Source organism: Allobosea sp. RCC_152_1 (genome assembly GCF_041360765.1).
GTDB classification, from domain to species: domain Bacteria; phylum Pseudomonadota; class Alphaproteobacteria; order Rhizobiales; family Beijerinckiaceae; genus Allobosea; species Allobosea spartocytisi.
The window spans coordinates 208,329-263,596 of record NZ_JBFUPU010000006.1; the positions used below are offsets into that span (position 1 = coordinate 208,329).

Below are 55,268 nucleotides of genomic sequence, written 5' to 3' on the forward strand. Positions count from 1 at the left end.
GGAACAGCTGATGACCGTTGAGCGCATCTACCGGCGTGAGAGGTTAACCATTGGATCGCTTTCCGCCGAGCTTGGCGTGCCGGAATACCGGCTGCGGCAGCTCATCAATGAGGGCCTCGGTTACCGTAATTTCAATGCGTTCCTCAATCATTACCGGATCGGGGAAGCCAAGGCCGCACTGGTCGACCCCGAACAAGTGGAAGTCCCGGTGCTGACAATTGCGATGGACACAGGTTTCCAGTCGATCGGGCCGTTTAACCGCGCCTTCAAGGCCGCGACAGATCTGACTCCAACCGAATTCCGCCGTCTTGCAATGGCGGGAAATGCAGCCCCGAAGAACGACCGATTGAAAATCGGCCAGTCGAGTTGAGGAATCGGCCAGCCGGATTGCGGGAATCGGCGAGAAGGAAGTGAAAACATCCGACAGGCTGATGGCGATCTTTCCTCGCACTAGCTGCGACAACGGGGTTGGCCATGCGATATCAGCGATTTGCCGTTTCATTGACCGCGCTGGCGGCGCTCACGCTCTGTCTGGCGGGTGCGGTGCTTGCCGACAATTTGCAGACCGTCGGCGATCCCGACAGTCTCGGCTTTTCGGCGAAACGGCTGGCGCACATCACCTCCTGGTTTGAGGCGCAGACCAAAAAGGGCGATCCCTCCGGTTTTGTCGTTGGGATCGCCCGAGGCGGCAAGCTCGCTTATTTGCAGCCCATCGGTTTTGAGGATCACGACAAGACAATTCCGATGCGGCCGGATTCGATCTTTCGCATCGGATCGATGTCCAAGCAGATCACCAGCGTCGCCACCATGATGCTGGTCGATGAAGGCAAGCTCGAGCTTGATGCTCCCGTGGCGCAGTATCTGCCGGAGCTCAGGGATATGCAGGTCGTCAAGACCAATCCGGCTACAGGAGATGCGATCCTGCTGGAGCTTGAACCTGCCAGGCGGGCGATGACAATCCGGGACCTTCTGCGCAATACGTCCGGCCTCGTTTATGCTTCGCCGGACTACGCCGATCCCGGATTTGGCAATGCCGCGATTCACGCACTGTACGGAGCCAAGGCCCCATTCCGACGCGACAAGCCCATCGCGTCCTTCATCGCAAGCCTCGGAACACTTCCGCTTCTGCATCAGCCGGGCGAAGTCTGGGAATATTCCATAGGCTACGACGTCCTCGGACGGGTCATCGAAGTCGTATCGGGCCAGACTCTCGATCAGTTTCTGCAAAGCCGTCTGTTTGGGCCGCTGCATATGGTCGATAGCGGCTTCTCGGTGCCGGAGGACAAGCTTGCCCGTCTCGTCGCCGTGCCCGGCGCCCAGCCCAAACCCCTTTCGGATGGCGATGTCGGCAAGCCGCAGACGTTCTTTTCCGGCGGGGGAGGAATCGTCTCGACGGTCCCCGACTTCCTGCGCTTCTGCCAGATGCTGCTCAACGGCGGCGAGCTCGACGGCGTGCGTATCTTGAAGCCCGAAACGGTCAGGCTGATGACGACGAATTCGCTGCCGCCCAAAATGCACATTGCGGGGCATGACGTCGGTCCGGCCTTCGGTACGGGCTGGGGGCTCGGTTTCGCAGTCCGCACCAGCCCTGATTTCAGCTTGATTCCGGGCGCAGTCGGAAGCTTCAACTGGCAGGGAAGCTGGGGCACGTTCTTCTCGATCGATCCGGCACAGAAGCTGATCCTGATCATGATGATGCAGCGAAGCCAGTACAGTGAGAACGGCTTCTATTTCAACGCCATCCGTCGCCTACCCTATGCGGCGCTGAATGTGCCTGAAGCGTCGGCGCCGGTCGCAGTCGGGCAACGAAATGCCGGTGCCCTCACCGAATACGTTGGACGTTACGTTTTCGGCGGGTCTGCAGGTTCGCTGGACAGGCAGACCTCGGTCGCCGACGGCAATGGTTGGGCCGGTCTTGAGTCCGTTATCGCGGGCACCGATGGCCTCAGGGTGATCAAATTGTCCGACACCGGCCCTGCCGCGAAAGCAGGCGTCATGGCGGGAGATCTCATCACAGCGATCGACGACAAGTCGATCAAGGGCCTGACCTTGGAGGTGGCCTTTCGTCGGATTTCAGGTCCGGTCAACGCCACCATCAAGCTCAAGATCATCCGCGAGCGGCAGAACGATCCGATCGTGATCGCCTTTGCCAGGGAGGCGGTCCCCTCGCACAGTTTCGCGCTTCAAGTTCGTGTCGCGGACGGCAAGCTTGTCGTTAAAGCCACGGGAGCCTGGTCGATCCTTGATTTCGACAAGGGCGAGCCGATGCCCGTAGCGTTCCTTTCGAAGGATGAATTCCATGTCGAGAGCGGCGATCATACGCGGATCGCCTTCATTCGCGACGCCGCCGGCAAGGTCAACGGCGCGGTTCTCAATCCCGGACCATGGGAGCAACGCGGCGCAATCACCCAATAGGGCACACTGACAAATAGCGGAAGCTTGCGCGGCCCGAACATTAAGGTGTCCGACGATCGCCCCAATGTTAGCGGTTCCAGGAGCGCTACGGCATCGAGAAGGACAAGGTGACGACTGACGTCGACACCTGGTACATTCGTCAGACCTGGTGATCACCGACGGCTGAGCCCGTCGCTGCCCAGCGTGTGCTCGCCGCATGAAAGCCCGGCCCTCCGCGGGCCGGGCTTTCATGCGTTGACCCTTCACCGACAAGAGTAGCTTCGCGCGCCCGCCAGCGAGCATGCTTCAAGCGCCCGGCCATCGTCTTGAAAGCTAGAACCGGTTAAGCGTTGGGAACGCTGGCCATAGTCAGGCTAGGGCGGCAGAAGCTCGATCATAACCGGCGCGTGGTCGCTGGTGTGGTCCCAGCCTCGCGGAGCGCGTCGAACTCCCGCGGATTTCAATCGGAGTGCAAGGGTGGGGCTGAGCAGAATATGGTCGAGGCGAAGTCCCGCGTCGCGTTCGAATGAGTTTCGCCAGTACTTCCAGAACGTATAAATTCGCTCTCTCGGATGAAGGTGTCTAACGGTGTCCGTCCAACCCTGATGAATCAGGTCGGCATAGGCCTTCCTAACCTCTGGACGAAAGAGAGCATCATCTCGCCATCGCTCGGGTGCATAAACGTCGAGCTCCGTCGGCATGACATTAAAATCGCCGAGGAGTGCGACCGGCACGTCGTGCGAGAGCAGTTCGTCTGCATAGCTCAGCAACCGGTCAAACCAGCGAAGCTTGTATTCGAACTTGGGTCCAGGGACCGGATTCCCGTTGGGGAGATAGAGACATCCGATCAGTACCCCGTTGACCGCCGCCTCGATATATCGGCTATGGCTGTCATCAGGATCTCCCGGCAATCCCCGGCGGGTGAGGACTGGCGGTCGGCCCCGTGCGAGGATAGCGACACCATTCCAACTCTTTTGACCGTGCCAAACCGCCGCATAGCCGGCTTGCTGCAATTCGCGCTCCGGAAAACGATCAGCTGCACATTTCAGCTCTTGTAGACACACAACGTCGGGGCAGTCTTGCTTGAGCCACCGGAGAAGAACGGACAACCGGCCATTTATGCCGTTCACATTGTAGGTCGCGATCTTCAATGACGGCTCTCCTCAAACGCGATACCGCCAACCGTCAAAAGTCCTCGAGCAGGCCAACGCGCCGCCAAGCGAGAAGCCGACAACGGCGAACCGGGCCTGCTGATCGCCAGTAGTCACCTCGATCGCTTCCAACCAAACCGGAAACTTGCCCTCGATTTCGCCGTAGCGGGCCGCGCGATCACCGATAGGATCACTCACTCTGCCTCCAGAGGCGCTCGGACTGAGCCGCGATTCTCGCCTGGGTGGGTCCAGCGACGATGGTCGCGCTGGCGTCCGTCCATTTACTCGGTCGCCTCCGACCATCTCTCCTTAGCCTCAGCCGCTGGGATGATCAGCTTGATCGTATCGTCCTGGAGGTCAACGACGAGCGCGAGGTCAAGGTAATGATGGGCTCCGCCCGACTCTGGATCATTCTTCTTGAGCTTGATGAGCTGGCCACTCAGAGCGTCGACGGTCCCGATATGCCCTCCATCGGATCCGATCACGCGCTGGCCTTCCTTGATTTGCTCCACGAACATCATCGCTAGCTCTCCTTCCGAATGCCACGGTCGGCAACGGGCAATCTGGCACCGAGGTTCCAATTGGCTGATGTCGCCATGATTCAGATGGCCAGCAGGCCACGGCACCGCGCATCGATTTCGCGCGCCTTGCAGGCGCCAGCCGCAGGCACAAGTCCGATATTGCGAGCCTCAAGGAACGCTGGCGTTCGCCCAGAAGCGGAGCATCGGTCCCTCATCACCCAAAACTGGATCCTTGGGTGGAAAGCTCAATAGGGCGATCCTCTGTTTCATTGCAGGCGATGGTTCCTCGCGAACGATGTCTCCAGCCTGGCCGGGCGGATACGCACCGACAACGAGGAAATCATCGGACTGCCTGAGGCGCCGATGCCCAGTCCCTGCGGGCAGCAGCAAGACGTCGCCAGCTTCCACCCTGATCTCGCGGCCGCCCTCTCCCCCGAGCACGAGCTCGGCCGACCCGGCTGCTATGCCAAGAACCTCATGGCCCTGGGCGTGGTAGTGGTCGAACTCGTAAATCCCATCTCGCCACTGAGGCGGCCATCCGTTTTCTTGGAAAAGCTTCTCCATGAACGTGGTGAGATCAATGGTCGCCTCAGGATCGAACGCCCTTTCATAGATCAAGGCAGGCAACCTGGGATTGTTGGGAACGAAGCCCCGCGGCTCGAAATACAAGGCGGTTACTGTCACCCGGGTCATGGTAGCCTCTCCAGAGAAGCTTCCTGAACTCCGGCGCACCATTGGACGTTCCCGCGTCGCGAGCCCGAATGGGGGAAGGCCGCGGTTACCAGGATCACGCCCCACCGTCTGTCGACCGTGAGGAAACGCGTTTGGGGCGGTTGGCTTTGGAAAGAGCCAGAAGGGTATCGCGCCAATATGGCCCTAACGGCGAAATGTCTCCCCGTGCGAATGTCGGCGCTTGTTGCCGAGCTCTTACTGGAACGAGCGCGGGACCACAGCGTTCAGTCTCCACTCAGTCAAAGAGTCAAGGAGACATCCGTGGAGAACGAGCATAACCCCGCAGTCGAGAGCCTTCGCCGGGAACAAAAGACGCAACGTAGGGAAGAGCGAGAACTGACACCCGATCAGAAGCTGGACAGGGCGCTCAAGGATACTTTTCCGGCGAGTGACCCTGTTGCCGAGCAGGTTCCGATCACGCCGGGTGCGGCGGAGGAAACGAAATGATCCGGGCTGCATTTTCCAGTCTGGCTGGAGCCTGGATTGCTCGGAACGTCGAGCGAGGCGAAATCCCCGAGAGATTTGCTGTTCCCTTGACACTGCTGGCAACCAGGTTGCCCACGCCGGTCATGCTTGCCGGGGCGGTGGGCTATGGCTTGTATCGGCTTAATCTGGAAGCCTGGGCTTTGCGCGCGAGGGATATCTCACCGAAGCCTGGCACAGAGAGTGCGGCGCGCGGCGCGACGTCTCGGTCCCGCCGAAATGGCAGAACGTCACGCAAGCCTATCGGAAAACAGGCTGCGGATGTTTAAGCCGCAGATGTCGATGCTTGCATTCGAGGCGCAGCAGGTCGTGTGGCTGCGCGGGATCGAACTCGCAAGGGGTGGTCCAGCCGCGAAACGAGAGGCTGCTCGGATGGTCAACGAAAAAACCGCGGCAAGCCGGCAGGCCGTGTTGAAAGGCCGCATCAGGTACGGCACCGAAGGCATTGTTCGTGGGTATCAGCGCAAGGTCCGGGCAAATGCTCGTCGCCTGTCTCGATAGGCGACTGTGATGAAGTGGATCGCGGTTGCTGGCACATTCGCGGCGGTGTGCTCGACGATCAGTTTCGTGCCTCAGGCCTGGCGGATCGTCAGAACACGCGATACGCAGGCGATCTCTCCGGTGACCTACAGTTTCACCGTCACGGGCTTCGCTCTCTGGACCGTATATGGACTTGGTCTGGGTGAGTGGCCTCTCATTGTCACGAATAGCATCTGTTTTGTTCTTTCCGCTTTCATCTTGGTGATGACGCTTCTACCACGGGGAAAGAAGGATGCCGTGGCGGATCGAATCGATCCATCCTCCTAGGGTCAGGCATGCTACGCTATCTCCGCCGTCGGCTCCCTCGGACATCACCCACTCGATACCGACCGGACCCTGCTCGCGGGCGACATGCCAGCCAAGGAACTCGTTGATAGGGTGCGGGATGATGAACGCTCATTCCCGGTCGTGAATAATGGACCTTGGTGGCGCGAATTCCATCGAAGGCTCAGGCGGGTCCATGTACCTGCGGTCGAGAGGCTTCCGTGGTTTCGTGGCGATTGCCAGGTGCTTCTTCAAATAGAATCTCGAGTTCCAGCGTCTTGAAAAAACCCATCGAGCGCCCGGGCCAGTTCGACGGGGGCCTCCTCCGCCATATGATGCCCGCTGGGAATGGAGGCTCCGCGAACGTCATTGGCCCATCTGCGCCATACCGCGACCACATCGCCATAGAGATGCACCAAGTCATCTCTCTCCGACCAGAGCGCCAGGACGGGGCAATCGAGCTTGCGGGCGTTGGCACGGTCGTCGCGATCATGGTCTGCGTCGATAGTCAAACCTGCCCGATAATCCTCGATCATCGTGTGCACCGTGATCGGATCAGAAATGGCTTCGCGGAAGTCTGCAAAATTTTCCTTGCCCATTTCTGCCGGCGAGCCGCCATACCAGGCTAGGGGATCGGTCCCGATCGCGCGTTCCGGTTTCTCCGGCTGGGCATAAAAAAACCAGTGCCACCAGCGCTGGGCGAACTCCAAACGGCAGCGCTCCAGGGCCTCCAGGATCGGAACACTGTCCAAAACCGCCAGTCTACGAACCCGTGTGGGATGGTCCATCGCCATCCGAAACGCGACATACGAACCTCTGTCGTGTCCCGCGACACCGAAGGAGTCGTGCCCAAGCTGGTTCATCAGCTCGACCAGAGCTTGTGCCTTCGCCCTCTTGGATGAGTTTACATAGTCGGACCGGTCGGCAGGCTTATATGAGCCGCCGAACCCGGGGAGGTCTGGGCAGATCACCGTATGGCGTTCCCGCAGGAGCGTGGCGACTCTGTGCCAAGTCGTATGCGTGCGGGGATGACCGTGGAGAAGCAGAAGCGGTGGGCCGCTTCCGCCAACGCGAAACCGGATCGCTCCTCTCGTCAGCTCGATTGCCGCGAGCTTGAATCCTTCGAACATTCGCTGACCCTCCGCGTGAGGTAACAACGATTATTCCAGAGCGTTGTTCGGTCGCAGCTCCTTCGGGAAGAGAACCCGTTCTTCCACCGTTCGAATGGTAGTCCGCGGCGTTGGAAGCCTCCTCGAGGACCATTCCCTTCAGAAAAACCCATTGTCCTTACATTCGTCGCGAAGGCGACTACGTTAGGCGTCCAGGCCCAGCCATCCACGACGTCGCCGATCCCGGCGCCGAAGGCGAAGGCCGGCAGATGCGCTCCCTCATCACGGCAAGGCAAACCAGATCGCTTCGCTGGAAGGTCGCAACGCTGAAAGCGGATCTTCGAGCGCGGCGGATCTCCCAGAACACCGACGAAATACAGCAGCCTCAGTTCGCGGGTTGCCGGTGTGCCACCCGCTACCGCCACTGTACCAGGACCTCGCTGGTGGAAGCGGCCTCGATTTGCTGGCTGAAGCGGGAAAGGTACAGTTCCATCAGTGCGTCGTGCGTTGCGTCAGATGAGCTGCACAAGGCGTCGATGACCAGTACGACCCGCAGGCCTCGATCGACGGCTCCAAGCACGGTCGCGAGAACACAGACATCGGTCTCGCCGCCGGTGATGATGACCGTATCGATTTCACGCTCGGCGATGAAGTGATCGAGGCGGCCTTCGCTCCAGGGTGAGTAAACCCTCTTGTCCAGCACATGGGCGGGCGGAACGAACCGCTCAAGAGAGGGCAGGAGGCGGACGGCTTCAACGCCGGCCCTTTCCAAGGTGACCTCCGGCCATCTCCGATAATAGCGCTGCCATGTGCCGCGCCCGTCCCCCTCGCGCTCGGCCGGGATGAAGCGGGTGAAGAGAGTCCGTTCCGGGTGAGATCGGCATAATTCCTCGACCGCCGGCAGAACCTTCTGGAGCCAAGGGAAGGCCCAAGGGTAACCCGGCCCGAAAAGTCGCTGCATGTCGACGCAAAGGTGAATGCAGTTCAGGCCGAGCTCGCCATGCACCAGCCCATGGGCCGCCATTATTCATCCCTTCAAGAAAATCTCTCCGGCGATCAGGTCTTGCGGATCGAACGGATCATTGCGCTGCGTCGACCGGCGGGCTGACCATCTCCGGATGATTCTGCTGGGTCCGCTTCATGCTTCGCCGCCGCGAAACTCTCGGTATCGCCGCGTTCGAACGGGGGATGCGCTCCCGTCGGGTGACGAGACATCGGGTTTGGACCTGCCCGAGTTTCGTCTGCGGCGCCGGGCTGACCTGGCCGTTGCGCAGTTTGGGTATATCCAGGCGCTGATGCATCCCCCTGACCCAGGGAGGATTTGCGAGCGTCCCACTGCCTCACCGCTGCAATGAGTTCTGCCAATTCCTCTGCCTGCGGACTGCCCTCCTTGGCGTCGGACAGACTCCGAATCCGCGCGGCCGCTTCGGTATAGGCTTCCGCTGTCGTTATGCGCATGGGGTTTCCTTCCGCACTCTGCCACTTGGTAACGGCGTCTTCGACCAGCCCGCTCGCCGGTTTGCGAAGGTGGGTCACCGCCGCGCCGCTCGTCAGAATCCAATCGCTGCCGGAGCGGCGGATTTCGAATGTCGCCGTCATCTCGTTCGCAAGCTCCCGGAGATTGCGGGATCGCTAAGGTCCGCATGCTCCGGGAGCGGGCGCCCTTCGGTTGCGATGCACCAAAGGGGCATCAGGCTGCCTTCTTGTTCGCCGAGGAGATGCCGATCTTAGACAGAAGCTGATCAGTCTTGGTTTCCTCGCTCAGCGTCTGGTCGAGGAGGGTTACGGCCTGCTTCAGGCCCAACTCATTAGCCCAGGTCTTGAGAGTGCCGTAGCGGGCGATTTCGTAGTGCTCGACGGCCTGAGCGGCGGCGACCAGACCCGCGTCGATCGCGGGACTGCCCTCGAACTCTTCGATGATGCTCTTTCCCTCGTCGATGATGCCGAGGATAGCGTCGCAAGTCTTGCCGCGAGGCGCCTTCCCGAGAAGCTCGAACACCTCGGCGAGCCGCTCGACATGGGTTTCGGTTTCGTCCCGATGGGTCTCGAACGCCTTTTTGACCTCCGGCGAAGTGGCTGCGCGCGCCATCTTCGGCAAAGCCTTCAGGATCTGCTTCTCGGCATAATAGATGTCCTTGAGCGTATCGAGAAAGAGGTCGTCGAGCTTCTTGGGTTCAGCGGCCATTGGAGCCTCCTGGCTGGATGTGAAAACCCCTTAACCGCACTGGCCGACTTGGGTTCCAGTCTTCAGCGGGGCGATATTTGCGACCGAAAGATGGAGGCCGGCGTTGCTGGCCAGAGGAGCTCTCGCCCTATGAGCGAACGAACATTCCGGGTCATTGCTAGTCCCAGGCGATTGCGATGCGCGGATGGCGATTTGGGGGGCGGCGGGCCCAGCTCGCCGCCGCACGGAACCGTGACTCGTCGACAACGATTACTGGCTGTGGCGCTAGGAAAAGGCTCCAGCGGAACACCGTTTCGCTCCGGCCTTGCTGAGCGTGGGCACTTGCGAAGCGAGGAGCGAATGTCGCATCGGGCAAGCCTCGATTGGCTGAACTTCCTGCTGGCGGATCTGCGCGGCGGGCTGGGGCCCTACGTCAATGTCTTCCTGCTCACGGAGGTCGGCTGGGACCAAGCGAAGATCGGAGCCTTGCTAACCGCCAGCGGTCTTATCGGTATTACTTTTCATGCGCCGATCGGCGCCTTGATCGACGCCACGCGCGCCAAGCGCGGTCTCATGATTGGTGGGGCCTGGCTCCTTGCGCTTCTGGGAACCGCCATTGCGACCTATCCGACGATAGCGGTCGTGTTCGTCGCGGATGTCAGTATGGCGCTTTTGGGGGCCGTCTTCGTACCCACGACCGCGGCGATCACGCTCGGGCTTTATGGCGCCCGCGACCTCGCCGCGCAGCTCGGCCGCAACGCCGCGTTCGACCGGTTTGGCAACCTGTTCATTGCCGCTTTGGCCGCGGTAGTCGGCACGCATTTCGGGCAACGTGGTGTCTTCTACATGCTTCCGCTGTTCGCCGGCCTCTCGATGATCGCCGTTCTTTCAATCCCAGCCGGCGCCCTCGATCATCAGCGCGCTCGCGGCCTCGATGAAGTCATCCCGGAAAATAATAGCCGGCCGTATCCATGGCGGCAATTGTTCGCCGAACGCCCCTTTACCGTGCTGGCGATCGGTACGGCGCTGTTTCATTTCGCCAATGCGCCGATGCTGGCTCTCGCTAGCCAGAAGCTGGCGCTCGAAGCAAAGGGCTTCGAGTCCGCCGTGACGTCTGCGGCGATCATCGTTGCCCAGCTTGCGACTATCCCGATGGCCTTCCTCGTTATGCGCGCCAACCGGATCGGCGCCAAGCCGCTGCTTATTCTGGCGTTCGCGGCTCTGCCGTTGCGAGGCATTCTGTTCTTCGCGGTCGACGATCCCTCCTGGATGATCGCCTTTCAGCTACTCGACGGGGTCGGAGCCGGGCTGTTCGATGTACTCCTGCCGCTCGTTCTGTACGGCGCCGTCCTGGGCAGCGGTCGCTACAACATGGCGCGCGGGATGCTCGGCGCCATTCAAGGCGTAGGAGGAGCGTCGAGCTATGCATTCGCTGGCAGCCTAGTCGTTTGGGGTGGTTACAGCATCGCCTTTGCCGTGCTCGCCGGGGTGGGCGTGATCGCTCTCCTCCTCATCCTGATGGCCATGCCAGAGACTGTCTCGAGTATACGTGCGGAAGCCCACGTCGAAGAGCTCTGATCGCGAACTTCTGGCCCGGACCGGCGTTGAAAATACGCTCGCATTCGCGGGCTAGATTGACCGGAGAACAAGGGATGCGGATCGCGCAAGTTGCGCCACTGGCGGAGTCGGTTCCTCCCCGATTGTATGGCGGCACGGAGCGAGTGGCGTCGTGGCTTACCGAGGAACTTGTGCGGCAGGGACATCGGGTCACCTTGTTCGCGTCCGGCGATTCCGAGACCTCTGCCGAACTGGTCGCCTGCGCACCGCAGGGCTTGCGGCTGGCAGGCATCCGAGATCACACGGCCAGCCACCTCGCCATGCTCGCGAAGGTCCGGGAACGGCAGGAGTCATTCGACATCATCCATTTCCATCTCGATCTGCTCCAGCACGCGATGTTCTCGGACCTGACCCATAAATGCGTGACGACGCTGCATGGTCGCCTGGACCTGCCTGATTTCCTCCCGGTCTATGAGGCCTTCCCGCGGATGCCGCTGATCTCGATTTCGGACGGACAGCGAAAACCCATGCCATCCACCGCGAACTGGCTGGCGACGGTCCACCACGGCCTGGGGCCGGGCCTGTGTCCGTTCGATCCGCGGGGAGGGGACTACCTTGCCTTTCTCGGACGGATCACGCCCGAGAAGCGACCTGACCGCGCGATCGAGATCGCCAAGCGTGCCGGCATGCGTCTGCGGGTCGCGGCGAAGGTCGATGCGGTCGACGAGGAATATTTTAGGTCTCAAATCGAGCCGCTGCTTGATCATCCGTTGATCGAGTTCATTGGAGAAATCGACGAGGCGCAGAAGGGGCCTTTTCTCGGCGGCGCCCGGGCGTTACTGTTTCCGATCGACTGGCCGGAGCCATTCGGCCTTGTCATGATCGAAGCGATGTCGGCAGGAACGCCCGTGATCGCTTGGCGCAACGGCTCCGTGCCGGAGATCCTCGGCGACGGCGTGTCCGGAATCATCGTTGACTCGATCGCTGAGGCCATTTCGGCCTGTGAACGCAGCGCCGCCATCGATCGTTTCCGAGTGCGGGCCCATTTTGAACAGCACTTCACTGCAGAGCGGATGGCAGGCGATTATCTCGTGGCATTCGACCGTCTTCTGTCCTCGCCACAAGGTTACACCAAGGCCGCAGAATAGACGCAGAGCCATGAGCCAATCGGGTGAACGAACCGCCGGGCCTCCGACGAGGAGTAACTTGGAATGCATGAGCAGATCGCTGCCTCAAGACAGCCGGAAATTGCCGGACGATCTGAGCCTTCGTCCGATCATGCCCTTGATGCGCATCCCTCGCTCGTCGAGCGTCCGCTGCGGACCTTGAAATCCGGCGACACTTTTGCCGTCCTCGATAGCCACGGCGACATCGGGATCACGCCGGACACCTCCGAGGGCTTGTTCTGCAACGACACCCGGCATCTCTCTCGGCTGGAACTGTTCTTCGAGGACAAGCGCCCCTTGCTCCTCGGCTCGGTAATCCAGGACGACAACACCGCCTTGACGGTGGATCTCGCCAATCCTGAGATTATCCGGAGTGACGGATCAACCGCCATTCCCCGGGACGCCATCGCGATCGAGCGGACGAAGTTCCTTTGGAACGCGGTCTGTTACGAACGGGTCGGGTTGCGCAACTTTGACCGGGTCCCGCATGAGTTCACGCTGTCCTTGTCCTTCGGCGCGGATTTTCGGGATCTTTTTGAAGTTCGCGGTATGAAGCGCGCCCGGCGCGGCGAGACGGAGACGCAGATCGCGTCGGAGGGGGTCCGCTTCGCGTATCGCGGCCTCGACGACAGGGTTAGAAGAACGGTTCTGCGCTTCAAGCCCAACCCATACGAATTGAGGAATGGCCTGGCCTCGTTCCGTTTCCGCCTCGAACCAGGCGAGCGGACCTCGCTTCTCCTGACTGCCGCTTGCGATTTGGTTGAGGCTTCGAGGGGCGATATCCTGCCCATCGGTACCGCGCCCGGCGCGCCGCCGCTGGAGTTCGCCAGGGCCTACCAGAATGCCCGCCGGGGCCTTCGTGCGCTGACGGCTAACGTATCTAAGGTCAAGTCGTCGAACGCCCTCTTCACCGACCTGATGAGCCGGTCGACCTCGGATCTCTATACACTCGTGACCCGCGGAGCCGACGGGCTCTACCCCTATGCCGGGATTCCCTGGTTCTCCACCATGTTCGGACGGGACGGGATCATTACGGCGATGATGCTCTTGTGGGCCGATCCGGCGGTGGCACGTGGGGTCTTGCTGCATCTGGCGCGGGCGCAGGCCGTAAGCAGCGACCCGGTTGCGGATGCGCAGCCCGGCAAGATCCTTCATGAACGGCGAAGCGGCGAGATGGCCAATCTGGGGGAAGTGCCGTTCGGATTCTACTACGGCTCCGTCGACGCCACGCCACTCTTCGTCATGCTCGCGGGCCAGTATTTCGACCGTACCGGCGATCTCGCGACGATCCAGCGGCTCTGGAAGAACATCGAGGCTGCGCTCCTATGGTGCGACACATACGGAGATCGCGACGGAGACGGTTTCATTGAATACTTTCGCGAGACCGAAAACGGACTCGCCAACCAGGGCTGGAAGGACAGCCATGATTCGATTTCCCATGCGGATGGATCGTTGGCGCGGGGCCCGATCGCGCTCGTCGAGGTTCAGGCCTATGCCTATGCCGCCAAACGGGCGGGGGCCGTCATGGCCCGCGCCCAAGGCTTCGACTTGCGCGCCGACGAGCTGACGCAGCAGGCACTGGTGTTACGCGAGCGCTTCGACCGGGCCTTTTGGTGCGAGGAGATCGGCTCCTATGCGCTGGCGCTCGATGGCGACAAGCGTCCCTGCCGAGTTCGTTCTTCGAATGCGGGACACGCTCTGTTCGGAGGCATCGCGTACCCGGAGCGCGCCGAGCGGATTGCTCGAACTCTCATGAACGAAGGCAGCTTCAGCGGCTGGGGTATCCGGACACTGAATACTGGGGAAGTGCGCTACAATCCGATGTCCTATCACAATGGCTCGGTCTGGCCGCACGACAATGCCTTGATCGCCATCGGCTTGGGTGCCTACGGCTTCAAATTGGAGGCCTCGCGCCTATTCGAAGCCATCTTCAACGTCGCGACCCATCAGGAACAGCAGCGCTTGCCGGAGCTGTTCTGCGGCTTTTTGCGAAAGTCGCGCCGCGGGCCGACGGCCTATCCGGTGGCCTGCTCGCCTCAAGCCTGGGCCGCGGCAGCTCCCTTCGCGATGCTGTCCGCCTGCCTCGGCTTAGAGCTTCCCGCGGCGGCAAACGAGGTCAAGCTCGTCGACCCTGTCCTACCGTCTTTCCTCGACGATGTGATTATTCACGAGCTGACCTTGGGCGATTCCCAGTTCGACCTTCGCGTACACCGCCACCAAAGCGATATCACGCTCAACGTCCTGAAGCGCTGGGACGAAAGCAACGCGCGGGTCACGATGATCAAAACGAGGTAGCCGCAGCCAGTTCCGGACATCACGCCAGATAGATTTCAAAGCGCCCGATCTCCTCAGAGGTGATCGGGCGCTTCGGCAGGCTCACTCGATCACTTGGATGATCTTGCGCGAGGTCGGCTCCACCAGGACCGTCTTGTCGTTGACGATGGCATAGCGGTACTGGACGCCGACATCTGCCGGGAGCGTATGCAACGTCACCGATGACGGCAGAGCCGCGCCGACGGACAGTTTCAGTCACTTTCACTGAAGCCGGCTTTTCCTTCATCACGTAGGTCTTCACTTTGCTCTGCTGGTCCGTCGTGATGGTGGTGGTCGACGTCTGCGCAATTGCCGTTGAGCAGACGAGGCATGCAGCGAGCGATGTTGCGATAAGAGTGCGCATTGAGGTTCTCCCCTTTGGTCCCCCCGCTGGTCCGCTAACCTCGCTGCGTCTCACTTGTTCCGGCTCGCTGTGACGGGCTTGGCCAGGTCGGGAATTCACCCGTACCGATCGCCGCGCTACGCGTTGGGAAGGTCGCGATTGAATCGGCGAACCTGATGTGCCGCGGCATGGCCCCCTCCGAGGAACCGCCAGCTCGGCAATATCGTTGATCAGGTTGCCAGGGCATATTCCGTCCAACTGCGGAGCCGACCTTCGCCTGGCGGGAGCTGCCGCCGGGAACGCAGAACTTGGTTGCCGACTCCTCCCCTCGGTCCGAGCCCGGGTCCGCTTGCGATCCGGTCGTCGAACCTAGTAAGCGGCTGCCCACGTTGCTGGGTCCTGGGCTGGTCACGGGCGCGTCCGACGACGATCCCAGCGGTATCGCCACCTATTCGCAGGCAGGGGCTCAGTTCGGCCATGGCGCAAGCTGGTCGCTCGTCCTGACATACCCCTTGATGGTGGCGATCCAGATCATCAGCGCCCGGGTGGGCCGGACGACGGGACGCGGCCTCGCCGGGAATATTGCGCGTTGCTACCCAAGATGGGTGGCCTATGCCGTGACCATCCCTCTGCTGGTGGCCAACATCATCAATATTGGAGCCGACCTCGGCGCGATGGGCGACGCCCTGAAGATGTTGGCCGGAGGTCCCGCCCACATCTACGTCGCGTTCTTCGGTGCAATCTGCATCGGCTTGCAGGTTCTGATGGAATACAAGCGCTACGTCGCGGTGCTGAAATGGCTGTCGCTGGTTCTCTTGGCCTATGTCGCAGCGCTGTTCGTCGTGAAGGTCGACTGGCTGACCGTTGCGACGAGCATTGTGCTGCCCAGGCTTTCGTTCGACGCGGACTATCTGTCGATCGTCGTCGCCATTTTCGGGACCACCATCAGCCCGTATTTGTTTTTCTGGCAAGCTTCGCAGGAGGCGGAGGACCTCAAGGAGAAGCCTCGGGAAGAGCCTCTCGTCGAACATCCCGAACAGGCAACGCCTGCGCGCGAACGGATTCAGCTCGACACGGCGGTCGGCATGGCGATCTCCAACCTAATTGCGCTGGCGATCGTGACGACAACGGCCTCGACCTTGAACCCGGCTGGACTGACGGACATTCAGAGTTCGGTCGATGCGGCCAAAGCCCTGGAGCCGATCGCCGGCTCCTTCGCGAAGGCGATCTTCGCGATCGGCATTCTCGGAACGGGCATCCTGGCGGTGCCGGTTCTGGCGGGTTCGGCAGCCTATGCGATCGGAGAAGCCGCCAAATGGCCCGTCGGCCTGTCCCGGGAGCCGCGAGAGGCGAAGGCTTTCTATCTGGCTGTCTCGGTCGCCACGGCCATCGGCGTCGCCTTGAACTTCACGTCAGTCGACCCGATCAAGGCGCTGGTCTGGAGCGCCATGATCAACGGCGTGGTCGCCGTGCCAATCATGGTGATCCTGATGCTTCTGGCGGCCGATCCGAAGATCATGAAGCAGTTCGTGATCGGGCGGGCTTTGAAAGTGCTCGGGTGGATCGCCACAGCGGCGATGGCCGCGGCGGTCATCGGGATGGCGATCACTGCGATCTGAGCGCCGAGACCAACTTCGTGCACCGCCATTCGCTACCCGCTCACAGGCGAGCGCTGGCTCTCAAATGTAACCACGCCGCCAGGCTCATATGTTCCAAAGCCTGACGAGCAGGACAGCGACCGCAATTGCATTCGAAGGGGCCATCCGGGCATCGCCGACGATCTTCGAGAGAGCGACATGGTATCGGTCGCCAGCCCAAGCGTGAGAAGCCGTCTGGCACGGAGACGCGGCGGAAGGTCTTAGATACGCCGAGGCGTATCTGACATTTATTTGCTTTGCCGTATACGGCGTACCTAAGGGGCGCGCCGTGGACCAGATAGCCTGAACGCCTAAGCAAATCGGAGACGCCATCCGCCGGCAGCGCCGCAAGATCGGCTTGAACCAAACGAGCGTCGGGGATCGAACGAAGCTGCGTCAAGCGACCATCTCGGCTGTAGAGAGTGGCGCGCCAGGGAGGCAGTTCGGAACGCGTTGCGACATTCTTCCCGCGCTTGACCTCGAGTTCATTATCCGCGCCAGGACGAGGGCAAAGCCGGCAGAGATCGAGGACATCTTTTGATCGCCCGCTCGGCTGTATCCCGCTCAATGTCTTCCTGAACGGCCGTCTCGTCGGCGGCTGAACAGGCAATCCAGCGGCGCGATCGATGGCCGTAAAGGCGCGACCTGTTTAGGGCCGCTGCGGATTTCGTGGGGCCTGCAAATCCGTCGGACTTTTGGGGGCGTCTCGCTGATCGATTTGGCCGGCCTTTTCCTCGCGAAGCGTCTTGGCGTGGTAGATGTTAAAGCCGATGAAGATCGTAACGATGATCGCGGCGATGGTCACGACAATCAGAAGCGCGCCTTTGGCAGCTTGGCGAGGCGGCGGTGGTGGATGTTCCGGCACGGATCTTCCCCAAATTGTATCGCCGGTAAACGCGGAGCGTCGGAAGCCGTTCCTCTGCAGCAAATGAATCGTCGGCAGCGCCGGAGTTTTTCCATCTGGCTCGCGCGATCTTCGATTTGGATGCAGATCCGGTTGGACCGCGCGTTTTAGCGATTGGTTGTCGAATTTCTGCGTCTGAACGTTGAGAATTAATGAAAGTTCTTCTAGATTTGTTGCCAAATAAAAACTCTGTAATAAAAGGGTTGAATCGTAAGCTCTCGTTAGAGGCCGAGGAGATTGAAATTGTCAGAAAACAACGGAGCGCTCGGCGACCTGGTCGCGCATATCGTTTCGGCATTTGTCGCGCACAATAGCGTGCCAACGGCTGAGCTTCCGGCGTTGATTGCTAGCACGCACGCTGCGCTGGCCGGACTTGGCCAAGCTCCCGCGCCGGTGCTCGAGGAAAAAGCCACCCCGGCAGTGTCGATCAAGAAGTCGATCACCCCCGACTTCTTGATATGCTTGGAGGACGGCAAGCGTTTCAAATCTTTAAAACGGCACCTGCGCACCGCCTTCGACATGTCGCCCGATCAATATCGTGCGAAATGGAACCTTCCGCCCGACTATCCTATGGTCGCGCCGAACTATGCCGAGGCTCGCTCGCAGCTTGCGAAGAAAATGGGCCTCGGCAATGAGCGTCGGAAGACAGCGCCGGAGCCTGCGACTCCGAAGCGCGGTCGGGTCAAGGCGTCAGCTTGAGGCATTTCAGCCGGCGCGACGGTCGAGTTCGCGCCGGATTTGGTATGCGCGCTAAGTCCACCGGTATCAGTACCCGAAACGCTATCAGATCGAAGCGACGTCGCCGACGTCGACTGATCGCCAGCAATTTTTCGTCGCGGCTGCTTCGGCAGAAGAGGCAATGACCAGACATGGCGATAGCAGTCTGCCATGACCAGCCGGGTCTGAACCTGCAGTCCAGGCTGAGGTATCGAGATCGACATGGATCAGATCAGGCCGAATAGGTCATGTAGTGGCTCTAGCCCGAGGGCGCTTACCCGTTCGACAAGATGGTCGCGGCATCAGCTCACCCTTGCAATAACAGTCAAGGAACAAACCCCAACCCAATGGCTTCCTCCAATGAAGGAGAATGCCATGCAAAAGCCACGTGAGAATCCAACATTGCTCGAAGATGAGCGGCGCTTGGTCACACCAGCGGAAAGCCCGCTCGCTTCCGATTCGGTGCAAACCGGCAGGCGAACGAGCGACCGTACCAATGTGCACGACGAAGGCAGCGATGCGAACGATACCCCAGGCGGCCTGAGCGAGGCCGAGGAGGCCGTGCGGAAGGCAGCAGAGGATATTCCCGTGGGCAACAGCCCCGAGGGACCGACCGAATCCGTACCGGTTTTTGATCGCGGAAGCTTGCCACCCAAAGTTTAGCAGACGAGTCACCACCGACCGGCCAGCCAACTGTAGATTAGGAGAAAGCCGAGAGCGAAGAGAGCGGCTGCCAGGGTGAGCGACGAGTGGAAGCGCATGCGCAGCCGCCGGTCCTCATTGATGTTTTCCATGAGATCGGCTTGCTTCACCCCAGTGCCGGAGGTGTTTAGAACCGCCCGGCGGGTAAATCTGAGCTTGTGCTGAGCAGCAAAGCGCAAGGACGGAGACACTGGCGCGAAAGGACATGTCGCTCTCCTTCAAGTGAGTCGCCAAGGTCCCGATCGGTTGGAATCGGGCTTGCCGTTGACGGGCGTCTCCAAGCTGAAGAGGACGGTGGACACGCCATAATCCGCGGAGTCCTGCGACGCCTTGAGTAGGCCCAGTCCGAGTACCCCGAGCACGGCGTCATAAAACTTCCTGCTCCGGGCGACGTCATTGGTGCCGAGCGAGACATGATGGATCATGACGATGCCTCGACGTCCGCGAGAGGTCCGATCGCCGGGGCGTTCAGGACGCTGCCGTCCGGCGCGAAATGCGATCCGTGACAGGGGCAGTCCCAGCATTCCTCGAACGAGTTCCAGTGAAGGTGGCAGCCGAGATGCGTGCATGCCGCCGACTTCTCGATGACCTCGCCCTTCTCGGTCCGGTAGGCCGCGATCTTGCTGATTCCGGGCCTGACGATCGCGCCTTGTCCGGGCTTAAGCTCATCGATGGAGGACAGCTCCCCAGGTGCGAGATATTCGGCGAAGTTCTTCACCGCTGTGATGTTCTCGCTCACATAGGTCGACGCGGCCTTGATGGGCTTGCGGTCGGGATCGTAGACCGCGGCGAACTCATTCTCCCGACCCAGGATCAGGTCGGGAATGAGCAGGCTGGCAACGACGCCGTGAGTGATGCCTTGCCCGGAATCGCCCGTGGAAACGAGCACGCGTTTGCTTCCCGCCTCCCGTCCGATGAAGCCGCAATAATCGAGCGTGTCCATGACCTGGCCAGACCAGCGATAGCGCTCGGGACCGAGATCCGGGATGAGGGTCTTGGCCCAGGAGGTGAGAGCGGCGAAACGTGCATCGGCGTCATCCGCCTCGCCCGTCTTGTGATCCTCGCCACCAACGATCACGATGTCCTTGCCATCCTCGCCGGACGTGAGGCGGACGTAGTGATAGGGATCCTGGGTGTCCCAGTAGAGGGCGTCGTCGAGCTTCCCGGTCTCGATCTCGAAGCCCATGGCATAGGTCCGGTAGGGCGCCTGCTTCGTGTGCAGGGCGACGAGGTCATGGATCGGTGAGTTGGTCGCGATCACGGCATGACCAGCCGTGACGGTGTGGCCCGACTCCAGCTTCAGCTCGACCCGGCCGTCCTTCTCGTTCACCTCGACGACCGGAGTGTCGGGATGGAGACACGCGCCGTTCTCCGATCGTCCCGGCATGCCGCCCGGCCCGCTCGCATTGCCGGAGCCGGCATCGCTCGGCCAGCCTGGCGTTCAGCGCCTCGAAGCTCGCGTCCACCGGGATCGGCGTCATGAAGTTCGAGCGGGCGTATTTGACCAGCCCCTCGACCTTGCCCTTGTCGTTGCCCTTGCCGGGACGGCCGAACCGGTCCTGGAACAGATAATGACTGACCAACTCGGTGAAGGCGCGGGTTCGCTCGCGCTTGCCGTCGCCGCAGATCTTCGCCACCGCGATGCGCGTGTTGTCATAGAGGATCGACAGCGGCGTCCCTTCGAAGAAGCCGAAGGCACAGACATGACCGTCCAGAAAAGCTCCCGTCGTCTCTCGCGGATAGGCCTTCACGAAGCAGGCGTCGGACTGCGGCAGGTCCATGCAGAAGAAATGGATCTTCTGACGGACCCCGCCGATCACAGCGATCGCCTCGCCAAAGTCGACCTGAGCGTGCCCAGGCGGATGCGCCAGAGGCACAAATCTCGCGCCCACGCGTCCGGCCGATCCGCACGTAATCCTTCACCACCGTGTAGCCGCCGGCAAAACCGTGCTCGTCGCGAAGACGCTCGAAGATCCGCTTGGCCGTATGACGCTGCTTCACCGGCGCGCCCTTGTCCGCATCCAGGATCGCGTCGATCACCGGCAGCAGCGGGCCCAGCTTCGGCTTCTCGGCAGGCTTCGTTCGCGTGTACCCCGGCGGCAGCGAGAACCGGCACATCTTCGCAATCGTCTCGCGGCTGAGACCAAAGACTCGCGCCGCCTCGCGACGGCTCTTCCCCTGATTGAAAACAAAATCCCGAACCGCCGCGTAGACCTCCACAGCGAACATCCCCGGCAACCCCAAAAGGGACCAGCCTATCCACTGGCCGACTTTTACGCCGCCCGCGACACCACAAACGGCGGCGCTCCACATGGTTTTGTCACCGCCCTACACAGCCGGTTCGGCCCATGGCCGCTGATCCTCCCTTGGCTATCCGCCGCCCTGCCGCTGGCTCCGGATCTTCGTTCTCCATTGCGCGCTGGCACGCGAGTCAATGGCACGCGGAACGGTTATTGGGGTTGTGCGTTCTCAGCTGCAGTTGATGCTCTGATATGTGGGGGCGCATTTGGCTGGCGGCAGGAAACAGGCAGCCGTGAGTACGGGCATTGCCGGACTCGACGATATTCTGAGGGGCGGTTTACCAGCCTCCAACCTCTATATTCTTCAGGGCGAACCGGGCTCCGGCAAGACCACTGCTGCACTCCAGTTCCTGAAGGCGGGTGCGGCCGCTGGGGAACGCTGCATCTATGTCAGCTTATCGCAGACGAGGGCGGAGCTCGAAGCGATCGCCGCGTCTCACGGCTGGACATTGGACGGCATCCGCGTCGAGGAGCTGTCGGCGTCGGATGCGGTCAACGGCGCCGCCGACCAGACAATCTTTCAGACGGCCGAACTGCGGCTCGACGAAACCAGAAAAGCGATCGAAGAAGCGATCGAGCAGCATAAGCCCAGCCGCCTGGTCTATGATTCTCTCCTCGAAATCAGACTGATCACCGGCGACACGCCGCGCTTTCGCCGTGAGCTCATAGCCTTCAAGGCGTTTCTCGCGAAGCGAGATGTCGTGGCATTGCTCCTCGACACGAAAGTACGACATGCCCAGAACACCGGCGAGGAGGTCGAAGGGATCGCCCATGGCGTGATCTGCCTTGATAAGTCGCTGGAGGAATATGGCTCCGTCCGCCGTCGCGTCGAGGTCAGCAAAATGCGCGGCGTACCCATAGCCGACGGCTATCACGACATGGCGATCCGTGAAGGCGAAGGTGTGATCGTGTTTCCACGGCTTGTGCCGGGTGCCGCAGCAGAGACCGTCAAGCCGCAATTGATCAAATCCGGCGTCGACGAGCTCGACAAGATGTTCGGCGGCGGACAGGAGGCTGGAACCACCACGCTCGTGATCGGCCAGGCAGGCACCGGCAAGTCCACCATGGCATCCCTTTACGCGACTGCGGCGCTGAAGCGCGGCGAAAGCGTCGCCCTGTTCTTGTTCGAGGAGCGCATCGAGACTTTCTTCCGGCGTTCCGAGGGGTTGGGCATGGATCTGAGGCAGTTCCATGACGACGGCCAACTCATCATCCGTGATTTCAATCCCAACGAAATTTCGCCAGGCGAGTTCGGCCAAATCGTGCAGCAGGCCGTTAGCAGCGACAAAGTGCGGGTCGTGGTGATCGACAGCTTCACCGGTTATCTCAACTCGCTGCCGAATCGCGAGAAAGCGGTGCGGGATATCCAATCGCTCCTCAAATACCTCGCCCGCGCCGGCGTTCTGACGATGCTGATCGTCGCACAGCACGGGCTGCTCGGCGAGGATGTCGGCATCGACGTCGATGTGAGTTTCCTAGGGGACACAGTGCTCCTGCTGCGCATCATCGAGCATGGCGAGCGTCTCAGGCGCAGCATCACGGTGGTGAAGAAGCGGCACGGCCCGCATGATCTCGACGTACGCGAGCTCTTCATCCAGAGTTCCGGCGTCACGGTCGTCGCTTACAATCCACTCCCAGAATCGTGAGCGAATGGTGTCCAGTGTCGATCGCTCATTGGACTGGGTATTGATCCTTGCCCCCTACCGCAGGGACGCGGAATATTTGGGCGCACTCCTCGACGAACACGAAGTGGCCGTAAGGCAGGCTACCGGCCCAGACGAACTCGCCTCGCGGCTGACCGAGGCGCCGGGCATGCTGGTTGTGACCCATGAGGCGCTCAATCCGTCGGTGTTGAGCATCATCGCGGAACATCTTGTCGATCAACCGGATTGGTCTGAGATGCCAATCATCGTCCTCCTCGATGGGGCGGCGCCCCATGCGAAAATCCGTGCGGAACTCAGCAAGACGTGGCCGCGCTCACGCCAGATATTCTTTCAGCGGCCGGTGGGGTCATTGGAGTTGCTCAGCGGTCTTCAGTCCGCACTGCTCGCGAGGCTGCGGCAGCGGGACGTGAGGGACCACATCGAGCGCGAAATTGAACTGCGACGGGAGCTCAATCACCGCGTCAAGAACATCCTTGCGAGTGTGACTGCGATATTTGGAATGACCCGACGAAGCGCGACGTCGATCGACGGGCTCGCCGACGATTTCTCGGGCCGGCTCACGGCCCTATCGGTCGTGCACTCGGCGATCTTCGAGGCAGGCGGAGAAACAGTCGATCTGGCCGACATCATCGGGCGGACCTGTTCGCCATATCGCGCAAACGGGGAAAATCTCATCATAGCCGAAGGACCGCGGATCCAACTGGGCCGGGACGCTGGTACGACGCTTGGCCTGTGCCTCCACGAGCTTGCCACGAACGCTCTGAAATATGGCGCGCTGTCACGTCCGGAGGGGCGGGTGCATCTCACCTGGAGCCTCAAGTCGACAAGCGAACCGACCCTGACGATAAGCTGGATCGAAAGCGGCGGTCCTCCGGTCGCCGAGCCACCCAAGGCCGGCTACGGGACGCGGTATATCCGGTCCGCCCTGCAGGGGCTGTTCGGTGTCCCTCCCGAAATCGTCTTCCATCCGGAAGGCCTGCGCTGCATCGCGGCGGGGCCATTTTCGCGATTTCGGTGAAATCCGGCTTGAGGCTTGTACCATGAGAGCTCCGCTCGCACCGCTCCGCATCTTCTACCTTGAGGATAACCCTCTCATCGTGTTCCACATCGAGGCGATGATCGAGGATCTTGGGCACATCTTCGCAGGCTCCGCCAGCAGCTTTGCCGAGCTGAAAATGAGGTTCGACACATTCCAGATCGACGGTGCGCTGGTGGACATCGACCTTGCCGATGGTCGAACAGGACCACTCGCCGCAGCGTGGTTGCAAGAACGCGGCGTCGCAAGCATCTTCGTCACTGGCCAGACGGAGGTCGCCGCCGAGCATGCGGCGGCGGCGCTTGGAACAATTGCCAAGCCCGTACCTGTGGAGGTTCTGGGTGAAAAGCTCGAATTGCTCAGGAAACATGTGAAGTCGTTTGGCTGACCGAGAGCATCCATTTTGCGCGCATCGGCGAAGGCGACGTCACGGCTTCGTCGGTGCGCGGAACCGTTGCGCTTCCACCTAGAAGCCACTCGATCGGAAGAAACAAAGCTTCGCAGCACGGATGTATTCGTGAGACTTGTGCACGGGTGGGCGAGAGGTAACCCAGGCCGAGTGGTGGCCTCCGCCATGGCACGGCTACGCGCTTACTCGTTGCGGCGAGACCCTGGCCAGCGACATCATTCCGATCACTCATCACGATCTCGCCCATACGCTGGGCGTGCGCCGGTCCGGCGTGACGGTCGCGCTCCATGTCATCGAGGGTGAGCGCCTGATCCGCTTGTCGCGAGCGCGCGTCCAGATCATCGACAGCAAGGGGCTTACCGCCTTTTCACAGTCACGCTCTCCTGACCGGCACCATTCGGCAAATGGCGGATTTCAAGCGGATGCGAGTTTTCGGATCTGACGGAGATCAGCGACAAATGCGTCGTAAGCCTGTGTTCGATCCTTTTCCTGCGGCAGTCGCAACAGGAAGGAGGGGTGAACCGTGATGAAGCCCAGCCGCTCCCCGAAATGGGTCGCGCCGCGATTGCGCGAGATCGGCAAGGCCTTCCCGGCCAAGGCCAGGACGGCGGTCGCACCCAAGGCGACGACGAGATGCGGGTTCACGAAATCCAGCTCCCGCTCGAGCCACCAGCGATAGTGCCTGACCTCCCCGGTTGTCGGCCGCTGGTGTATCCGCCGCTTGCCGCGCTGCTCGAACTTGAAGTGCTTGACGGCATTGGTCAGGTAGCTGGAGCGCCGGTCGATACCGGCTTCGTTGAGGGCCCGGTCGAGCAGTTGGCCCGCAGGGCCGACGAAAGGGCGGCCCTGCCGGTCCTCCTGATCGCCGGGCTGCTCGCCGACGAAGGCGATGGCCGCGCCCTCGGGGCCTTCTCCGAGGACGGCCCGGGTTGCGCCGGGAACGAGCGGGCCGGACGCCGTGATGGCAGCGTTGAGTTCTTCCAGACTCGTGACGTTCCGGATGGTTTCGGAGATTGCTTCATCGGTGGGGGGCATGGGCGATCTCCTGCATCGTGAGGGAAACGCGCCGGGAGCGAAAAGGATCGTCGTCCTCGATCACTCGGGGCTGAGCCGCGATGGACGGGTCGCGATTCCACCAAGGAGATCGTCATGATGTTCATCGAACAAATTCGGGAGGGTCTTGAGACCGTGGGGCCGTCCGGAGCAACGCTGATGCTGCGATCGGTTCAGGGTGAGGTGAAAAAGCTTCGGCCCGCCGAGGCGGGCCGAACAAGAGAGCTTCCATGATCCAGGGACCGATCACGGCGTCGGCTCGATCCGTAGGTTCTCGTCCCGATGTTCCCCGCCCAATGTGGCGGCCCACGAGGCGGCTGCAGCTCCGACGAGCAATGCGGCGGCCGTCAGGAACGCCGTCAGAACCGCGATCTTGCGTGCGCGCTCGGCCGCTTGCTTGGCGGTTTCCTTGGCTTGCGACAGCCGGGCATAGGCGTCATCGATGCGCTTCTGCGCATCCTGTTCGCTGATGCCGGAACGCGCGGCCAGCCGCGCGGCGAGATAATCCCGATCGCCCTGTTCGATCTTGCCGTTCGCGAGGGCGCTGACGAAGATCCGGGACGCCTCGTCGCGTTCCTGGGCGGTTGGCGGCTGCTGGCCGTTGGCGCGCATGACGTTGTCGAGCGCCATCGCGAGCGGGTCGGCATTCTGCGACACCAGCGACGCCACGCCCGAGCCGGCGTTCGCGACACCGTGGGCCGCCGTCTTCGCGGCGCCGAACAGCGATGACGTCGCGACGATGGTGATCAGGAGCGCTCCGGTCGCCCAGACGAGGAGGCCATGGATTGCATCGCGCACCCTGCGCTCCTCGCCATTGGCATCGAAGCTCGGCTGGCGCATGCGGCCTGCAAGATAGCCGCCGGCCATCGTGGCGGAGGCCATGACCCAGAGCGCCCAGAGGGCGCCGGCGATTGCCAGCGCCGTGGCGCTGGAGCTCCTTTCGAAATCGGCTGAGACCATCGACAGGCCGATCGCCGAGCCGAAGACCGTCATGATGGTTGAGATGGCGGTCGCGATCACCGCGCCGCCGATGATCGGTCCCCATTGCACATAGGAGCGGTTCTCCTTGTTGACGGTCACGGGAGCGACGACGACGTCCGTTCCAGACATGGACATGGCGAACTCCTATCGAAGACCGAGGAACGACAGGATGGCCATGATGACCACCACGAGACCGACGAGATAAATGATACTGTCCATGAGCCCCTCCTGCTGATGAGCGAAAGTGACAGGCAAACAGCCGTCGCAGCGGATTGGTTCCTGACGGGCGTACCCGGCCATCCCGCGTCGAGTCGTGAGCGGGCTGGAACTCCCGTGATGGAGGCCCGTTCTCCTTTGGGGGGCATTCCAGACAGGAGGCACCCATGCGAGACGGCCAAGGCAACAAGCTCAGCCCTGAAGAACAGCAGCGCGTGAAATCGATCCAGGGCGATCCGGGGACGGAGGCGACCACGAGGGTCTCGATCAATCCCGATCCCGAAAAGGATACTGGCGATGCCGACAAACCGCGTGTGAAGCCGGACGACAAGCCGGCGGCGGGCGCCGGCGAATAGCTGCCGGTCTTACCGAGCGTCTCGCTTGCATGCTTGCCGAAATCGATTTCGGGCAGGCGACCATCGGATCGAGGGAGAGACGAGACCTTACGGTCCATCAGGCTGGCGCGAACTCGACGAGGCGTTTCATCGCACAGTCTTGCCATGGCGGACACGATGCTTGTCCGCCCGGCTGCGTTCCGAACACGATGCTCACTATTCGCGGCGTGTTCGATCTGGACGGCAACAAGATCGAGGCCGTCACTCGTTCGTCCGAGGGAAGGCGGCGGCCAAGCGGCAGCAGCCGCCTATTCGTACTCCAACCAATTGGCAATGCCCTGTCGTGGGCTCGTAGAGCGCTGCGCCAAATGATTGAGCCCCTTCTCGGTCGTCGTCCACAGCGTGTCTGTGAACGCTTTCGGAAACGGCAAAGGGGTCTGGTTCAGGCGGCCGCTGACGGGTTTACGAGTCAAGCCCAAAGGACCAACGCCAGAGGCCCAATGACTTCGGCTTAGCCACTTGGCACTACCCCGGCATATGAAGAAAACGCCCCGCGGTTTGGCCACTGCGGATGCAAAATTCTGGCGGAACAGAAACGGCGCCTAGCTCGTTCGAAATCAGTGGACCATTCCACGAGTTTCGAGGAGCTTAAACATGAAGAAGCTTTTGCTCGCGTTTCTCATCGCGGCAACGACCTCCTTTGGTGCGCTCGCTCAGCCCGCGACCACGTCACCCGTACCATCGCCCAAGGGCGAAGCGGACAAGAATGCTCCGCTTCCAGGCGCGAATAGCTTCACCGAAGGACAGGCGAAGAGCCGTCTTGAGGCCAACGGCTATTCTCAGGTTGGTCCGCTGACCAAGGACGCCAATGGCGTCTGGAAGGGCAGCGCCACGCATGGCGGCGCCAAAGTGAACGTCACCGTCGACTATCGCGGCAACATCACCCGCCAGTAATCGGAGACTCCCATGACTCAGACACTGACGCGTTCCTATGAAAACTACGAGACCGCCCGCTCGGTGGTCGAAGCCCTCGAAGCCGAGGGCGTCAGCGCCGCTGACATCAGCGTGGTCGGTCGGCACGCCAAGGCCGATGACAGCAATGCCGGTGAAGGCGCCGGAATCGGCGCGGCGCTCGGCGGAGCAGCCGGTCTGCTCGCAGGTGTCGGACTGCTCGCCATTCCCGGGATCGGCCCGGTGGTGGCCGCAGGTTGGCTCGCGTCGACGGCAGCGGGCGCCGCGGCCGGTGGCGTCGCCGGCGGGATCGTCGGGGCACTGACCAGCGCCGGTCACAGCGAAGAGGATGCCAACTACTACGCAGAGACGATCCGGCGCGGGGGTAGTGTGGTTTCCGTTCGCGTAGCCGATGAGCACGTTCCGGCGGTTGAGGCCATCCTCGACGGGGCATCTCCCATCGACCGAGATGCCCGCCTCGCGGAATACCGTGCAGCAGGGTGGAACCGGTTCGACGAGACGGCGGAACCCTATCGTTCCACGGTGATCTGAACAAACCGTCCGGCTTTCGGAAGAGGGCAGACCAGCCCTCGGGAACGACCAAGCGCTGGGGGGATTTTTCTGCCAAAATGGAGAGCGGCATGGGTTGGTTTTCTAAAGACATCGCCACGATGGACGACCTCTTCGTCCATACGCTTCAGGACATTTATTACGCCGAGAACCAGATCAAGAAGGCGCTTCCGGACATGGTCGAAAAGGCGACCAGCCCGGATCTCAAGCGCGGCTTCGAAACGCATCTGCGCGAGACCGAGGGCCAGATCACGCGCCTGAAGGAGGTCTTCCGCCTGCATGGCGTTGAGGAAAAGGGCGTCACCTGCCCTGCGATCGACGGCATCCTCGAAGAGGCCAATGACGTCGCCGGCGAAGTCGAAGACAAGCAGGTGCTCGACGCAGCGCTGATTGCCGCGGCCCAGGCGGTGGAGCACTACGAGATCACGCGTTACGGCACGTTGGTCGCCTGGGCGAAGCAGCTCGGTCGCAATGACTGCGCGTCGCTCCTGAAGCAGAATCTCGACGAGGAAGCCGCGACCGACGAGAAACTCACCAAGTTCGCGCTGGACGGTATCAATCGCAAAGCTGCTTGAGCGCGCGGCCCCGCCGGACATCCGGCGGGTCTTTTTCTTTTCGGAGTGTACAGGAGGGCCCGATGCTCTCGTCCGAACCGTTTACTTCCGGCCGGGATGTCGCGCTGCGGATGAATGCAGCTTACCCGCACCGCGATTGGGTGGCGCTTCTGGCGGAGAGAGCCGGGAAGAGCCGGGACTTCGTGGAATGGCATCTTCAGGAAGATATGGCGCCACCGGAGGCTTTGTCGCGAGCCGCCTCCGAACTCCTCGACGAGATTGCTGCCAGCAACCAATCCGAATTGGACTCCAGCCATGACTTTCAAAAATCATGAGGAATATGAGGCTGCCGTACAGCGCGCCGCCGCGCTGAGCGACGCGCCGGCAGGTTCTCCGCAGGCAGCCGAGTTTCTACGGCTTACAGACAAGATCCGGCACTGGAATGAGGCGCACAGGGGCGAAAAGAGCCATGGTCCTGAACCGTCCGACAGCTTGCTCAAGCCGGACGATCTTCCTTTCTCGGGCCTGCCCGGCAATCTCGGAAAGCTCAACAAAGATTGACCCGCCTGCCATCACAGGATCGGATGACCGCCAGTTACCGCGATGGTGGAGCCTGAGACATAGCTCGAGAGTGGATCGGCGAGCATCACATAGGCCGTCGCGAGCTCCGCCGGTTGTCCCGGCCGCTTCATTGGGACCTGCTTGCCGAACTGCGTGACGCTCTCGCCCGTCATCGTCGAGGGGATCAGCGGTGTCCAGATCGGCCCGGGGGCTACGGCATTGGCCCGGATCCCTTTCTCCGCCAGCAACTGCGCCAGCCCGCCGGTGAAGTTCTGGATGGCTCCCTTGGTCGTGGCATAGGCGAGCAGGGTCGGATTGGGCTTGTCGGCGTTCACCGAGGCCGTGTTGATGATGCAGGAACCAGGCTTCATGTGCGGGACGGCAGCCTTGGTCAGGTAGAACATCGCGTGGATGTTCACCGCGAAGGTCAGTTGCCATTCTTCGTCCGAAATGTCGCCGATATCCTTGAAACTCGCCTGATGGGCAGCATTGTTGACGAGGATGTCGACGCCGCCGAATTCGGCCACGGCCCGGTCGACGATCTGGCGGCAATGGTCAGCTTCCTGGATGTCTCCGGACACCAGCACGGCTTTTCGTCCGGCCTTCTCGACCCAGCCGCGGGTTTCTTCGGCATCCTCGTCCTCGTTCAGATAGGATATCAGGACGTCCGCGCCCTCCCGCGCGAAAGCGATGGCAACAGCCCGCCCGATGCCGCTGTCGCCACCGGTTATGATGGCGCGCTTGCCCTTGAGACGACCCGAGCCGACATAGCTGTCCTCGCCATGGTCCGGTCGGGGCGTCATGGCATCGGTGCGCCCCGGCATCGGTTGCTGCTGCTCAGGGAAGGGCGGTTCGAAGTGTGATGTCATCGTTTTTTCCTCGAAACGCGAGTCAGTGCTTGCTCTTGTGCTCGGGTTTTCCCCTGCGCTTGGTCGAAGCCATCTTCTCGAGTTCGCTCTCGCTCATCGACTTTTCCATCGATTTTGATGTGCCCTTGAGCTTGCTTTCCTTGATGTCTCCCCGCTTGGCGGCGAGCGCGGCGCCCGCGGCCTTCTGTTGAGCGGCTGATTTTGCAGGCATGTCGTCCTCCTTCACTTGGATGAACGGGTGACGGCCTCGATCTTGTTGCCGTCGGGATCGAAGACGAAGGCGCCATAGTAGTGAGCGTCGTAATTCGGGCGTACACCCGGGGCGCCAGCGTCGGTGCCACCGTTGGCGAGCGCGGCATGGTAAAAGGCGTTCACGATCTCTCGGCTGCCGGCAGCAAAAGCGATATGGGTCCCGTTGCCGCTGGAAGCCCTCTTGCCGTTGACGGGTGTCTCGATGCTGAAGAGAACACTGCTCACGCCGTAGTCGGCCGATCGAGTGCTGCTGCTGAGAAGCCGGATCCCGAGTTCCGCAAGGACCGCGTCGTAGAACGTACGCGCCTTCCCGAGATCATTGGTGCCGACGGAAATATGGTCGATCATTGCGCCCGCTCCGTCCGCTGGGCGAGAACGTCTTGGTATTCAGGATGCCGCCTGGCCCAGTCCGCAATGAATGAGCAGGCGGGGACGATACGCTCTCCGCGGCCGCGTGCGCGCTCGAACAGGGCTTCAGCAAGCTGCGAACCGAGACCTCGACCGCGCAAACTCGACGGCACCTCGGTGTGCGAAACAATAAGGTAGTCATCAAGGCGCCGATACGTTGCAAAGGCCTCGCCGCCCGGAACCGCCATCACGAACCTGTTGTGTTCAGCGTCGTCTCGGATGCTTGGCGGTTTCGTCTGCATGGGGCGCTCCTGAAAGAGGCGGTGTCCGGGTTGAACCCCGGCAGCCGATCGGAGTTCCCTCTCGCAGCGATGCTTCTCGAAGCCCTGCGGGACTGGGAGCGGTGAATGAAACACTCGATCTGGACGCGATACGGATTTGCCTGGGTGACCGGCGGCTTCTTCCTGATCAGCTTGGTAGGCCACTGGGTCTTCGGCTGGTTCGCCTATGCCAACGAACAGGCGAGCCATGGTCAGGCCGCCAGCTTCGAGGGGTACTTCATCGAGATGATGCGCGACACGCTCGAGAACTGGCAGTCGGAATTCCTGCAATTGCTGTGGCAGGTCGCGGGGCTCGCGATCCTGCTTCATGTCGGCTCACCGCAATCGAAGGAGGGCGATGACCGCATGGAGGCCAAGCTCGATGCCATCCTGCGCAAGGTCGATCGCGACGATGGCGACCGTCTGATCGAGGAGATTGACCGAGACTACGCAGGCCGCCACACGGATCACCGCTACGTCAGGGAACGCCAGTAATAAGGTACTCGACGGTTCGGCGCTGCCCGGGATCGAAGTCTTTGCGGGGAGGATTGCGCGATTGCCATACTCGGCGTGACTGGCGCGGAACCCGACGAGGACGGAAACGCGGTCGGGCGGGACTCAACCCGCCGGATCGTCGGAACCGCCGCGACGACTTCGAGTTTCCCGAGCGCGCTCCAATGACCTCGCCGCGCGGCGCGCGATGCGCAGTTCCTCGAGCGTAGGTTGCCACCATCCTCGGAGGAGGGCGCTCACCGCGGCGGGATGTCGGGCAGGCCAGGTTTTTACAAGTTCGCCGTGCGTCGGGCGACGCCACAATGCCCAGACCAGATCGTCGGGCTGTCCGGAACTCCAAGGGTAATGCCGGGCGGCTGTCTCTGCGGGAACGACCTCGCCGGTCACCTCAAGGATGACGAGCGGTCCTTCATGGGACATGAGCACTCTGTCGAGCGGCGGCTGCTCGCTCGCCGGGACAGGATAGCGCCGGCGGCGGCGCTCAGTCATCGCTGCTTTGGCGTCTTCGTATTCGGGCGCGGATTTCGCCGCTTGGCGCAGTTGCTTTCGAGCCTCCGGCTCGCTGCGTTCCGCGGCGGCTTCGATCGCCGGCCATCTCTTGCGAAGTTCATCGATTGATCGGAATGGTACGTGCCAAGCCTTGTTATCTCCGTTCCACCAGGCCCATGGAACCGCGCGCAATTCCTCGACGACGGTTCGTGAATAAGGGGTGCGCACGACGATCTCATCGGCGACCTTCAGATAGAGGCTGACGATCGGCTCGAACGAAAAGGAATCGCGGCCGCGCTGATCGGCGAGGCTGAAGGCGCTCGGCAGCTCACGATCAAGCCATCGCGCCGCGCGAAGCATCGCCGTCTTGCCCGGTATCCGCCAAGCAGCCAGGTCGTCGTCCCAGCGCGCTCTCGGAAAAGCGTCCCGAAAGCGTTCGACCGCAGCGGCGTCGAACGGGAAGGAGACGATCGCTCCCGGGCCCTCTCCATCTTCGCGGATTTCGACGTCGTTGTGCTCGCGCGCAGCCATCGCCCTACCGTCCCGCAGTCCAGACCGATGCCGACGGCCGGTCAAAGTTGCAAGCCAGAATGCGGGTGACATCGGCTAGTCGACGAAGCGGACGGTCGTACCTGGCTTGACGATCTGGGCCAGTTCCTCGGCATCCCAATTCGTGAGCCGCACACAGCCATGCGATGACGCCTTGCTGATCTTCGAAGGCTCTGGCGTACCATGAATGCCGAAGGTCGGCTTGGACAGCTCGATCCAGACCGTGCCGACCGGGTTGTTGGGACCCCTGGGGAGCACCAGTTTGCGCTTGTTCTTCCCCTGCTGGAAATTCTTGACCGGATCGTAGTGATAGGTCGGGTTCTTCACGACCCTCACCACCTGATACTCGCCCTCGGGCGATGGGGTATCCTCGCTGCCGATCGTGGCCGGATACATCGCGATCACCGTTCCCGTCGCATCGAGCGCACGAACCATGCCATTGGTCTTGTCGGCCTCGACGGTTCGCGCCTCGTCCGAAGGAGCGGTTCGTCCGACCGAGACGACGTGCAGCGTTTCTTCACGCTTCCGATAATGCGTTCGCGGGTTGAGCACCCTGAGTAGGCCTTCGCTCATATGAAAACGTTCGGCGAACATCTCCTGCGCGTTCCTGTAGCCGAGCCGCTTCATCCGGGCCTGGCGAGCGTAATCGTGAGGGATGCGCCGGACGAACCGGGTTTTGATATCGTCCTTCGTCACGACGTAGTCCGAGACGATGTCCGAGCTGACGTCCCCTTTAAGGGCCTGCCATGTCGCGGCGTCGATGATCTCGCCGGTTCCGAGATTTTCGCGGCGGCGGAACTGGTTGATGGCCTTCCGATAGTTGTCGCCATCCAGGCCGTCGATCTCCCCGGGAGAGACCCCCTGACGCGCCAGCAAGACCTGAGCCTTGACGATCGACGCATTGGGCCGCGTCACCTTGCTTTTCGTGGTGGCCGGACGGCCTGCTTGGTTCACTTCGTCGGCGGTGAGGGCTTGCGCGGTGAATGGCACCAGCACGACGCATCCACCTAGCAAGGCTGCCCGGAAGAACTTCAGCAGCTCGAAAGCGGGTCGCGGCACGGCCATCACCATCGTTCGATTCATGCAGCGGCAACGCGATGTGTTATTCCGGGGTTCCGAAGCGCGTTACAGAGGCGGTAAGAAGCCGATCGCGCTGCGGGTCGGCGCGCGGCGCACAAATAATCACCTGCCACGCGAACTGCGACCAACCCTTAGTAGGAACGAACCGTGGGCTATTGTGGATGCGACGTCTGGAGCCACCTTATTGACCGCTGCAAAACTGGGCTGATGGAAATCGCATGGAAGCTATATAGGCCGCGTGGAAGGCTCATCGCTGAGCTCCTTGCCCTCGACCGCGAATGGCGAGCGCCCACGACGACGAGGGCCGCAAAATGAAGATTGCCTCTATCCAGTTTGACTTGTTCGATGATGCTCCGGGCTACCGGCAGACGGCGAGATCCGTGCCCCGGAAACGCAAGTCAGAAACTCTACCTACTCTGCCCGGCTGGAATGACGAGGAGGCCGCACAACGGCTGGAGCAGGGTGGGCGCTTCTGGATTTTACGGAAGCTCGTGCCGCGGCCCATCATCCCGCGAGCCGAAAGCGCCTTTCCGAACCTCGCGGTTCTGGTGGACACGGAGACGACCGGCCTGAATTCCGCAAAGGACGAGATCATCGAAATTGGCGCTGTCGCTTTCACCTATGACGACGCAGGTGTGATCGGTGACGTCGTGGGCATCTATAGCGGCCTGCGTCAGCCCTCGGAGCCGATACCGACGGAAATCACACGGCTGACCGGCATTACCGACGATATGGTCGCTGGTCACGAGATTGATATTGCAGCGCTCGACGCGCTGATCGAGCCCGCGGATCTCGTCATCGCCCATAACGCCGCATTCGATCGCCCGTTCTGCGAAAAGCTCTCGCCGGCCTTCGTCTCGAAAGCCTGGGCCTGTTCCGTCAGAGAAGTCCCTTGGGCGGATCTTGGCTTCGAGGGAAACAAGCTCGGATACCTCGTGGGCCAATCCGGGCTGTTCCATGAGGGCCACCGCGCGACGGATGATTGCAACGCGCTTTTGGAGGTACTGGCGAGGCCGGCCGGGGAGGGTGGCGCGCTACCATTCTGTCAGCTCTTACGTTCAAGTGAGCGTAGCCGTGTGCGCGTCTATGCGGAAAACGCGCCATTCGACATGAAGGACCATCTCAAAGGCAGAGGCTATCGCTGGTCGGATGGAAGTGACGGCAGGCCGAGAGCCTGGTGGATTGAGATCGATGACGAGCTCGAAGAGGAGGAGTTCCGTTATCTCCGCACAGAGATTTATGGCTGGGAGGACGCGGAACCATTGACCCTGCGGCTGACGGCGTTCGATCGGTATCGTGCCTAGCCGGCCCCATTCGAGCAGGCGCCCCGGTGTAGATTTGCGCCTCGGAGCTTGACTCCTCGAAGGTGATTGTTCTCATAATGTTCTCTCCATCGAGGACGCATCAAATGCCGCTAATCGTGCTGAAACAGGCATCTGTTCCGAAGCTTATGGAGCAACAGATCGATTCGGTTTTGGTGGAGTTCGAGGGTGACGCCCGGGCCGCGATCGGGGCATTGCTTCATAACCGTGAAGAGCTCTTGCGAGATGCTGATCGCGCAGCCTCGCTCGGCTTTCTGCGCGGCCGGTTCTCGGAAGGAGCGCGGCCGGTTCGGAAATTGAAGGCATGAACGCCATCGCCCCAATCAGCTTTCTCGACGCGCTCAACCCGGCACAGCGACGCGCGGTGATCCATGGCGTGGGCGCGGTGGCTTCCGCGCCCCTGCTTGTCATCGCGGGTGCCGGCTCAGGCAAGACCAACACGCTTGCGCACCGCGTGGCTCACCTCATGGTCAGCGGCGCCGATCCGCGGCGCATCCTGCTGATGACGTTTTCGCGCCGCGCGGCGTCCGAGATGGCGAAGCGCGTCGAGCGGATTGCACGGAAGGTGCTTGGCGACGGTGCTGGCGTCCTGGCCGACGCCTTGACCTGGGCAGGCACCTTCCACGGCATCGGCGCCCGCCTGCTGCGCGACTATGCCGAACAGCTCGGTCTCGATCCCGCTTTCACGATCCATGATCGGGAGGACTCGGCCGACCAGATGAACCTGGTTAGGCACGAGCTTGGCTTCTCCAAGACGGAGTCGCGGTTCCCGACGAAAGGCACTTGCCTGGCGGTCTATTCGCGCTGCGTGAACGCCGAGCTGCCGATCGAAGAGGTTCTGCGCTTGTCTTACCCTTGGTGCGCCACTTGGGCCGCGGAGCTGAAAGAGCTGTTCGCTGCCTATGTCGAAGCCAAGCAGAGCCAGAACGTCCTCGATTACGACGACCTGCTGCTCTACTGGGCGCAAGCCGTGACCGATCCCGATATCGCCGCGGACATAGGCGGTCGCTTCGATCACGTGATGGTCGATGAGTATCAGGACACGAACCGTCTCCAGTCCTCGATCCTGCTCGCGCTGAAGCCGGACGGCCGCGGCCTGACTGTCGTCGGCGACGATGCCCAGTCGATTTATTCGTTCCGGGCGGCCACGGTCCGCAACATCCTCGATTTCCCGGCAGCCTTCGTTCCGCCGGCCGAGGTCATCACGCTCGATCAGAATTACCGCTCGACCAGCGCCATTCTGTCGGCTGCAAATGCCGTCATCGATCTGGCGGCCGAGCGTTTCACCAAGAACCTTTGGACCGATCGTGCGACCGGGTCGCCGCCCCAGCTGGTGCATGTCCGAGATGAGGCCGATCAGGCTCGTTTCATTGCCGAGAAGGTGCTGGAGAACCGAGAAGGCGGATCGACGCTGAAACAGCAGGCCGTGCTGTTCCGGGCATCGCACCATAGCGGTCCACTGGAGATCGAACTCACGCGCCGGAACATTCCATTCGTCAAATTTGGTGGGCTGAAGTTCCTGGATAGCGCCCATATCAAGGATCTGCTGGCGCTGCTGCGCTTCGTCGAGAACCCGCGCGACAGGGTCTCTGGTTTCAGGTTGCTGCAGCTGTTGCCCGGCGTTGGCCCGACCTCGGCGCAGCGCGTCCTGGAACATGTCGCGCGGGCCTCAGTGCCTCTCGAGGCTCTTGAGAACGCTCCGGCTCCGCCGCGGGCCGGTGACGATTGGGCGTCATTCGTCGCCGCCGTCCGCGAGCTGCGCGCCGGCACCGCAGGGTGGCCGGCCGAGATTGAGCGCGCCCGCCGCTGGTATGAGCCTCACTTGGAGCGTATCCACGAAGATGCCAGCACGCGGCAGGCTGATCTCGTGCAGCTCGAACAGATCGCCGGGGGCTATCCGTCGCGTGAGCGCTTCCTGACCGAATTGACGCTCGATCCGCCGGACGCGACCAGCGACCAATCCGGCGTGCCACATCTCGACGAAGACTACCTGATCCTGTCGACGATCCATTCCGCCAAGGGGCAGGAGTGGAAGTCGGTCTTCGTGATGAACACCGTCGATGGCTGCATTCCGATCGATCTTGGCGCCGGCGCACGTGACGAGATCGAGGAGGAGCGTCGCTTGCTCTATGTCGCGATGACGCGGGCGAAGGACGATCTGCATCTTGTCGTCCCGCAACGCTTCTTCACGCACGGCCAATCCGCCACTAGCGACCGTCATGTCTACGCTAATCGGACCCGCTTCATTCCGAACGCGGTGCTTGGTCAGTTCGAGCGGACTGCCTGGCCGATCGCGGCCGCAGACGCCAAGCGGGCACCATCAGGCGGGCCTAAGGTCGATGTCAGGGCCAAGATGCGAGGCATGTGGCGATGACCAGGAATTGGCTGCAACAAGGTCGAGATCAAGCTGGATAGGGTGTCCGCGGCCGGACGCCTGCGCCGGATCGATCGTGGTTCACCGATTGGCAAATCGGGCTCCGCGTCATCGGCACGATGATGCGTCAGGAGCGTGATGGCCAGCTGATCGATCAGGAGCTGATTTGAGTTCGGCGCTGCGGCGGCCTGGATAAGGGCGCTGGATCGGCCGGTCCGCAGGGTAAGCGTTGTGGAGTCTGCGACGTTTGATCGGCTTAACAACGCCTCATTGCATTGCAGATGAACGAAGTGGCGGTCGCTTTGGCGTCATAGCGCCGCGGACAGGAGGCGTGGGCCCCCGTGGAGTGGGCGGGGAGATTTCGCGACGCGATTAAGAGGGAGGATTTCGATCCAAGTGATCGAGTCGGCGCGAAATGGCATCGCAGCCTCGACAAGAGACGAGACGCCGGTCGCGCTCGTATGGGAGATTGGTAGCTAGGTCACTGCTTAGGCTTCAGGGCTTCTTGGCCGCTAACGCGACCTGCGGGTGAAATGCCCAGACCGTGCCGCTGACGCGGTGGTTCGGCGTAGTTTCCACTACGTCCCCGTTAGGCAGGGTCTTCTTTATCTTCGGACCCAGAAACGAGACGACGTGCAGGCGTGCGCGATGGATGGGATCGCCTCCAGGGACGTTCTGCTCTAGCACGTCGACAATGCCTTGGCCGACGACAGCCTCGACGATGGCGGTATGATGAGGGCGCTTCTCAACTGCTGACCCGCCCGTCTCCCAATCACCGTTTGGATGCGTCGTTTTTACCTCCGTTCTGTCCTCCCAGACGAAGTTCCGGAACTGCAGAATGTCGCCAACGACAATATCGCGGCGCAGATCCTTCACCAGTGTGCCCCAGATATAATCGCCGTCAGGCCCTACCTTGCCGCCCATGAGTTGGGTTGAGGTCTTGCCGCCGCAGTCAGTCAAGGCGGTTTCGAGCATGCTCCAGCATTCGCCATCACCGATTTTCTGCCCAATGCGCTTGACGCTCCAAGTCACGAGGTCGTCGGGAAGAGCCATGTCCACCTCCGGTGAGGAGCTGCTTTTAAGATGCTACGCGGCGCGCATTCAGGAGGCAATATCAACCAAGCGCCCGGATTTGCAGGGCATGAAGACTACAATCCCATTTGAGCCGTAGACCTGATGAACCCCAGTGGGCTGGCTTTCGCCAAGCTCGGTTATTGGCCAGGACGTGGATGGTCCGGTCGTCCCCGGGAAACTGGCTTTGCCCTCCTGTCGGGTGCGGCCGGTACATCCGCGGCGACGCATCCAACTGGAGAGCATGCAGGCATCCGGGGATGCCACGCTGACAACCACATAGCTCGCGCTAAGGTTCCTTCAAGAGACGGTGGACTTGCCCCGCCGCCCCTGGACGCTTTCAAAGCCGATCGGAATATCTGATCGGCCCAAATGAACCTCAGCCAACCGATGCGGCGCGCGCGCAGGCCGCGACGGAAAGAGCCACATTGAAGGCGACCGCAAGCCAGAGCCAGAAATCCAGAGGGAGATGGTACCGCATCGGATTGCTCTCCTGTGACAGCGAGACAATCCGAGCCTGCCGGGTCCGTTCCGCAGAAATGCGGCATTTGAGCCAAATGCCGGGTATCGTGGTGAATGAAGGGTTACCGATACCCGGCTGACTTTGCTTTCGCGGGACTAACGCGAGCCCCTGTGTTGAGGCAGCCGGCCGCGGTTGCCGAATAGCAGACCTTGCGGATTCTGATTCACTTCGTGCAACGAGCGCATAAATCGGGCAAGCCAATGTTGACTATCTGTCGTGACCTTGCCTAGACTTTGCAATCCGGAGGCCGTAGAACGAGCGATTTGAACCGTTAGCGCTGCTGAGCGCGTGTCCAAAGTCCTCGCTAGTTCACGCAGGTATTTGGCGTAGTCGGTCACCTCCTCGAGGAGCTTGCGCCCATTCTCGCCATTGGCGGCGTCGAGATAAGCCTGGGCGCCCTTGAGAACGCTGTCGAACTGGTCTGCCGCCGTGTTGAGCTTCTGCGTTGTCGATGCGGCGCTCGTTATTGCCGTGCTGACCTCTGGGGCTGCGGCGCCGAGCCCGGCGGAAAACTTGTCGATATCATCAATCACGCGAGCAACACGACCCGGGTCGATAGGGCGAATATTGTCCAGCACTCCATCGCTGAAAGCCTGGAGCTTACGGGGAAGCGGACCAATGAATTCGGCGGTCGTTTCGATGCCTTTCATCAGCTTGTCGAGGCCGCCGATATACTCGGCTTGTGCGCGAGTGGACCGTTCCGCCTCTGCTATGGAGGCAGATATAGGCCCCGCATTGCTGTTGATAGCGCCCTCGATCCCGACAAGCGCGCCATCAATGTTCCTGGCGATTGATCCCACTCTCTTGATGATATCCTCGGAGGGTTCGGCGGCGATATCCGGCAGCGATCGACCTGCTGCCGGGAGCAATGCGGCCGCGCTGGGGTCACCCCCACGAAGCTGGACCGCGACCACCCCCGCCAAGCCCTGACCTTCGAGGCGGGCGCTCGTGTCAGCTCGTAACGGTGTCGAACGAGAAACCTTTATGGTGGCGTTGATCTGACGCGGATTGGTGGGCTCGATCTCGATCTGTGTGACCTCGCCGACCTTAAGACCATTGAAGAGCACGCTGGAACCCCGGCCGAGCCCTGAGATATCGCTATTGAAGACCAGGCGAACGTTGACGGTCTCTGTTGTGCCGCTGCCAAACCAAAAGGTGAAGCCGAGAAGTCCCGCGACGATGGCAAGCGTGAGCAACCCGATCAGCGCGTGACTCGCTCGCGATTCCATGACGCGAATTGCCTCTCGTTGCCGGTCGAAGCGCCCGACGGTCTACGACTGGCGATTCCGGAGCGTAGGCTATCGCCGCAAACTCGACGAGAGAATAATCGATGCAGCCGAGGATGACGGTTCCCGTCATTTGAATCCGGTTCGGCGCCGTGACTTCAAATTGACTGGTGCTGCGAGCGCCGCCCGTCTATCGGAGGCCTCTTTTGCCAGGCGCAGCCCGCGCAGCTTGATCATGTTGTCAGATCGCTGCTGAGTCAGCCTCTCCGTTTCGGAGACAATCCTTGCGTGAGACAGGGATCGTGTCTGGATCTTCAAGAACTGATTGTCGGCTGTTAGGCGCTGCTTTGATAGTTCGATCACAATGATTTCCATTTGCGGTTAGATTAAAAACAATAAAGGCCGAGCAAATGCCCGGCCTTTCGAGTGGCTATCGTCGCTGGTGCCAGTACATCCGTGGTCAACAGCAGCAATTGCCAGGTCACGCAGTCTGGAGCTGTTCCGCAGCCATCTTGCCGGAACGATTGTCGCGCGCGACTTCGTATCCAAGCTTCTGGCCTTCTTGCAGGTCCCGCATTCCAGCGCGTTCGACGGCGGAGATGTGCACGAACACATCCTGGCTGCCGTCGTCGGGCTGAATGAAGCCGAAACCCTTGGTGGAATTGAACCATTTCACTGTGCCGGTGGTCATAAGAAACCCTCCTTTTGGCAAGACCTGTCGCTCGCCGACAAAATGTCTGGCGAGTTCAGAACGATTTCGAAAGGGGGAGTTCATCAGAGTCGCGCCAAAGCGCGAAAATAACAACGGCCGTCCAAGCAATCTCGATGAAGACATACCTAGCCCAACTCGCCCGAAGATCCAAATTATATTTTCTCAGATACGCATTTTCTTTTTTGGCGGCGATTTTAGCTATGCTGCCGACAGTGGTCTCAGACGAGCAATTATTCCGTTTCTCAACCACTCTCCGTTCGTTTGGACGCAGCGGTTGATGATCGAACTGATCTCGCGCCTCCGATCGAGGGCAAAAAGAAGCGAGCCGGCTGGGGTGAAACGCCGGCTCGCTTCTGGTGGTCACCCTGGCAAGGATTGCACCGCGACCGTCGAAGGGGTGCTGCGACGGCCGCAGACCATGAACTGGCACGAGGGTGCCGGGTTCCGAAGCGGTCAGATCATTCTCGGCGGTCGACGGACCTTATCGGTCTAAATCTACCGGCGGTCGCTGCGGCTTCATCTCGTAGACCGTCGCCTCGTCTGCTTCTTCGCGCAGGCCCTTGTAGGAGGCGTGACGCAGCTTGCCGTCATCGGTCCAGCCCCGAAACTGGATCTCGGCGACAAGCGCGGGCGTGAGCCAGCGATAGGAGCGCCTGCGGCCGGTCATGTCGATCACCGGCTTCCCTATAATGAGCCTGTCCATCGCCTTGCGCAGCGCTGCGCCAGTTTCAACGGTGAAGCCGGTGCCGACGCCGCCGACATAGACCAGGTGGTCGCCCTGCCTCGCGGCGAGCAGCAGCTGGCCGATCCCGCCCAGGGCGATCGTCGACGGTTCATAGCCGACGATGACGAAGCTCTCCGACCGGCTGCATTTGATCTTCAGCCAATCGCCGCCGCGTCCCGATCGATAGGGCGCATCGCGGCGCTTGGCGATGATGCCTTCAAGCTTCATCTCGCAGGCGAGCTTCATGAATGGACCGCCATCGGCGTCGATCTCTTCGCTCAACCGGATCGAGCCATGAGGCTCGGCCAGGAGGAGATCCTCCAGCATCTCGCGCCGATCGCTCAGCGGCATCGGGCGCAGGTCATGGCCGTTCAGATAAAGCAGGTCGAAGGCATAAAGGACGGCCTCCGAGGCCAACCGCTTGCCGCCGCGGCCACCGAGAGCCTTTTGCAGAGCGCCGAAATCGGAAGTACCGTGCTTGTCGAGCACCACGGCCTCACCGTCGAGGATGGCGCTGTCCACGCCAAGGCTCAGCGCATCACGCGCGATCGTCGGAAAGCGCGGCGTCCAGTCATGGCCGCCGCGCGTGATGATCCGGACCCGCTTGCCGACGATGTGGATCGCCAGGCGATAGCCGTCCCATTTCACCTCGAAGGCCCAATCCGGACCGGCCGGCACCTCGTCCGTCAGCAGCGCCAAACAGGGTTCGACGCGCTCGGGCATCGGATCGGAAAACAGATCGCGTTCGGGCTTCCGGCGCCGGGTGAGCGGCCCCCTCACGGTATCGACACCCGGCCCGGCCCTGAGAACGCGACGCGTACCCATCCATGCGACTCCGCAACGAAACGAGTCGCCAACCGACGACAGGGCGAATCGTTCCCAGCGGAACCCGCCAGCGTGTAGAATGGTTGAATCGCCATCAGTGGTTCGCGTGAGGTGTCCGCATGGCTACCCCTCCAAGTCACGCCGTGCCGTCTCGGCGCCAGCCAACCACCCGCCGCGAGCTCTATCGTGAACAGTGCCAGGATATTGAGGGAGCCCGCTCTACGATCATCGTCTGGCAAAACAAGCCCGGCCTATCCACGGTCTCCTACTCGCTGGAGGATGGCACTCCCCTCCACTACGAGGACGCATGCTATTTCACGACGCCGGACGGCAAGGTGCTGACGCGGTGCGAGGACTCACCCTGAAGCATCGGGGAGAGTCCGGTGCGGCGACGATCCTGCAGGATGTCAGCCTGGATCTTCATCGTGGCGAGGTTCTTGGCCTGATCGGCGAGTCCGGAGCCGGCAAGTCGACGCTCGGCAACGCCATCCTCGGCCTGCTCCCGGCCGAGTTCGATAGGATGGGCGGCACGATCCTGTTCGACAGCGAGGCGCTCGACGCCGCGGACAGCCGGTCGTGGGGACGGATCAGAGGACGCAGGATATCCGCGATCTTCCAGGACCATACCGCATCGCTCGATCCGCTGATGGCAGTCGGCCCTCAGCTCGAAGAGACGATCCGGGCCACGAACGACGGCATCTCGCGCCAGGACGCGCGCATCCGCGCCATCGACCTTTTGATCCGTGTCGGCATCCCCGACGCTGGCGAGCGCTATCACAGCTATCCTCACCAGTTCTCCGGCGGACAACGCCAGCGCGTCGTGATCGCAATCGCGTTGGCCGGATCTCCCGACATCATCATCGCGGACGAGCCGACCTCCGCCCTCGACGCGACGGTGCAGAAGCAGATCCTCAACCTCCTGCGCGAGCTCGTCGATGAAACCCGGGTGTCGATTGTTCTCGTGACGCATGACATGGGGGTCGTCTCCGACATCACCGACCGGGTCGTCGTGATGCGGCACGGGCGGGTCGTGGAGCACGGGGTGACGTCCTCACTCCTGGATGCGCCCCGGGAGCCGTACACACGCAGCCTGCTCGCGGCCGTACCGCGGTTACGGCTGTCCGATCCCGAAACGCGGCAGGAAGCCGGCGAGAACCCGAAAAGCCCGCAGCCGCAGGCGCGGCATGAGCTTGCGGGGACGCCGCCGATCCTCCTCGCAAGCGGCATCAAGAAAACCTTTCACAGGCGTTCGCTAGCCTGGTTCCGCAAGGGACACGGGAAACCTGCGCTGCAGGATGTCACCGTCGCGCTGGAGCACGGCGCGATCACCGGGATCGTCGGGGAGAGCGGCAGCGGCAAGAGCACGATGGGCCGGATCATCGCAGGCCTGGAAACCGCCGGCGACGGCACGCTCGAAATCGACGGCACCGCCTTCGATATCGCGCGCTCCGGGGCGCGCAACGGATTGCTGGGCAAGGTCCAGATGATCTTCCAGGATCCAGCGGTATCGCTGAACCCGCGCATGTCGGTGGGCGCGACACTGCAGGAAAGCGTCCGCTTCGGCACCGTCAGGCCAGGGAGCGAACGGCCGGACGTAGCCACGATGATGGACAGACTCGGGCTCGCGCGCAGCCTGCTCGCCCGATATCCGCATCAGTTGTCGGGCGGGCAGAAGCAGCGCATCTGCATCGCGCGCGCGCTCCTCGCCAGCCCACGGATCATCGTCGCCGACGAGCCGACCTCGGCGCTGGACGTCTCCGTTCAGGCGGAGATCGTCGCCCTCCTGCGGGAGAATGTTACCGAGCGGGGCATCGCGATGCTCTTCATCTCACATGATCTCGCGCTTGTGCAGCAGCTCTGCAGCGCGATCTACATCTTCAAGGACGGCAAGATCGAAGACAAAGGCCCAGCGGACTTCATCTTCGTCCATTCACGAAACCCTTACACCCGAACTCTGATCGACGCGCGTCCCCGGCGTTTCACGCACTGACGCGGCAACAAGTCCGAAGCGCCGCTCGCAACGGTTCCCAGCATCCCATCCACCAACTTCGTTTCACGCTGCGGCATTTCGCGGCGCAGGAGAAGCTTTGTCATGACGAACATGTTCACGATCGCCGTCACCGGGCAGTCGCTCATCAAGCACGATATCCGCGGCGTGGATAAGCCGGGCTTCCGAGGCGTCCGGGAGGTGCTCGGCCGCGCCGACCTGCCGTTCACCAATTTCGAAAGCACGATCCTCGGGAGCCATGGCGGATGGCCGCTGAAGGGAGGAGTTTTCGGTTGCAGCCAGCCGGTCGTACTCGACACGCTGCAGGAGCTTGGCTTCCAGGCGCTGTCTCTGTCGAACAATCATGCCTTCGATCTGGGTCCGTCCGGTATTCTGTCGACTCTGGAGGAGGTCGACAGGCGCGGCTTCCTGCATGCCGGCATCGGGCGCAATCACACGGCGGCGGGCCGGGCAGCCAAGGGAGCATTCGCCGGCCGCAAGGTGGCGCTCGTGGCCATGGATGGCGGTCCGGGGCCCGATTTCATGTATGCGAGCGATTCCGTCGACGGGCGTCCCGAGCGTCCGGGTGTCAACCGCCTGAAACTCAGCAAGGTCGTCGATGTCGATGCTGATGCGTTCGACCAGTTGCGCAGGGTCCGCGACAAGGTCGGCTACACGATCATGGATCTCCGCAACGACAGCCAGCCCGACGATGCGCCAGACCTCGATCCCGAAACCGAGATCAGCATCGCCCGCGCGATCTTCAGGCGTTCCGACAGGTTCGGCCGGCATGTGAAGATCGATGCCGGCGACATCGCCCGGCACACCGCCGCCATCGCGGCGGCGGCCGAGCAAGGCCACCTCGTCATCGCCTATCTGCATCATCATCACTGGGCGCCGGACTGGTACCAGGTTCCCGATTGGGTCGGGGCCGTTGCGAAGACCTGCATCGATGCCGGTGCGGCCATGTTCGTCAGCCACGGCGCGCCCGTTCTTCAGCCCGTCGAGATCTATCGCGGTCGGCCGATCTTCTACGGCCTCGGCAATTTCATCTTCCACGTCAGATCCGAGAAATCGCCATGGCTGGCCCGGGAAGTATGGGAGAGCGTGATCGGCCTCTGCTCCTTCGGCGAAAGCGGCGAGCTCTCCGGCATCTGCTTCCATCCAGTCGTCATCGGCGGCAGCGAGTCCGCCACGAATGATATCCTGGAACAACGCCTGGCACCGGAACTCGCTTCCGAAGCCGATGCGGACCGGATTCTTAGTCGCTTCAGGGATTATTCCGCGAAATTCGGGACGCGGATCGATATCGGGAACGGCGTCGGCCTTCTTCGTCTCTGAGCGATGGAGCATTTGGACGATGACCTGTTTGCTCCTGCGCCCCACCTGGTGCGAAATCGATCTCGATGCCGTCACGCATACGGCAGCCACAATCTCCGTGCCGTCGTGCCATTTGCCAAACGATGGGTCGCTCGTGACGGCTTTCTGCAGTGGGCGGGCCGTGTCTGGCTTCGGACGTCTCCCGATCGGCCCCTGAAGCGATTGATCGGCGCAACGGTAAAGATCGAGGTAGAGCTTCGCTTGGCGAACCAACTGGCGGGAGATGGGGCCGCTGTCTCACACCCGAGCTTGCTTCGGTCAAAACGGATAAGCTGATGGGAAGGGTAGACCACGACGGTCTTCCCTCCCGATACCGCATCTATTTGCAGGATCGTAGCGTGTGGGCTGCTGCCTTCAGGGCGCAGATCGTCGTTTGAACTGTATTCATATCGGATTTCCGGCATCTGAAATGCGAGAACGTCCGTGCCCATAGCCCGAGTTGGCGTAACGATCGAACGACGGTGCGCAGCTCGATGCGATGGAGGCCGGTTTCTATGCGAAGCTAGAAGCCGAGGCCTGAGCGGCGCTTGGGATTGCTCCGCGCCGGAACAAGCCGTTGGTCGCACGCTTCATCGCGCAGAGCCTGATCAAGAAGGGCGTAATCCCGTCCTTCGTGCGTCCGATCGTCGAGAAGCTGAGCGCCCAGGCTGCAGCAACCTGACGCGCTTGCCATCCGCGGCCTGATCTCCGGCGTGTATCCCGCCGCGGCGAAGAAGTTCGAGCTGCGCTTCGACGAGCCGCCCAACATCGATAGACGGCCGCGCCTCCTGGCCTGCTGCCTTTTCCGTGGCTCGTCGGCTAGGCTAATCCGATCATTTTTTCGAACTCAAGGCGGCTGAAGGTCTGCTTTCGAGCGGAGCGCGAATGTTAGCAACTGGGGCCTCTCCGCCACCTTGTTCCTCAGCCTTCCGGTGAGAAGCTCGGGCTGCCATAGGGATAATAATCCTTCAGCGTGAGATTCTCGTAGGACAGAGCATCGAGATGAACGGTACCCACGAAGGGCTCGGGCGGCTCGACGAGGATGATGGTCGGCGTGAAACCGCTATCGTCGAAGCCGCGACGGAAATGGACGCGCGACTTGATCGCGATCACGTCGAACTCATTCGGCGCGAGCCCGAGCTGCCAAAGCTCCGAAGGCTCGATGATCTGGACGAGATAGGGGCTGAGCACCAGCAGGTTGCCCTTGCCGAATTCGACGCAGACCCAGTCCCTGCCATGGCCGCGCGCGGTCGTCGCCGGCCCGACCGAGCGCAGCGTGCCGGAGATGCGGACTGGTGCCCCGGCCGATTCATCGAAGAGGCCGCCGATCTCCGCATCGAACGCATCGCCCGGCTTCGCGCCGGACCCGATCACCGATCGGATCGTCTCGGGGGAGGCGATCGTCGCGATCAGCGTGCGTTCGAGCTTCTGTGCGACGATCTCCTGGAGAAGCCATGTCGCATAGCCGGAGCGGTCGCTGTAATCGGCGAGCAGGACGGGGCCTTTGTCTTCGGCAACCGCCGCGCGGGCGAGCGCGACCGCCTCTTTCGCCTTGTAGATCCTGACGGTGTCCAGCAGCGCGTGGCGGCGGCGCCAGGTCCATTCCGCCATGTCGCGGATGATGCGCTCGGCGAGATCGGGATCGTCGTTGGTCAGCACCTGGAGCGACATGCCGGCATCGGGAACGTCGGACCACGGAAAGCCGAAGAAGACGTTGACGAAGACGTCGGGCTCGCGCGCCTCCCAGATCAGCGCGCGCTGGATCAGGTCGGACCAGGGCGAGGCGCCGGTCCACATCACCACGGTCGGCGCGATGATCGGGATGCGCAGGGTGCGATGCACCGGCTTGAAGCTGCCGCGGATCGCCCGGACCAGCATGCGCGCCGCGCGCTCGCCCTGCAGATGCATGTCGTAATGCGGGAAATACTTCACGCAGAACGCCATGTCGGCCTGTTCGAGGAAGGCTTCGTCCTCGTTGCCATGCGGATCGAAAGTCGCGGTGATAAAGGCCTTGTTGCCGACGACCTCGCGGACACGCCTGGCGATGTCGGCCTCCGGCCGTGGCACGCCGCGCACCGCGAGCGCGCCATGGAGCGCGAGATAGACGCCGTCGAACTGCGGCTGCGCCTTCAGCTCCGCGATCATGATGCCCATGAAATGCTCATAGGCGTCCTCGGTCACCCAGCCCGAGCCGGTTCCGGTGCGGGGCCAGAGCGGCGAGGTGATGCCGACGAGCTCGACATTTGCAAACTCACGGGCGACCTGCACGAAGCCACCCATGTAGCCCTTGGGGTCGGTGGCGAGCAGCGCTTCGCCGGAGGCCGGGGAGCCTGGATAGATGAAATCCTCCAGCGTCGTGTCGTTGGGGAGGAACGTCACCGTCTCATGCGCGAACTGGAGAACGGCGATCCGGATCTTGGACTGAGTCACAGCGGCCTGACGTCGTAGAATTGAGCGAAACCGATCCGCATGCCCGCGATCCCGCGATAGGCCGTCTTCTCATAGTAGGCGCCGAGCGGGATATAGGGCACGTCGATGAAGAACTGCTTCTGAATCTCGGCGCAGATCGCCTTCTGGGACGCGAGATCCTTGGAGGCGAACCAGTCGAGCCTGAGTTCTTCGAGGCGCGGTGATTTCGGCCAGCCGAACCAGGCCTGGTCGCCATTGCCGCGGATGCCGAGCTGGCTCGCCGGGTCGAAATTATTGGTGCCGTTCAGATAAGTGAAGAAGATACTCCAGCCACCCTTGTCGACCGGTTGGCGGCTGGCGCGGCGCTGGACGACCGTGCCCCAGTCGGTCGAGACCAGCTCGACATTCACGCCGGATTTCTGCAGGGCATCGGCCGCCACCGCGGCGAGCGCATGGGTCGAGGGATAGTCGGTCGGGTCGAGCAGCACGACACGCTCGCCCTTGTAGCCGGCCGCTTCCAGTGCGCGCTTGACGGCGGCGAAATCGCGCTTGCCGACAAGGATCTCCGTCCCCGCCGTCGTCGCCATCGGCGTGTCCGGGCTGAAAACGCCGACATGATCCTTCCAGAGCGAGCGCTCGTCGCCGGCGACCGCCGTCATGCACTCAGCCTGGTCGATGGCGCCGAGCAGCGCCCGCCGGATCGCCGGATTGTCGAAGGGCGGATGCAGCGCGTTGAAGCGCAGGCAGCCGATGCCGCCGGCCGGGTCCAGCCCCTCTAGCTTGAGGCCTGAGCGGCCTTTGAGGGTGCCTTGCAGATCCGGCGTCGGGTTCTGCCACCAGTCGACCTCGCCATTGGAGAGCGCATTGGCCGCCGTCTGCGGGTCGGGAATGATGCGCCATTCGATGCGGTCGAAATGAACCTGCTTCGGGCCCGCGGTGAAGGTGGCCGAGCCATCCGCACGCGGAACATAGTCGGCAAACCGTTCATAGACGGTCAGTGCGCCCGGGATGCGTTCGTCGGCCTTGAAGCGGAACGGCCCACTGCCGATCATCTCGGTGACCTGCTTGTTCGGGTCGGTGACGGCGAAGCGCTCCGGCATGATGCAGGGCATCGAGGTGCCGGTCTTGCCGAGCGCCGCCGGCAGCAGCGGGAAGGGGCGTTTCAGCCGGAACTTCACGACGCGGTCGGATTGGACCGAGAGCTCGTCCGTCGCGTCCATCAGGGCGCGGCCGAAAGCATCGCGGGCGGCGAAGCGGCGCACGCTCGGCACCACATCCTGCGCCCGGACCGGTTCGCCGTCATGGAAGCGCAGGCCTTCCCGCAGCGTCAATCGCCAGGTCTTGCCGTCGTCCTCAACGGTATGGCCGGCGACCATCTGGGGCTCGAAATCGTAATTGGCGTTCTGGCCGTAGAGCGTGTCGAAAACGAGATAGCCGTGATTGCGCGTGACCGTCGCCGTCGTCCAGACCGGGTCGACGATCGCGACATCGGATTCCGGGATGAATTTCAGCACTCTGGCGCGCTGCGCGAGTGCCGGCCTGGCCATAGCGGAGACCGCGGCGCCGGCAGCAACAGCCAGAAACGTCCGACGCTTCATGCCGTGATTCCTCGTTCGAGGCGATGGAAAAGCTGCACAGGCAGCGCCACTGCAATTCCAATGCCGCGATCCTAGGATGGCGCAAACGACCGATGCAAGCGATCTGGTCCCGCTTGGGGCGTAGGAGGGCACTTTCACCGACGCGAAGCCGCCCACGCGAGACCCGGAATGAACGGCATTGTAGAATGTAATGGAACGCGTAGGTACGAGCATCGTCGCGTGTTCGGTACGGACCAATCGCGTGGGCCGAGATGGGTCCTCATCTGACACGGCCGAACTGATCCGGAGCGTCCGCTTCGCGGCGATGCCCAATGTCTGGAACTGGCGCAGCTGTTGCGTTCTCGGCGTCCTGGCTCCGGTCGCTATAAAGAGGCTACTGACGCCTCGGCAACATGCTTCCGCTCGCTGTAGCGGGTCGTCAGGTAATCCGAACGGTCGCGGGTCAGCAGCGTGAAGCGGACGAGCTCCTCCATCACGTCGACGACTCGATCGTAGTAGGCGGACGGCTTCATCCGGCCCGTCTCCTCGAACTCCTGATAAGCCTTGGCGACCGAGGATTGGTTGGGGATGGTCAACATCCGCATCCAGCGCCCAAGGACGCGCAGCGCGTTGACCGCATTGAACGACTGCGAGCCGCCCGAGACCTGCATCACCGCCAGCGTTCGCCCCTGCGTCGGACGGACGGAGCCGAGCTCCAGCGGTATCCAGTCGATTTGGCTCTTGAATACGCCCGATATCGTGCCGTGCCGCTCAGGGCTGCACCAGACCTGGCCTTCCGACCATAACGCCAGCTCGCGCAGCTCCTTCACCTTGGGATGGTCCGCCGGCACGCTGTCCGGCATCGGCAGGCCAGCGGGATCGAACACTCGTGTCTCGGCGCCGAGGTGGCGGAGGATGCGCTCGGCCTCCAAGATTAGCAGGCGGCTGTAGGAGCGCGTCCGAAGCGACCCGTAGAGCAGTAGGATGCGAGGGGGATGCGACGCCCTTTCCGCCGGCTCCAGCCGGGCGAGATCGGGCGCGGCGAGGCTATCTAGGTCGACGTTCGGAAGATCGGTCATGTGGTGGGGGCCTTCCCTCTCAAGGTGGTCGCGGACTAGGGCCGCCCCTCATGGCAACCCCACCGCTCGAACATGAAGCCGCCGTCCTCTGGAGCATCGCGAGCGCCTTGCGAGACGTACCGCAGGCGGGTTGTGATAGATGGTGACGTCCAGGATCCGCGCTTTCAGGGGCAGGAGGGAACGAGTTCGTCTATGAGCGGCTGGCAGAGATCCGCGCGGCCGCCGCAGCAATCCTTCAGCAGGAAGGCGATCACGCCCCGGAAGCCTTCCAGGTCGGCGCGGTAGATGATCGAGCGGCTTTGCCGCTCTCCCACGATCAGGCCCGCTCGCGCCAGGATGGCAAGATGTGCTGACATCGTATTCTGGGGGACGTCGATCAGCCGTGCGAGTTCGCCCGCGGGTACTCCTTCGGGTTCGCGGTTGACCAGCAGCTTGAACGTGTCCAGCCGGGTCGGCTGCGCCAAGGCGGCCATAGCAGATATGGCTTGAGAGTTATCCATATATCCAAGATGCCGGATATATTGATGGATAGCAAGCGAAGAAGTGTTTGTCTGAATGATTATCGGCAGCCCAGCCCGAAAGGTCCGCTTGTTGGCGATGCCAATGTCAGGGCGCTACTGCACGGTTGCCGATAGCTTGGCCCGCTCCGCCGCTGTCATAGCGAGACAGTCGCCATATGAGAAACGTGAAATCAAGGACGTAGCACCTCGGCGGAGAAAGGCCGCGTAGCGCCGGTCGCGGAATCTCACTTGCAATCTCGACAAGTCTCCATCATTTGATGTATGGAAGTACCATTAAATGATGGAGAAAGCCATGCTAGCAGCTGCGATCCCCATTCCCGCCCTGCCGGAGCGACAGGACTTCTCTGTTGAGTCCGATCGTACCAGGCTCTCGAAGGTAGCGCTCAAGGCCTACAAGCGTCTCGTCGAGCACTGGGGGCTCACGGGTCAGCAAGCGGCAGCGCTGCTCGACGTATCGACGAGCACTTGGGAACGTCTGAAGCAGGAGGGAAAGGACAAGTCCCTCAGCCAGGACCAACTCACGCGCATTTCTGCGATGGTCGGCATCTATAAGGGGCTTCACCTCCTGTTTGCCGACGACATGGCCGATCTCTGGCCCAAGCTCGAAAACAAAGGACCTCTTTTTGGTCGATTGAGTCCGATCGACTCGATGCTGAAAGGCGGAATTCCGCAGATGCTGGAAGTGCGGCGATATGTCGATGCGGTTCGCGGAGGCTTGTGATTGTCGATCGATGGCGTGCCGATCGTCACCGAGGCGTTCTCCAAGACGATCCGGCTGGTGACGACGGCTCGTTTGCGAGCGGCGGTACTCATCCCGCTGGTCGACAATGAGGACGAACTCCAAGCTCTCGCCGAGATCGAAGGAGCGACGAGTACCCGACTGACTGCACAGGATCGCGGTATTTCTGGATTGGCCGCCAACGAGCTTGTCTATGACGTTCCCCACGCTCACTTCATCAACGCATCTTTCGCCTACGCCAAGCCGCAGCAGCCCAACCGTTTCAATGGAGCCGAGCGCGGCGCTTGGTATGCAGCCCTCGACGTGGCCACATGCCTCCGGGAAGTCGGGTATCACCTGACGAACGCGCTCGCTGACGCGGGTGACTACAATGCCACCGTCGATTATGCGGAAATGTTTTGTAGCCTTGCCGGCGAGTTCCTCGATCTTCGGCAGATGCCTGACCATCCCTCACTCAACCCCGAAAAGGCCAAGGCCTATCCGATCGGAAACGCGCTCGCCGACAGCGCTCGCGCGGCGGGCCTCAACGGGATTATCTATCCTTCAGTGCGGCACACTGGCGGCACATGCCTCGTTGCCCTCCGGCCCGCAGCTGTGCAGTCAGTGAGGCAGGGAGCCGTATACCGCGTGACTTGGAGAGGGGCTCCCACACCAGCCATCGAGGGCCCCTTGTAGGCGGGTGCCCACCTTTCCAGCATACGGCGATCGCTGGCAGCTTTTCATCAGGCTTGATCGGTCACCAATATCAGGATGCCAGTTTTCCCGGCATCGGGACTGCTGAGTTGTTTCGAGCGCACCCGTTTCTCAAGCCTGTGGTTTCGCCGCCTTCGCGCCGGCGCGCTGATGATCCCATACCCGATGGCGCCGACCACAACATCCGGACCATCCCCTGACGTCCATCGCTCCATTCCGCATCCCGCGACGAGCGCCATTTCCGCAATCATCGCCTCGCCTTCGGGGCCGATGGGGCGCTGATCACTAAGAGCCTCGTAGACCTATCTCGCCGTGGTGCCGATCTGATCCGCGCCGCGATCTTCTGCGCATAGGCGACGAAATAATCGACGACCGTTCCTTGCCGGAGAAGTCGTCCTAGGCCGACATTGGCGAAGTCATGCCGGGAAGCGATCGTGCCAGGCCGGTCCGCTGGTGACGATGAAAAAGCGATCAAACGCAACCAGACACAAAAATGACCCCGCCAGCCGGAGCTGACGGGGCCAAGTTGGTTTCACCTGCTGAACTGAATTGGCTTTAGTGCTTGGGGCCAAGCCCGAGCTCGCCAAAGCAGATCAGCATGTGCAGCTGAGTTAATGCTGGCCGCCCTTACGCCCGGCTTCAGAGGCGCGCTCGCGGTCCTTGGCGAAGTTCCCTGAGCCCCCGCGCTGACCACCACTGCCCTGCTGGTTTCGGTCGTCATCGCGAGCCTGCTGCTGGCGATTGCCTCCTCCGCTATGCTCGCCGCCCTTGCGGCCGGCCTCGGAGGCCAGTTTGTGATCCTGAGAGAAGCTGCGCTTTTCGGCCGGCACACTCTGGCCACCCTTAGAGGCGATATCCCGCTGCTTGTCGTCATCCATGGACGCGAAGCCACGTTCTGACTGATTAGCCATTTGCTCACTCCATTGGTTTCTGGTGGTAGCGGATGCGTCGCATCCACTTCCCGACCAACGATGCCGATGGCCGACTGTTCCTTGGCAAAGAAGACCCAGACGCTGCGCGAAAAAGACAATTAACCATTTGATATCGCTTGTTTTTTATGCTCTGCCTTATTGCCAAGCTTCATAGGTGGATTGCGTGTGCCGCAATTCAAAGCGGCGCCAACCAGCCAGCCGTTCTTTCGTTCGCAGGACACAAGGATTGGTGCGCTGGCGCCAAAGAATCGTAAAGTTCAGGAAGGAAACACTCGTGCAGCGCCCCTTACGAGGGGCTGGCGATCGGTTGGAGCCGCGGTCGGGATTACCGCTACGGGGCAGCAGGAAAGCGAGTACGGTCCAGACGCCGATCTATGCCGTATTCATATCGGGGCCGGCGCCCAGAAACTTCGAGACATCAACATGGGGCTACAAGACATACGACATCGGGAACATGAATGCGGGGGCACTGGCCTTCGATGGCTCGACCGCCACGAACAGCGGACCGAGAGAGCGGACTTCTTAGGCATGCCCTTGGCGAACCGAGAATTCGGACGTTATCCGGCACATGCCCGGTAATATGGCAGCTCATTCAATTGGTGCTGGAACACGTCTCCTTGCCTCTCCGGACATCGAAAAAATCTTCAGGGCAGCCTGGTGGCAGTTCAACCATAGACCTTCGCCAGGCTTGGCATCCGTCCCGCCGCGCTGCTCGATCGTCACAAGCTCGCCGTTAGCAAGCCTGCAATGTACGTATTGCGTGCTGCCGAGATATTCCGCGAACTCGACCTGTGCCGGCAGCGCGTCAGCTTGCTTGTCCGTAATCAGCCAGTGCTCGGGGCGGATGCCGAGCTTGATCGCTTCCTGCGGAGCGGCAGGCAGGGGTCGATCAAGTTCGATCTCCGTTCCCGCAATGCTGAGGCGGTTCGCCGCCAGGCAGATTCCGTCAATAATGTTCATGCGCGGCGATCCGATGAAGCCGGCGACGAAGAGGTTGGCAGGGTTCTCGTAAACCTCCCGCGGCGAACCGACTTGCTCGATCCTGCCGTCACGGAGCACCACGATGCGATCGGCGAGCGTCATCGCCTCGGTCTGATCGTGTGTGACATAGATCATCGTATTGCCGAGCTCGCGATGCAGCCGCGCAATCTCGACGCGCATGCTGACGCGCAGCTCGGCGTCGAGATTGCTCAGCGGCTCGTCGAACAGGAAGACCAGCGGCTTGCGCACGATCGCGCGCCCGATCGCGACGCGCTGCCTCTGACCACCCGAGAGCTGGCCCGGCCGGCGGTCCAGCAATGGCCCGATCTTGAGGATCTCGGCCGCCGCCTCGACTTGCCGCTTGATTTCCGCGGCCGACGTTCGGGCGATCTCAAGTCCAAAGGCAAGGTTCTCGCGGACGCTCATATGCGGGTAGAGCGCATAGGATTGGAAGACCATGGCGATGC

General features: G+C 61.8%; 59 protein-coding genes and 2 pseudogenes (2 of these 61 cut by a window edge). 30 read left to right on the forward strand and 31 right to left on the reverse strand.

Translation table 11 applies throughout. From position 1 onward, the window contains the following. Both AB6806_RS20385 and AB6806_RS20390 read left to right on the forward strand, forming a co-directional pair. On the forward strand, nt 1-370 hold the final stretch of the coding sequence (locus AB6806_RS20385; RefSeq protein ID WP_370955386.1) for an AraC family transcriptional regulator. Its footprint begins 746 nt before the window's first position; only the last 370 of its 1,116 coding nucleotides appear in the window; the start codon falls outside the window, past its left edge; its stop codon occupies nt 368-370. A 104-nt stretch (nt 371-474) separates the two neighbouring features. Next, nucleotides 475-2,415: a serine hydrolase gene (locus AB6806_RS20390; RefSeq protein WP_370955387.1), complete on the forward strand. Its 1,941-nt coding sequence runs from the start codon at nt 475-477 to the stop codon at nt 2,413-2,415. A 353-nt stretch (nt 2,416-2,768) separates the two neighbouring features. Here AB6806_RS20390 and xth read toward each other — a convergent pair whose 3' ends face one another. The 4 genes from xth to AB6806_RS20410 form a co-directional block, all read right to left on the reverse strand. Beyond that, nucleotides 2,769-3,545 carry an exodeoxyribonuclease III gene (gene xth, locus AB6806_RS20395; protein WP_370955388.1) on the reverse strand — a complete coding sequence of 259 codons (777 nt, stop codon included), beginning with the start codon at nt 3,543-3,545 and terminating at the stop codon, nt 2,769-2,771. A 12-nt stretch (nt 3,546-3,557) separates the two neighbouring features. Continuing rightward, entirely contained in the window at nt 3,558-3,743 is a 186-nt protein-coding gene (locus AB6806_RS20400) for a hypothetical protein (protein WP_112764426.1), read from the reverse strand. A gap of 83 nt (nt 3,744-3,826) precedes the next feature. After that, nucleotides 3,827-4,066, reverse strand: coding sequence for a DUF2171 domain-containing protein (locus AB6806_RS20405; RefSeq protein WP_142021085.1), 240 nt, complete (start codon nt 4,064-4,066; stop codon nt 3,827-3,829). Between the two features lie 168 nt (nt 4,067-4,234). Then, a complete protein-coding gene (locus AB6806_RS20410; RefSeq protein ID WP_370955389.1) occupies nt 4,235-4,759 on the reverse strand; it encodes a cupin domain-containing protein in 525 nt (174 codons plus the stop codon). 300 nt (nt 4,760-5,059) lie between these two features. Between AB6806_RS20410 and AB6806_RS20415 the strand changes: the two genes are divergently transcribed. From AB6806_RS20415 to AB6806_RS20425, 3 genes are all read left to right on the forward strand, one after another. Continuing rightward, nucleotides 5,060-5,245 carry a hypothetical protein gene (locus AB6806_RS20415; protein ID WP_142021083.1) on the forward strand — a complete coding sequence of 62 codons (186 nt, stop codon included), beginning with the start codon at nt 5,060-5,062 and terminating at the stop codon, nt 5,243-5,245. Nucleotides 5,246-5,542: 297 nt separating this feature from the next. Next, nucleotides 5,543-5,782 carry a hypothetical protein gene (locus AB6806_RS20420; RefSeq protein WP_112764430.1) on the forward strand — a complete coding sequence of 80 codons (240 nt, stop codon included), beginning with the start codon at nt 5,543-5,545 and terminating at the stop codon, nt 5,780-5,782. Between the two features lie 9 nt (nt 5,783-5,791). Then, on the forward strand, nt 5,792-6,088 hold the full coding sequence (locus AB6806_RS20425) for a SemiSWEET family sugar transporter (RefSeq protein WP_038366155.1): 297 nt from the start codon (nt 5,792-5,794) through the stop codon (nt 6,086-6,088). A 248-nt stretch (nt 6,089-6,336) separates the two neighbouring features. Here the strand turns inward: AB6806_RS20425 and AB6806_RS20430 are convergent, their stop codons facing one another. The 4 genes from AB6806_RS20430 to AB6806_RS20445 all read right to left on the reverse strand — a co-directional run bounded on the left by AB6806_RS20430 (nt 6,337) and on the right by AB6806_RS20445 (nt 9,379). Then, a complete protein-coding gene (locus AB6806_RS20430; RefSeq protein ID WP_370955390.1) occupies nt 6,337-7,215 on the reverse strand; it encodes an alpha/beta fold hydrolase in 879 nt (292 codons plus the stop codon). Between the two features lie 394 nt (nt 7,216-7,609). Beyond that, nucleotides 7,610-8,218: a cysteine hydrolase family protein gene (locus AB6806_RS20435; protein WP_370955391.1), complete on the reverse strand. Its 609-nt coding sequence runs from the start codon at nt 8,216-8,218 to the stop codon at nt 7,610-7,612. 32 nt (nt 8,219-8,250) lie between these two features. Then, on the reverse strand, nt 8,251-8,793 hold the full coding sequence (locus tag AB6806_RS20440; protein ID WP_370955392.1) for a hypothetical protein: 543 nt from the start codon (nt 8,791-8,793) through the stop codon (nt 8,251-8,253). 91 nt (nt 8,794-8,884) lie between these two features. Then, on the reverse strand, nt 8,885-9,379 hold the full coding sequence (locus tag AB6806_RS20445; RefSeq protein ID WP_038366149.1) for a YciE/YciF ferroxidase family protein: 495 nt from the start codon (nt 9,377-9,379) through the stop codon (nt 8,885-8,887). Between the two features lie 339 nt (nt 9,380-9,718). On the opposite strand from AB6806_RS20445, the gene AB6806_RS20450 reads away from it, so the two are divergent. From AB6806_RS20450 to AB6806_RS20460, 3 genes are all read left to right on the forward strand, one after another. Beyond that, on the forward strand, nt 9,719-10,936 hold the full coding sequence (locus AB6806_RS20450; RefSeq protein ID WP_370955393.1) for an MFS transporter: 1,218 nt from the start codon (nt 9,719-9,721) through the stop codon (nt 10,934-10,936). A 74-nt stretch (nt 10,937-11,010) separates the two neighbouring features. Then, nucleotides 11,011-12,063 carry a glycosyltransferase family 4 protein gene (locus AB6806_RS20455; protein ID WP_370955394.1) on the forward strand — a complete coding sequence of 351 codons (1,053 nt, stop codon included), beginning with the start codon at nt 11,011-11,013 and terminating at the stop codon, nt 12,061-12,063. Between the two features lie 63 nt (nt 12,064-12,126). Beyond that, nucleotides 12,127-14,376 (forward strand): amylo-alpha-1,6-glucosidase, encoded by a 2,250-nt coding sequence (locus tag AB6806_RS20460; protein ID WP_370955395.1) that lies wholly within the window; start codon nt 12,127-12,129, stop codon nt 14,374-14,376. An 81-nt stretch (nt 14,377-14,457) separates the two neighbouring features. Here AB6806_RS20460 and AB6806_RS20465 read toward each other — a convergent pair whose 3' ends face one another. Beyond that, nucleotides 14,458-14,610, reverse strand: a complete 153-nt coding sequence (locus AB6806_RS20465) for a DUF1236 domain-containing protein (RefSeq protein ID WP_370955522.1) — start codon at nt 14,608-14,610, stop codon at nt 14,458-14,460. A gap of 435 nt (nt 14,611-15,045) precedes the next feature. Between AB6806_RS20465 and AB6806_RS20470 the strand changes: the two genes are divergently transcribed. Further along, the gene (locus AB6806_RS20470; protein ID WP_370955396.1) at nt 15,046-16,356 is read left to right on the forward strand and encodes an NRAMP family divalent metal transporter; all 1,311 of its coding nucleotides are present in this window, start codon (nt 15,046-15,048) and stop codon (nt 16,354-16,356) included. A 667-nt stretch (nt 16,357-17,023) separates the two neighbouring features. On the opposite strand, the gene AB6806_RS20475 is transcribed toward AB6806_RS20470, so the two are convergent. Then, nucleotides 17,024-17,458 carry a hypothetical protein gene (locus AB6806_RS20475; protein WP_370955397.1) on the reverse strand — a complete coding sequence of 145 codons (435 nt, stop codon included), beginning with the start codon at nt 17,456-17,458 and terminating at the stop codon, nt 17,024-17,026. Nucleotides 17,459-17,521: 63 nt separating this feature from the next. Between AB6806_RS20475 and AB6806_RS20480 the strand changes: the two genes are divergently transcribed. Both AB6806_RS20480 and AB6806_RS20485 read left to right on the forward strand, forming a co-directional pair. Then, nucleotides 17,522-17,977 carry a Ros/MucR family transcriptional regulator gene (locus tag AB6806_RS20480; protein ID WP_370955398.1) on the forward strand — a complete coding sequence of 152 codons (456 nt, stop codon included), beginning with the start codon at nt 17,522-17,524 and terminating at the stop codon, nt 17,975-17,977. 393 nt (nt 17,978-18,370) lie between these two features. Further along, nucleotides 18,371-18,658, forward strand: coding sequence for a hypothetical protein (locus AB6806_RS20485; RefSeq protein ID WP_370955399.1), 288 nt, complete (start codon nt 18,371-18,373; stop codon nt 18,656-18,658). A 257-nt stretch (nt 18,659-18,915) separates the two neighbouring features. Here AB6806_RS20485 and AB6806_RS20490 read toward each other — a convergent pair whose 3' ends face one another. The 3 genes and pseudogenes from AB6806_RS20490 to istA all read right to left on the reverse strand — a co-directional run. Next, nucleotides 18,916-19,122 carry a hypothetical protein gene (locus AB6806_RS20490; protein ID WP_370955400.1) on the reverse strand — a complete coding sequence of 69 codons (207 nt, stop codon included), beginning with the start codon at nt 19,120-19,122 and terminating at the stop codon, nt 18,916-18,918. Further along, nucleotides 19,119-20,027: an FAD-dependent oxidoreductase gene (locus tag AB6806_RS20495; protein ID WP_370955401.1), complete on the reverse strand. Its 909-nt coding sequence runs from the start codon at nt 20,025-20,027 to the stop codon at nt 19,119-19,121. The genes AB6806_RS20490 and AB6806_RS20495 overlap by 4 nt, the downstream gene beginning before the upstream one ends. Before the next feature lie 34 nt (nt 20,028-20,061). After that, nucleotides 20,062-20,926: pseudogene (gene istA / locus AB6806_RS20500) on the reverse strand (IS21 family transposase); the annotation flags it as partial. A gap of 277 nt (nt 20,927-21,203) precedes the next feature. Here istA and AB6806_RS20505 point away from each other — a divergent pair. The 4 genes from AB6806_RS20505 (at nt 21,204) to AB6806_RS20520 (ending at nt 24,548) form a co-directional block, all read left to right on the forward strand. Then, nucleotides 21,204-22,643, forward strand: coding sequence for a DUF7125 family protein (locus AB6806_RS20505; RefSeq protein WP_370955402.1), 1,440 nt, complete (start codon nt 21,204-21,206; stop codon nt 22,641-22,643). 7 nt (nt 22,644-22,650) lie between these two features. Next, nucleotides 22,651-23,679, forward strand: coding sequence for a sensor histidine kinase (locus AB6806_RS20510; protein ID WP_370955523.1), 1,029 nt, complete (start codon nt 22,651-22,653; stop codon nt 23,677-23,679). A gap of 79 nt (nt 23,680-23,758) precedes the next feature. After that, a complete protein-coding gene (locus AB6806_RS20515) occupies nt 23,759-24,085 on the forward strand; it encodes a response regulator (RefSeq protein WP_370955403.1) in 327 nt (108 codons plus the stop codon). Nucleotides 24,086-24,221: 136 nt separating this feature from the next. Beyond that, entirely contained in the window at nt 24,222-24,548 is a 327-nt protein-coding gene (locus tag AB6806_RS20520) for a helix-turn-helix domain-containing protein (protein ID WP_370955404.1), read from the forward strand. Here AB6806_RS20520 and AB6806_RS20525 read toward each other — a convergent pair. Further along, nucleotides 24,521-25,093, reverse strand: a pseudogene (locus AB6806_RS20525) (UdgX family uracil-DNA binding protein); the annotation flags it as partial. The gene AB6806_RS20520 and the pseudogene AB6806_RS20525 sit on opposite strands and share 28 nt — an antisense overlap. Before the next feature lie 162 nt (nt 25,094-25,255). Between AB6806_RS20525 and AB6806_RS20530 the strand changes: the two are divergent. Next, nucleotides 25,256-25,393: a hypothetical protein gene (locus tag AB6806_RS20530; protein ID WP_370955405.1), complete on the forward strand. Its 138-nt coding sequence runs from the start codon at nt 25,256-25,258 to the stop codon at nt 25,391-25,393. A gap of 12 nt (nt 25,394-25,405) precedes the next feature. Here the strand turns inward: AB6806_RS20530 and AB6806_RS20535 are convergent, their stop codons facing one another. Continuing rightward, nucleotides 25,406-26,275, reverse strand: a complete 870-nt coding sequence (locus AB6806_RS20535) for a hypothetical protein (protein WP_370955406.1) — start codon at nt 26,273-26,275, stop codon at nt 25,406-25,408. Nucleotides 26,276-26,523: 248 nt separating this feature from the next. Between AB6806_RS20535 and AB6806_RS20540 the strand changes: the two genes are divergently transcribed. The 6 genes from AB6806_RS20540 to AB6806_RS20565 all read left to right on the forward strand — a co-directional run bounded on the left by AB6806_RS20540 (nt 26,524) and on the right by AB6806_RS20565 (nt 29,327). Continuing rightward, the gene (locus AB6806_RS20540; RefSeq protein ID WP_370955407.1) at nt 26,524-26,712 is read left to right on the forward strand and encodes a hypothetical protein; all 189 of its coding nucleotides are present in this window, start codon (nt 26,524-26,526) and stop codon (nt 26,710-26,712) included. 633 nt (nt 26,713-27,345) lie between these two features. Next, entirely contained in the window at nt 27,346-27,645 is a 300-nt protein-coding gene (locus tag AB6806_RS20545) for a hypothetical protein (RefSeq protein ID WP_370955408.1), read from the forward strand. 12 nt (nt 27,646-27,657) lie between these two features. Then, nucleotides 27,658-28,194, forward strand: coding sequence for a hypothetical protein (locus AB6806_RS20550; RefSeq protein ID WP_370955409.1), 537 nt, complete (start codon nt 27,658-27,660; stop codon nt 28,192-28,194). An 89-nt stretch (nt 28,195-28,283) separates the two neighbouring features. After that, nucleotides 28,284-28,787 carry a YciE/YciF ferroxidase family protein gene (locus tag AB6806_RS20555; RefSeq protein WP_370955410.1) on the forward strand — a complete coding sequence of 168 codons (504 nt, stop codon included), beginning with the start codon at nt 28,284-28,286 and terminating at the stop codon, nt 28,785-28,787. 62 nt (nt 28,788-28,849) lie between these two features. Next, nucleotides 28,850-29,101 carry a hypothetical protein gene (locus tag AB6806_RS20560; protein WP_370955411.1) on the forward strand — a complete coding sequence of 84 codons (252 nt, stop codon included), beginning with the start codon at nt 28,850-28,852 and terminating at the stop codon, nt 29,099-29,101. Beyond that, nucleotides 29,082-29,327 (forward strand): hypothetical protein, encoded by a 246-nt coding sequence (locus tag AB6806_RS20565; protein WP_370955412.1) that lies wholly within the window; start codon nt 29,082-29,084, stop codon nt 29,325-29,327. Before AB6806_RS20560 ends, AB6806_RS20565 begins: the two co-directional genes overlap by 20 nt. Nucleotides 29,328-29,338: 11 nt before the next feature. Here AB6806_RS20565 and AB6806_RS20570 read toward each other — a convergent pair whose 3' ends face one another. From AB6806_RS20570 to AB6806_RS20585, 4 genes are read right to left on the reverse strand one after another with little or no spacing between them, the layout of a single operon-like run. Continuing rightward, on the reverse strand, nt 29,339-30,196 hold the full coding sequence (locus tag AB6806_RS20570; RefSeq protein WP_370955413.1) for an SDR family oxidoreductase: 858 nt from the start codon (nt 30,194-30,196) through the stop codon (nt 29,339-29,341). Between the two features lie 22 nt (nt 30,197-30,218). Continuing rightward, a complete protein-coding gene (locus AB6806_RS20575) occupies nt 30,219-30,407 on the reverse strand; it encodes a DUF3008 family protein (RefSeq protein WP_370955524.1) in 189 nt (62 codons plus the stop codon). A gap of 11 nt (nt 30,408-30,418) precedes the next feature. Continuing rightward, on the reverse strand, nt 30,419-30,796 hold the full coding sequence (locus AB6806_RS20580) for a VOC family protein (protein WP_370955414.1): 378 nt from the start codon (nt 30,794-30,796) through the stop codon (nt 30,419-30,421). After that, complete coding sequence (locus AB6806_RS20585) at nt 30,793-31,098, reverse strand: GNAT family N-acetyltransferase (RefSeq protein WP_112764231.1); 306 nt, start codon at nt 31,096-31,098, stop codon at nt 30,793-30,795. Before AB6806_RS20585 ends, AB6806_RS20580 begins: the two co-directional genes overlap by 4 nt. 105 nt (nt 31,099-31,203) lie before the next feature. On the opposite strand from AB6806_RS20585, the gene AB6806_RS20590 reads away from it, so the two are divergent. After that, complete coding sequence (locus tag AB6806_RS20590) at nt 31,204-31,611, forward strand: DUF6766 family protein (RefSeq protein WP_370955415.1); 408 nt, start codon at nt 31,204-31,206, stop codon at nt 31,609-31,611. A gap of 123 nt (nt 31,612-31,734) precedes the next feature. Here AB6806_RS20590 and AB6806_RS20595 read toward each other — a convergent pair whose 3' ends face one another. Together AB6806_RS20595 and AB6806_RS20600 are read right to left on the reverse strand one after the other, a co-directional pair. Next, nucleotides 31,735-32,649, reverse strand: coding sequence for a hypothetical protein (locus AB6806_RS20595; RefSeq protein WP_370955416.1), 915 nt, complete (start codon nt 32,647-32,649; stop codon nt 31,735-31,737). 75 nt (nt 32,650-32,724) lie between these two features. Beyond that, complete coding sequence (locus AB6806_RS20600; RefSeq protein WP_370955417.1) at nt 32,725-33,738, reverse strand: L,D-transpeptidase; 1,014 nt, start codon at nt 33,736-33,738, stop codon at nt 32,725-32,727. A gap of 287 nt (nt 33,739-34,025) precedes the next feature. Here AB6806_RS20600 and AB6806_RS20605 point away from each other — a divergent pair, with 287 nt between their 5' ends. The 3 genes from AB6806_RS20605 (at nt 34,026) to AB6806_RS20615 (ending at nt 37,443) form a co-directional block, all read left to right on the forward strand. Continuing rightward, entirely contained in the window at nt 34,026-35,051 is a 1,026-nt protein-coding gene (locus AB6806_RS20605) for a 3'-5' exonuclease (protein WP_370955418.1), read from the forward strand. A 104-nt stretch (nt 35,052-35,155) separates the two neighbouring features. Beyond that, a complete protein-coding gene (locus tag AB6806_RS20610; protein ID WP_370955419.1) occupies nt 35,156-35,377 on the forward strand; it encodes a hypothetical protein in 222 nt (73 codons plus the stop codon). Continuing rightward, nucleotides 35,374-37,443: an ATP-dependent helicase gene (locus AB6806_RS20615; RefSeq protein ID WP_370955420.1), complete on the forward strand. Its 2,070-nt coding sequence runs from the start codon at nt 35,374-35,376 to the stop codon at nt 37,441-37,443. The genes AB6806_RS20610 and AB6806_RS20615 overlap by 4 nt, the downstream gene beginning before the upstream one ends. Nucleotides 37,444-37,938: 495 nt before the next feature. On the opposite strand, the gene AB6806_RS20620 is transcribed toward AB6806_RS20615, so the two are convergent. The 4 genes from AB6806_RS20620 to ligD form a co-directional block, all read right to left on the reverse strand. Then, a complete protein-coding gene (locus AB6806_RS20620; protein ID WP_133561228.1) occupies nt 37,939-38,496 on the reverse strand; it encodes a hypothetical protein in 558 nt (185 codons plus the stop codon). Between the two features lie 636 nt (nt 38,497-39,132). Then, nucleotides 39,133-40,266, reverse strand: a complete 1,134-nt coding sequence (locus tag AB6806_RS20625; protein ID WP_370955421.1) for an MlaD family protein — start codon at nt 40,264-40,266, stop codon at nt 39,133-39,135. A 478-nt stretch (nt 40,267-40,744) separates the two neighbouring features. After that, a complete protein-coding gene (locus tag AB6806_RS20630; protein ID WP_038358045.1) occupies nt 40,745-40,954 on the reverse strand; it encodes a cold-shock protein in 210 nt (69 codons plus the stop codon). 502 nt (nt 40,955-41,456) lie between these two features. After that, on the reverse strand, nt 41,457-42,524 hold the full coding sequence (gene ligD, locus AB6806_RS20635; RefSeq protein ID WP_370955422.1) for a non-homologous end-joining DNA ligase: 1,068 nt from the start codon (nt 42,522-42,524) through the stop codon (nt 41,457-41,459). Nucleotides 42,525-42,831: 307 nt separating this feature from the next. Between ligD and AB6806_RS20640 the strand changes: the two genes are divergently transcribed. Then, nucleotides 42,832-44,514 carry a dipeptide ABC transporter ATP-binding protein gene (locus AB6806_RS20640; RefSeq protein ID WP_370955423.1) on the forward strand — a complete coding sequence of 561 codons (1,683 nt, stop codon included), beginning with the start codon at nt 42,832-42,834 and terminating at the stop codon, nt 44,512-44,514. Between the two features lie 102 nt (nt 44,515-44,616). Continuing rightward, nucleotides 44,617-45,852 carry a CapA family protein gene (locus tag AB6806_RS20645; protein ID WP_370955424.1) on the forward strand — a complete coding sequence of 412 codons (1,236 nt, stop codon included), beginning with the start codon at nt 44,617-44,619 and terminating at the stop codon, nt 45,850-45,852. Nucleotides 45,853-46,791: 939 nt separating this feature from the next. Here the strand turns inward: AB6806_RS20645 and AB6806_RS20650 are convergent. The 4 genes from AB6806_RS20650 to AB6806_RS20665 form a co-directional block, all read right to left on the reverse strand. Further along, the gene (locus AB6806_RS20650; protein ID WP_370955425.1) at nt 46,792-48,300 is read right to left on the reverse strand and encodes a M81 family metallopeptidase; all 1,509 of its coding nucleotides are present in this window, start codon (nt 48,298-48,300) and stop codon (nt 46,792-46,794) included. Further along, complete coding sequence (locus AB6806_RS20655; RefSeq protein ID WP_370955426.1) at nt 48,297-49,877, reverse strand: ABC transporter substrate-binding protein; 1,581 nt, start codon at nt 49,875-49,877, stop codon at nt 48,297-48,299. Before AB6806_RS20655 ends, AB6806_RS20650 begins: the two co-directional genes overlap by 4 nt. A gap of 362 nt (nt 49,878-50,239) precedes the next feature. Beyond that, nucleotides 50,240-50,935, reverse strand: a complete 696-nt coding sequence (gene arsH, locus AB6806_RS20660) for an arsenical resistance protein ArsH (RefSeq protein WP_112764246.1) — start codon at nt 50,933-50,935, stop codon at nt 50,240-50,242. A 164-nt stretch (nt 50,936-51,099) separates the two neighbouring features. Next, the gene (locus AB6806_RS20665) at nt 51,100-51,435 is read right to left on the reverse strand and encodes an ArsR/SmtB family transcription factor (RefSeq protein WP_370955427.1); all 336 of its coding nucleotides are present in this window, start codon (nt 51,433-51,435) and stop codon (nt 51,100-51,102) included. A gap of 298 nt (nt 51,436-51,733) precedes the next feature. Between AB6806_RS20665 and AB6806_RS20670 the strand changes: the two genes are divergently transcribed. Further along, complete coding sequence (locus AB6806_RS20670; RefSeq protein WP_370955428.1) at nt 51,734-52,177, forward strand: antitoxin Xre-like helix-turn-helix domain-containing protein; 444 nt, start codon at nt 51,734-51,736, stop codon at nt 52,175-52,177. Continuing rightward, nucleotides 52,178-52,870 (forward strand): RES family NAD+ phosphorylase, encoded by a 693-nt coding sequence (locus AB6806_RS20675; RefSeq protein WP_370955429.1) that lies wholly within the window; start codon nt 52,178-52,180, stop codon nt 52,868-52,870. Between the two features lie 629 nt (nt 52,871-53,499). Here the strand turns inward: AB6806_RS20675 and AB6806_RS20680 are convergent. Further along, nucleotides 53,500-53,799: a con-10 family general stress protein gene (locus tag AB6806_RS20680; protein WP_370955430.1), complete on the reverse strand. Its 300-nt coding sequence runs from the start codon at nt 53,797-53,799 to the stop codon at nt 53,500-53,502. A gap of 609 nt (nt 53,800-54,408) precedes the next feature. Continuing rightward, nucleotides 54,409-55,268: the 3' portion of an ABC transporter ATP-binding protein gene (locus tag AB6806_RS20685; protein ID WP_370955431.1), read on the reverse strand. It continues 256 nt past the right edge of the window; 860 of the gene's 1,116 nt are visible here — the last part of the coding sequence; its start codon lies off the right edge, out of view — the gene reads right to left on this strand; it ends in the stop codon at nt 54,409-54,411.

Bases quoted from the DNA above. Each gene is read 5' to 3' on its own strand.
- AB6806_RS20485 (WP_370955399.1), top strand. From the start codon at position 18,371: ATGCAAAAGCCACGTGAGAATCCAACATTGCTCGAAGATGAGCGGCGC.
- arsH (WP_112764246.1), bottom strand. From the start codon at position 50,935: ATGACCGATCTTCCGAACGTCGACCTAGATAGCCTCGCCGCGCCCGAT.
- AB6806_RS20620 (WP_133561228.1), bottom strand. From the start codon at position 38,496: ATGGCTCTTCCCGACGACCTCGTGACTTGGAGCGTCAAGCGCATTGGG.
- AB6806_RS20555 (WP_370955410.1), top strand. From the start codon at position 28,284: ATGGGTTGGTTTTCTAAAGACATCGCCACGATGGACGACCTCTTCGTC.
- AB6806_RS20570 (WP_370955413.1), bottom strand. From the start codon at position 30,196: ATGACATCACACTTCGAACCGCCCTTCCCTGAGCAGCAGCAACCGATG.
- AB6806_RS20610 (WP_370955419.1), top strand. From the start codon at position 35,156: ATGCCGCTAATCGTGCTGAAACAGGCATCTGTTCCGAAGCTTATGGAG.
- AB6806_RS20390 (WP_370955387.1), top strand. From the start codon at position 475: ATGCGATATCAGCGATTTGCCGTTTCATTGACCGCGCTGGCGGCGCTC.
- AB6806_RS20425 (WP_038366155.1), top strand. From the start codon at position 5,792: ATGAAGTGGATCGCGGTTGCTGGCACATTCGCGGCGGTGTGCTCGACG.
- AB6806_RS20460 (WP_370955395.1), top strand. From the start codon at position 12,127: ATGCATGAGCAGATCGCTGCCTCAAGACAGCCGGAAATTGCCGGACGA.
- AB6806_RS20645 (WP_370955424.1), top strand. From the start codon at position 44,617: ATGACGAACATGTTCACGATCGCCGTCACCGGGCAGTCGCTCATCAAG.
- AB6806_RS20640 (WP_370955423.1), top strand. From the start codon at position 42,832: ATGCTATTTCACGACGCCGGACGGCAAGGTGCTGACGCGGTGCGAGGA.
- AB6806_RS20575 (WP_370955524.1), bottom strand. From the start codon at position 30,407: ATGCCTGCAAAATCAGCCGCTCAACAGAAGGCCGCGGGCGCCGCGCTC.
- AB6806_RS20655 (WP_370955426.1), bottom strand. From the start codon at position 49,877: ATGAAGCGTCGGACGTTTCTGGCTGTTGCTGCCGGCGCCGCGGTCTCC.
- AB6806_RS20450 (WP_370955393.1), top strand. From the start codon at position 9,719: ATGTCGCATCGGGCAAGCCTCGATTGGCTGAACTTCCTGCTGGCGGAT.
- AB6806_RS20565 (WP_370955412.1), top strand. From the start codon at position 29,082: ATGACTTTCAAAAATCATGAGGAATATGAGGCTGCCGTACAGCGCGCC.
- AB6806_RS20630 (WP_038358045.1), bottom strand. From the start codon at position 40,954: ATGACCACCGGCACAGTGAAATGGTTCAATTCCACCAAGGGTTTCGGC.
- AB6806_RS20545 (WP_370955408.1), top strand. From the start codon at position 27,346: ATGAAGAAGCTTTTGCTCGCGTTTCTCATCGCGGCAACGACCTCCTTT.
- AB6806_RS20420 (WP_112764430.1), top strand. From the start codon at position 5,543: ATGTTTAAGCCGCAGATGTCGATGCTTGCATTCGAGGCGCAGCAGGTC.
- ligD (WP_370955422.1), bottom strand. From the start codon at position 42,524: ATGGGTACGCGTCGCGTTCTCAGGGCCGGGCCGGGTGTCGATACCGTG.
- AB6806_RS20585 (WP_112764231.1), bottom strand. From the start codon at position 31,098: ATGCAGACGAAACCGCCAAGCATCCGAGACGACGCTGAACACAACAGG.
- AB6806_RS20615 (WP_370955420.1), top strand. From the start codon at position 35,374: ATGAACGCCATCGCCCCAATCAGCTTTCTCGACGCGCTCAACCCGGCA.
- AB6806_RS20560 (WP_370955411.1), top strand. From the start codon at position 28,850: ATGCTCTCGTCCGAACCGTTTACTTCCGGCCGGGATGTCGCGCTGCGG.
- AB6806_RS20445 (WP_038366149.1), bottom strand. From the start codon at position 9,379: ATGGCCGCTGAACCCAAGAAGCTCGACGACCTCTTTCTCGATACGCTC.
- AB6806_RS20430 (WP_370955390.1), bottom strand. From the start codon at position 7,215: ATGTTCGAAGGATTCAAGCTCGCGGCAATCGAGCTGACGAGAGGAGCG.
- AB6806_RS20625 (WP_370955421.1), bottom strand. From the start codon at position 40,266: ATGGAATCGCGAGCGAGTCACGCGCTGATCGGGTTGCTCACGCTTGCC.
- AB6806_RS20435 (WP_370955391.1), bottom strand. From the start codon at position 8,218: ATGGCGGCCCATGGGCTGGTGCATGGCGAGCTCGGCCTGAACTGCATT.
- AB6806_RS20590 (WP_370955415.1), top strand. From the start codon at position 31,204: ATGAAACACTCGATCTGGACGCGATACGGATTTGCCTGGGTGACCGGC.
- AB6806_RS20530 (WP_370955405.1), top strand. From the start codon at position 25,256: ATGATGTTCATCGAACAAATTCGGGAGGGTCTTGAGACCGTGGGGCCG.
- AB6806_RS20670 (WP_370955428.1), top strand. From the start codon at position 51,734: ATGATGGAGAAAGCCATGCTAGCAGCTGCGATCCCCATTCCCGCCCTG.
- AB6806_RS20605 (WP_370955418.1), top strand. From the start codon at position 34,026: ATGGCGAGCGCCCACGACGACGAGGGCCGCAAAATGAAGATTGCCTCT.
- AB6806_RS20490 (WP_370955400.1), bottom strand. From the start codon at position 19,122: ATGATCCATCATGTCTCGCTCGGCACCAATGACGTCGCCCGGAGCAGG.
- AB6806_RS20455 (WP_370955394.1), top strand. From the start codon at position 11,011: ATGCGGATCGCGCAAGTTGCGCCACTGGCGGAGTCGGTTCCTCCCCGA.
- AB6806_RS20440 (WP_370955392.1), bottom strand. From the start codon at position 8,793: ATGACGGCGACATTCGAAATCCGCCGCTCCGGCAGCGATTGGATTCTG.
- AB6806_RS20535 (WP_370955406.1), bottom strand. From the start codon at position 26,275: ATGTCCATGTCTGGAACGGACGTCGTCGTCGCTCCCGTGACCGTCAAC.
- AB6806_RS20540 (WP_370955407.1), top strand. From the start codon at position 26,524: ATGCGAGACGGCCAAGGCAACAAGCTCAGCCCTGAAGAACAGCAGCGC.
- AB6806_RS20550 (WP_370955409.1), top strand. From the start codon at position 27,658: ATGACTCAGACACTGACGCGTTCCTATGAAAACTACGAGACCGCCCGC.
- AB6806_RS20405 (WP_142021085.1), bottom strand. From the start codon at position 4,066: ATGATGTTCGTGGAGCAAATCAAGGAAGGCCAGCGCGTGATCGGATCC.
- AB6806_RS20410 (WP_370955389.1), bottom strand. From the start codon at position 4,759: ATGACCCGGGTGACAGTAACCGCCTTGTATTTCGAGCCGCGGGGCTTC.
- AB6806_RS20595 (WP_370955416.1), bottom strand. From the start codon at position 32,649: ATGGCTGCGCGCGAGCACAACGACGTCGAAATCCGCGAAGATGGAGAG.
- AB6806_RS20600 (WP_370955417.1), bottom strand. From the start codon at position 33,738: ATGGTGATGGCCGTGCCGCGACCCGCTTTCGAGCTGCTGAAGTTCTTC.
- AB6806_RS20580 (WP_370955414.1), bottom strand. From the start codon at position 30,796: ATGATCGACCATATTTCCGTCGGCACCAATGATCTCGGGAAGGCGCGT.
- AB6806_RS20680 (WP_370955430.1), bottom strand. From the start codon at position 53,799: ATGGCTAATCAGTCAGAACGTGGCTTCGCGTCCATGGATGACGACAAG.
- AB6806_RS20665 (WP_370955427.1), bottom strand. From the start codon at position 51,435: ATGGATAACTCTCAAGCCATATCTGCTATGGCCGCCTTGGCGCAGCCG.